Raw genomic sequence first — 57671 nt, 5'->3', positions numbered from 1 at the left:
GTTGGTCAGCGGCGCCGTCGGACCTTGGGCCAAGCCTTCGATACGGTTGGCGTAGAACGCCACATGCTCCCAAGGCTTGACCACCAGGCCATAAACCGGCGTGGTGATCGACTCGGCATAGTTGGCACTGCGCACGCCGGTGGTGGTGTTCCAGGCGTCCACTTCGATGGTCTGGCGGCGCACGCCCAACGTCAGCAATACGCGATCGTCGATAAAGCCCAAGGTGTCGGACACCGCAGCACTCTTGATGCGGTTTTTGCCAACGATGCGTGGGTCGTGCACATCGCTGCCGAAATAGGTGACGGTCGGGCGCGCTATCTGGGTCGGGTTGTACAGATCGCCGGGCTTGCGATTGCCCCGCAGGATCGCTTCAAACGCCGAACGCTGTTCGCCCCAGACTCCCGACAAACCGACGTTCATCTGATGGGTCACCGGCCCAGTGCTGAAGTGCCCGTTCAAACCGGCCATGGCACTCTTGTTGTCTTCATCATGGGGCGAATACAAAAAGCCCACTTGCCCGGCACCGTTGTTGCCCACATACAACGACGAATACTGACCATTCTCCCGCGTGTGCTTGGCGCCGCCGCCCACGTACGCCGTCCAGTTGTCATTGAGGTCGTACTCGGCATTGAACATGCCGTAGGTGTCTTCCAACTCCGACCAGCTCCAGTCCTGGGCGTAGTTGTGTTTCGCCGATGGCGCCTTCGGCACTTGGGTACCTGTGGGGTAGACCACCGAGCGGCCGCTGTTGATACGCTCTTTCTGGTAGCCGAAATCGGTGGACATGCGCAGGCGCTCGCCACGGTAATCCAAGGCAATGGCGATCAGTTGTGAGCTTTTGAATTCATCCTCGATGGCCGTGTCACCGCCGTGTTTGGCCAGGTTGACCCGCGCACCGAAACGGTTGTCTTCGCCAAAGCGCTGGCCCAGGTCGAGGTGCCCACCGGCCTGGCCGTCGGTGGTGGTGTCGAGGCTGATGCTGCGGGTCGCGGTGTCTTCGGCGCGCTTGGGCACCAGGTTGACGCTGCCGCCAATCCCGCTGCCCGCCGGCGATACGCCGTTGACGAAGGCGTTGGGGCCTTTGAACAACTCCACACGCTCAAGGGCCTCGGTGGTGACGATCTGCCGGGGCAGCACGCCATAGAGGCCGTTGAAGGCAATGTCATCGGTGTTCAGTGGCAGGCCGCGGATGGTAAACACTTGGGAGAAGTTACCGAACCCGGAGGACTGGCGCACCGACGCGTCATTGAGCAACACGTCACCCACGGTGCGCGCCTGCTGGTCGGCGATGGTTTTGGAGGTGTAGCTGACCACGCTGAACGGCACGTCATTGATCGAGCGATTGCCCAACACACCCAGGCGCGCCGAACGCGCTACCTGGCCACCGCCATAGGTGTCCACCTCTGCCCCACTCGTTTCGGCGCTGATGGTGGTGGCGCCCAGTTGCAGCACGTCGCCAGTGGCCTCGGGCACCACGGTGTAGCCGCCGCTGCCGGTGCTTTGCACGGTGTAGCCACTGCCCTGGAGCAGTTGCATGAAACCCGATTGCGCAGTGTAGCTGCCTTGCAGGCCCGGACTCTGTTGGTCATTGAGCAGCGCGGAATCAAACGACAGCGGCACACCGGATAACGCCGCGAACTGCGCCAACACATTGCCCAAGGGCCCCGGCGCGAGGGCATAGCTGCGCGCGGCGCCCGCGACTGTCTCTGCTGCCATGGCGCTGTGCAGCGGTGCGAGAGTGGCAAGCGCAACAGCCAGGCTCAGCGCCTTGAGGGGACGGGGGCAAACGAGGTGCAGTCTGGCGTTCATGGGCGTTCCTGTCGGCGCGGTGCAACGTTGAGGGTTCTCCCCTACACCGGACGACAACGAAAAAGGTATCAGCGAATCTGAAAGAAATTTCAACGCGGCTCGACGGTGACCCAGTAGCCGGTCAAGCGGCTGACGGTCACCGGCAGGGTTTCCTGCAACAGGCGCAGGCTGGCATCGGTATCACGCAGGGGGAATGCGCCGGAAACGGTCAACCCCGCCACACCGGGGTGGCAACGCAACACGCCGGCACGGTAGCGCCCCAGTTCGTCGAGCAAATCCGCCAGGCGCATATGCTGGGCCAGCAGCATGCCGTTCTCCCAGGTCATGGCGCTGACATCCAGCGGCCCAACCGCCGCCACGCTGTTGTTGCCAAATGCGCTCTGCTCACCGGCCTTGATGATCAACCCACGCTCGGCGTGGGTAGGCAGCATCTCCACCGCGCCTTCGATCACGGCCACGCGGCTGCTGTGCTCACCGACACGCACGCTGAAGTGCGTGCCCAGCGCACGGGCGGTGCCGTGGCGGGTTTGTACGATAAACGGACGATGGCTTGGCGCAGGGTCCTTGGCGGTGGTGATCATCACTTCGCCTTGCAGCAGTTCAATGCGCCGTACCTGATCGGTGAAGCCGATATTCAACGAGCTGGCGGTGTTGATCAGCAGGCGCGTACCGTCAGGCAAGGTCAAATTGCGTTGCTCGCCGATGGCGGTGCGCTGGTCGGCCGCCCACGACTGCCAGGGCTTTTGCTGCAAGGCCAGCCACGTCGCCGGACCTGCCAGCAGCAACAACCCCAATGCCTGGCGCCGGCCAAGGGATTTTTTGCGGCCGATACGCTTGAGGGTGTCGCCGGCAATCGCACTCGGCACGCTGTTGAAGTCCCCCAGAATCGCCTGCGCACGCTGCCAGGCCTGCGCGTGCTGGGCGCTGCGGCCTTGCCATTGGGCGATGGCGCGGTGGTCTTCGTCGGTCGCGCTGCCGGACTGCAACTGCACCATCCAGTCGGCGGCTTCGCCCAGGATCAGCGGGTCAATCGACGGGTTCATGCCACGCTCAGGCAGGCGAGGAAAGCATCGCGCATATAGCGTTTGACCGACACCAGCGACACCTTCAACTCATCGGCAATCTGCTGGTACGTCAGGCCATCGAGCTGCGACATCAGGAACGCCTGGCGGGTTTTCTCGGGCAAGTCGCGCAGCATGGCTTCGATACGGTACAGCGCTTCGAGAATCAGCCAGCGGGTTTCCGGCGACGGCACTTGCTGCTCGGGCAAGTGGGCGATGGTTTCCAGGTAGGCGCGTTCGACCTCCTGACGACGCCAACTGTCGATCATCAGGCCCTTGGCAATATGAGTGAGCAACGCCCGTGGCTCGCTGCCAAAACCGGCGCAGCTCTGGCGACTCAGCAACCGCACGAAGGTGTCGTGAGCCAGGTCGGCCGCATCGCTGGCATTGCCCAGTTTGCGGTCGAGCCAGCGGTACAACCATCCGTGGTGTTCGCAGTACAGCGCCTGAATAGGCAGGTTGAGGGGGGACGACATGCGAGTCACCGGCACCAAGGCCACGGAGTAATTAAGAATTGATCGCATTCTAGTCTGGGTGACGGACCTCAGCAATGTGCAATTTAATGTTATAGGATAACATCCACTTTCCACCCAGCCCTGCGACCACACCCATGACCGATGCTGTTCCCCTCCGTCAACGCCTGCTCTCCATCGACGCCCTGCGCGGCCTGGTGATCCTGTTCATGCTGCTCGACCACGTTCGCGAAACCTTCCTGCTGCACCGTCAGGTCGGCGACCCGATGAGCATCGACAACACCGAACCTGCGCTGTTTATCAGCCGCACCCTCGCCCACCTGTGTGCGCCGGTGTTTGTCTTGCTCACGGGGTTATCCGCGTTTTTGTACGGCCAGAAATACCAGGGCCGCCGCGATGTGTCGGCGTTCCTGTTCAAGCGCGGGTTGTTCCTGGTGGTGCTGGAATTCACCCTGGTCAACTTCGCGTGGACCTTCCAGCTCCCACCGAGCGTGATCTACATGCAAGTAATCTGGGCGATTGGCATCAGCATGATCGCCCTCGCCGCCCTCGTGTGGCTGCCGCGCCCGCTGCTGATCATCGTGGCGCTGGTGATCATCGGCGGGCACAACCTGCTGGATGGCGTGCACTTTGCTTCAGGTTCGGCGCTGCAGAATCTGTGGGCAATCCTGCATGAACGCAGTTGGATCGACGTGTCCGCCGACCTGCGCTTGCGCACTACCTATCCGGTGTTGCCGTGGATCGGTGTGATTGCACTGGGCTACAGCATCGGTCCGTGGTTCGCCAATGCCACCGTGCCTGCAGCGCGCCAGCGCCATCTGTTGCTGGCCGGTGCGGGTTCGTTGATGGGGTTTGTGATGTTGCGTGCGGTCAACGGCTACGGCGAGAAGCCTTGGCAGACGTACGAGAGCGGCGTGCAAACGGTGATGAGCTTTTTCAACGTGACCAAGTACCCGCCTTCGTTGTTGTTCCTTGCGTTGACGTTGGGGATTGGACTGTTGCTGCTGTTGGCGTTTGAACGCGCGGGGCATAAACGTTGGATCGGAGTATTGGCCGTGTTTGGTGCAGCGCCGATGTTCTTTTACCTGCTGCACCTGTATGTGTTGAAAGTGCTGTATGTAGCGTGTGTGGCGGCGTTCGGCCTCAACCATGGCAACTACTTCGGGTTCGACAGCATCGGTGCCGTATGGCTGGCGGCCCTGTTGCTGCCGCTGGTGCTTTACGTGCCAGTGCGCTGGTTTGCCGGGCTGAAGGCGCGTCGACGGGATCTGGCGTGGCTCAAATACCTCTGAGCGTAGATTCAATTGTGGGAGGGGCATTGTGGCGATGCTACAGGCCCTGACTTCGATATCTCCGAGTCAGGATGCTGGCTGAGCACATATCCGTTGCTGCGATAACGGCGGCTTACGGTTTCGCCCTTACGGCGACCGGATTCTTAAGCCGAACTCCGTCCAACTGTGGGAGGGGGCTTGCTCCCGATGAGGGTGTGTCAGTTGATGCAGCTGTGACTGACCCACTGCCATCGGGAGCAAGCCCCCTCCCACAGTTTGATCTCCATAGATCAGCCAGATAGGTCCTAGCCTGCTGTTCTGCTTTTGCTCTGCTTTTGCTCTGGCCCTTACATCCTTTTCGCTGACGAAGTCAGCGGTCTTTTGATCTGCGCTTTTGATCTTGATCTCAGGCGCCCCGTCAAACACGCTGGCCGAACGCAGGCTTGAATCCGTGGGTAACCCGGCAGGACGCCGGGTTAGCCGCGCTGGGCCATGGATGGCCCATCGCGGCGGCCCACGGATTCAAGCCGGAGTGAGGGCACACCGAGCCTAGGCGAGGTGCCGAGTGTTGGGGCAAGAGCCCTTTGGTTACTTTGGGGCTCTTTTCCAAAGTGACCCGCCGTAAGGGCGGAACCAATACCCGCCGTGACCGCAGAAACGGATATGCACACCAACAAACCGCCATCGAAAGCAAACCTCGCCCCACATTTTTAACCGCGTTACGCCAATTCCGCTCGCAGTTGACGCGCCGCAGTGACCATATGAATCAGCGCCGCCTCAGTCTCCGGCCAGCCGCGCGTCTTCAAGCCGCAATCCGGGTTCACCCACAACCGCTCGGCCGGGATCCGCTTGGCTGCCTTGCGCAGCAGGTTAGCCATTTCCGATGCATCGGGCACCCGTGGCGAGTGGATGTCGTAGACTCCCGGGCCGATGTCATTCGGGTAGGCGAAGGCTTCAAACGCGTCCAGCAACTCCATATCCGAACGTGAGGTTTCGATGGTGATCACATCGGCATCCATCGCTGCGATGGACTCGATCACATCGTTGAACTCGCTGTAGCACATGTGGGTATGGATCTGGGTGTCGTCACGCACGCCAGAGGCGCACAGGCGGAACACTTCGGTGGCCCAATCCAGGTAGCGCTGCCACTGTGCCTGGCGCAACGGCAGGCCTTCGCGAAACGCGGCTTCGTCGATCTGCACGATCTTGATGCCAGCGGTTTCCAAATCCACCACTTCATCACGAATCGCCAGGGCCAGTTGGCGGGCCTGCACTTCACGGCTCACGTCTTCGCGGGGGAACGACCACATCAGCATGGTCACCGGACCGGTCAGCATGCCTTTCATGACCTTGTGGGTCAGGCCTTGGGCATAGCGGATCCACTCCACGGTCATCGCCTTCGGACGGCTCAGGTCGCCGAAAATTACGGCTGGTTTCACGCAACGCGAACCGTAGCTCTGGACCCAGCCGAAGCGCGTGAAAACGTAGCCATCCAGTTGCTCGGCGAAGTACTCGACCATGTCGTTACGTTCAGCTTCACCATGCACCAGCACATCCAGGCCGAGGTTTTCCTGCACTTCGACGGCGTGCCTGATTTCGCTGTGCATCGCTTCGACGTATTCGGCCTCGCTCAACTTGCCAGCCTTGTATGACTGGCGCGCCAGGCGAATCGAGGCTGTTTGCGGGAACGAACCGATGGTGGTGGTCGGGAACAACGGCAGTTTGAGGCCAGCGCGCTGTTGCTCGATACGCTGGGCAAACAGCGAGTGGCGCTGGCTGTCCTTGTCAGTAATAGCGGCAACACGTGCCTGGACGGCCGGTTTGTGGATTCTTGGCGAAGCGGCACGTGCGGCCTGCACGGTGCGGCTGTGCGTCAGAGCAGCAAGCACGTTGGGCGCTTCAGGTTGGTTGACCGCCTGGGCCAACACCGCCACTTCGGCGCACTTCTGCACAGCGAAGGCCAGCCAGCTTTTCAACTCGGCATCCAGCTTGTCTTCACGGCCCAGGTCCACCGGGCTGTGCAGCAGCGAGCAGGACGGCGCCACCCAAAGGCGATCACCGAGTTTTTCATGAGCATGCTGCAAGGTCGCCAGGGCGTTTTCCAGGTCGCAGCGCCAGACGTTACGGCCGTTCACTACCCCCAGGGACAGCACCTTGTACGCCGGCAGACGGTCGAGGATGGTCGGGTACTGTTCCGGCGCCCGTATCAGGTCGATGTGCAGGCCATCCACTGGCAGGTTCGCGGCCAGGCCGAGGTTCTCTTCCAGACCACCGAAGTAGGTCGCCACTAGCTTTTTCAGTGGGTCGCGCTGGATCAGGTTATAGGCGCGTTCGAAAGCGTTTTTCCACTCTTGTGGCAGGTCGAGCACCAGGATCGGCTCGTCGATCTGTACCCATTCCACGCCCAGGTCCGCCAGGCGTTGGAAGATCTGGCCATACAACGGCAGCAGGCGCTCCAGCAGATCAAGCTTGTCGAAGTCGCCGCCCTTGGCCTTGCCCAGCCACAGGTACGTCAACGGGCCAATCACCACCGGCTTGACGGTGTGGCCCAGCTCGAGAGCTTCCTGCACTTCTTCGAAGAGTTGATCCCAGCCCAGATGGAAGTGCTGGTCGACGCTGAATTCAGGCACCAAGTAGTGGTAGTTGGTATCGAACCACTTGGTCATTTCCTGGGCGTGGGCACCGCCGCAGCAGTTGTCGCTGACACCCCGCGCCATACCGAACAGGGTTTGCAGGGTGGCCTTGCCATCCGCCGGGCGAAAGCGCTCAGGGATCACGCCGAACATCAGCGAGTGAGTCAGCACCTGGTCGTACCAGGCGAAATCGCCAGCGGGCAGCAACTCAATACCGGCCTGCTTCTGCAACGCCCAATGGGTCTTGCGCAGGTCACGGCCAACGGCGCGCAGGCCGTCCTCGTCGAGCTCACCCTTCCAGAACGCTTCCTGCGCTTTTTTCAGTTCACGATCGCGTCCAATGCGCGGAAATCCCAGGGAATGAGCGACAGCCATGACTTACAACTCCAATGTCGTTATGTATGGCAGTCATTGTCGGGAATTGATCATAGTGAGACAAACTCATTCTATTTTAGATCAGCACAAGTTTCGCTCATGTTGAGGCTTGCCTTTAGCCGACACGGCACTCATTCATTGCGGGTACTATGCTCGCAAACAATACATTCAAATGAGCACCCATGATCAAAGCCAGCCTGCGCAGTCACCTGACCTTATGGTTTGCCGGTTTATCCCTGCTCACCTTGCTGAGCGTGGGCTTTTATGTGGGGCATATCGCAACTGGGCAGATGAAGCAGGCCAGCGGCGTTGCTTTGTTGAGCACAGCGCGCTCCACGGCTGCGCTGTTGGCCGTGCAACTGCGCGAGCGTCAGCTGGAAGTGACCCTGCTCAGCAAAGCGCCGCTGTTTCGCAAGGGTGACTTGAACGAGCCGGACATCCTCACGCTGATGGAGCTGCGCACCCAGTCTCGCGCCGAGTACGCGTGGATGGGCGTCGCCGATGCCGACGGCCGTGTGCGCCAGGCGGTGAATGGGCTGCTGGTGAATCAATCTGTCAGCCAGCGCCCATGGTTCCAGGCCGGTCTGCTTGGCGAGTACACCGGCGATCCCCATGAGGCGGTGCTGCTGGCCAAGTTGCTGCCAGGGGCGGCCAACGGCGAGCTGTTGCGTTTTATTGATTTCGCCGAGCCTATCCGTAACGCCAAGGGCGAGACCATCGGCGTGCTGGGGGCCCATGCGCACTGGCGCTGGGTGACGCAAATCGTCGATTCGGCAGTGATGCAGAAGGACGCCATCCCTGATATCGAGGCGCTGATTGTCGACTTCGACGGCAAGGTGCTTTATCCCGAACTGCTGGCCGGCGAGCAGATGCCTAAAGACAAGCTGGTCACGCCTTCCGGCTGGTCCACGGCGGACGGTTTTGTGACCGCTTCGGTCGCGGTGCCCAGCCCCTCCAACGCAAAAATGACTTGGTACATCATGGTGCGCCAGCCGTTGGATGTGGCCCTGCAACCGGCGCGCACGCTGCTCTACAAACTGCTGATACTCGGTGTACTCGCCGCCGTGGCGTTTATGGTCGCGGCGTATTACCTGGCCTCCTCCCTCAGTCGCCCTATCGAACAACTGGCCAAATCCGCCAAGCAAGTCCAGGAGCACCAGCCCGGCGCCGTGTTTCCACAGGAGCACTCGGTACTGGAAATCGCCCAACTGGGCCGTTCGCTCACCGGCATGACCCAAGCGCTGCTGGCCAAGGAACGCCAGCTGCAGGAAGCCAACGCCTCCCTGGAAGCCACTGTCGCCCAACGCACCGCCGACCTCACCCAGGCCAACGCCGAACTGCTGAAACTGGCCACCCACGATGCCCTCACCGGCGTGTTCAACCGTCGCCGCTTCGATGAAAAACTCGCCGAGAACAGCCTGCTGTTCCAACGCACCGGCCGCACCTTCGCCCTGCTGCTGATCGATGCCGATTACTTCAAGCGCGTCAACGACACCTACGGCCACGCCATTGGCGATGATGTGCTGTGCCAACTCGCCGCGCTGATAGAAAGTACGACGCGCGCCACTGACTTTGTGGCGCGTTATGGCGGGGAAGAATTCGCCGTGCTGCTGCCGGAAGTCGAAGCGCCGGACAGCCCCGACGTGGTCGCCGAAAAAATCCGCGCGGCCGTCGAGGCGGCAGTGTTTCCCACCGTAGGCCGTCTGACCGTAAGCATCGGCGTGGGCGTGGCCGAGCCTTCGGACCGTGACTCCCTGGCACTGCTCAAACGCGCGGACATGTGTTTGTATGAGGCCAAGGCCGCGGGCAGGAACCGGGTGGTTTGAGCACGCCTCCCTCGCCACAGGTACAGTGCCCGCCACGCTATTTCGGACAGGTCCCTACAGGGATGTCATTACCCAAGGCAGTTGTCTTTGGGGCGCAATCAGCTATGAGGTCGAACGCTCAGTGCCCACACAAAGAGTCCCTATGAAGCCCTCCAGCGAAGCCCCTTCGATACGTAGACTGGAAGAACTCCCAGACGAGATCCACACGCTGGAAGCGCAAGCCATTGCCGAAGGGTTCAGGTTCCTCACGCGCCTGATCACAGAGTGGGAAACAGGCGCCAATCGGTTCGAACAACCGGGCGAGTACCTTTTGGGCGTGTTTTACCAGGAGCAACTGATTGCAGTCGGCGGCGTTTCCCGTGATCCCTACGCCGGCTCAACCGTGGGCCGGCTGCGCCGGGTATACGTGACTCCCCAAATGCGAGGGCGAGACGTGGGTAAGGCCTTGGTTCAAGCACTGCTGGATTACGCCACGCTGAAATTCCACGATGTGCGCTTATCTACCGATACACCCGAAGCCGCAGCATTTTATCTGCGCTGCGGTTTTCATCAGATCAGCAATGACACCGCAACGCATGCACGATCACTGAGCGCCCACTCGCGCCTACAGAGGTGAGGCGCTCAGCTGTACTACATCAACGGAATCGAATAACTCACAAACACCCGATTCTGGTCCTGGTCCCGCGCCACTTCACTGCGTGACACGCCGTTACGCCAGCCGAACCCGACGTTCTTGAACGTGCCGCTCTGCACCACGTAATCCAACGAGATGTCCCGCTCCCACTCGCTGGCGTCGTTGCCGCTGGCGGTAAGAATGTGGTCGCCCTTCAGGTACATCACCGAGGCCTTCAGGCCGGGTACACCCAGCGACGCGAAGTCGTAGGCGTACTGGGCAAAGGCGGTGCGCTCACCGGCCTGGATGAAGGTCTGCACGGTACGGTCGGTGTAGAGGTACAGGCTGGCACCGCCCTCGCCTTTGTTCACCAGGCCGCCCTGGTTGAGTTGGGCGAAGTTACTGTCGTCCGAGACTTGCTGGTAGCCGGCGGTGATCGCGTGCGGGCCCAGGGAGTAGATGAACGCGGCGCTCCAGGTGTTGTTGTCGATTTCACCGTTGCCGTTCTTGGTATAGCCGCCCAGCTTGTAGCCCTCGGCACGGCCGGCAGCACTGCTGTTTTTGCCGTCGGAGCTGGTCTTGAAGTAGCGCAGGTCGGTTTTCAATGAGCCGTATTCGCCCAACGGCAATACGTGGATCAACCCGGCGAAGTGTTGCTGGTAATAGTCTTCGAGATTGGCGTAGTAGTACTGGACCATCAGGTCCTTGGTCAGTTGGTAGTCCGCGCCGGCGTAGGTGAATTTATTGCTTTCCTGGGTACCGCCCGCCGCGGCCAGGCCACTGCGGTCGCTGGAACCGCGACCGGTGGTGTGCTCAAGCTGGCCGCCGACCAGGGTCAGGTTGTCGATGTCCTTGCTGGTGACTTGCCCGCCTTCGAACGACTGCGGCAACAGGCGGCCGTCGTTGCTCACCAGGATCGGCAGGTTCGGGCGCAGGTAGCCGTAGCGCGCTTCGGTCTTGGCAAAGCGTGCCTTGGCGGTCGCGCCGCCACGGGCCCAGTTATCCGTGGCCTTGCCGTCTTCGGTGGGGATCATCGAGCTGCCGACATGGCGCGCGGCGCTGCTGTCGAGGGTCACGCCGAGCATGCCGATGGCGTCCAGGCCAAAACCGACGGTGCCGTCAGTGAAGCCCGACTGGTAGTTGAGGATAAAGGCCTGGCCCCACTCTTCGGTCTTCGACGGTGCCGCCGTGCCGTCGCGGTTGTCGTTATTGAAGTAGAAGTTACGCATGCTCAAGTTGGCTTTGCTGTCGCTCAAAAAGTCAGCAGACGCCAAGGGGCTCAGAGCAATGCCCAGGCTGCCGGTCAATACACTTAATACATTCAACGTGGCTTTCATCAGGACGAACTCCGGCGCGGAATCCAAGTTCCGGGCGCAAAAAATGGGCAGCAGGATACCGTCGGCCAAACGTGACGTTGGCCGGGGCATTAACGGTTGTTCAGTTACTTAGTTGTTAGCTAGTTGAGTGAAGTGAAACCTCCGTAAACCTCAGTCAATCAATCCATGAGCGTCATAAAACGGGTACGGCCCCGGGTAATCCCCGAACACGCCGTTGTGGCTGATCAAGCCGTGTTGCGCATCCCAGCGATGCAACAAATACCCCGCCGGTTCCAGGTTGAAATGCGCGGGCGCGGCGTCTTGCAGGTCCAGCACAATCTGATGGGAGGTGCCGGGGCACACACAACTCAAGCTGCCGCCAAAGCGTCGCTGCATCGGCCGGTGCAGGTGCCCGCACAGCAGGCGTTCCACTTGCGGGTGGCGCGCCACGACGCGCTCCAGTGCGGCGGCATTGATAAAGGGTTCGCGGTCCATATGGCCGATGCCGCTGATAAACGGCGGATGGTGCAGGATCAGCAACGTCGGCGCGTCCGGGCGGCGTGCCAGTTGCTCGTCCAACCAGTGCAATTGGCTGTCCAGTAGCTGGCCGCCATGCCCACCGGGGATAGTCGAGTCCAGGCCGATCAAGCGCAGCGGATGCTCGTCCACCACCCAGTCCAACGGCCCCTCTGCCGACGACGGCAAATAAGCGTGATCACGGAATGCCTCAAGCAACGGACCGCGTGTGTCGTGATTGCCGGGCACCAGGTAGCACGGCATGTGCAGGCGCGCGAGTTCGGGGTGCAGCACGGCGTATTCATCAGCGCGGCCGAAGTCCACCAGGTCACCGCTGACCACCACGATATCGGGCCGGGGTTGGCTGGCGTTTAAATGGTCGACGGCACGGCGCAGCGCGCCCAAGGTATCGACCACCCCGTACGTCAGGCGCTGGCCGGCTTTAAGGTGCAGGTCGCTGATTTGCGCAACAAGAAACGGACGATTCACAAGCAAACTCTCACGCATTCAGGGTGAACAACATGTGCGGCGCAATCGCCAGGGCGATCGGCGCGCCGACGGCGTACAGGTGGTTGTCGCTGCTGTCCACCAGCAGCGGTTGCGGGCCGCCCACATCCACCAGCAGGCGGCTTTGTGCGCCCTGGAAGAACTGCGCCAATAGATAGCCGTGCAAGTGCCCTTCGCTCTCCATCACCCGCAGGTGTTCGGGGCGGCAGTACACCGTGCTGGGCACGTCGGCGGCCTGCCACGGCAACTCGCCGCCGCAGACTTTCAGGCCATGGGCTGTTCGCGAGGTAACAGCAAATGCATTGAGGTTGCCGACAAAACCGGCGACGAACGCATTGGCCGGTTTCTGGTAGATCTCCCGTGGGCTGGCCAGTTGCGCGACGCGGCCGTGCTCCATCACCAGGATACGATCGCCCAGGGCCATGGCTTCGCCCTGATCGTGGGTGACAAATACCGAGGTGATACCGAGACCGCGCAGCAGTTCATTCAGCTCGCTGCGCAAGCGCTCGCGCAATTGCGCATCCAGGGCGGCCAGCGGTTCGTCCAGCAACAGCACCTTAGGGCGCGGCGCCAAGGCACGGGCCAAGGCCACGCGTTGACGCTGGCCACCGGACAATTCGTGGATGCTGCGCTTGCCATGCTGTTGCAGGCCCACCAGCTCCAGCAGTTCCTCGCAGCGCTTGTTCCGCGCAAGCGGCGCCATGCCGCGAATCTTCAAGCCGTAGACGATATTGCCGGCCACATCGAGGTTGGGAAACAGCGCGTAGTTCTGGAACACCATGCCCACGTCGCGGCGCTCGATGGGCAGACGAGTGACGTCGTCGGTGCCGAAAAAAACCTGGCCCACATCCGGGCGTTCCAAACCGGCAATCAGGCGCAAGGTGGTGGTCTTGCCGCAGCCGGACGGGCCGAGGATCGCCAGGGTTTCACCGCCTTCGACGGTCAGGTTCAGGTCATGCACAGCCACGGTGCCGTCGGCGAACGCCTTGCGACAGCCTTGCAGGCGAATAGTGATAGCGGTCATCGACGCTCTCCACGGGACAAACGAGCGCTGATGGCCTGCAACGCAATCAGCAGCGGCACGATCATCAGCAAAAAGATAAGGGTGTAGGCGCTGGCGATTTCCAGGCGCGCCGAGGCGTAGCTGTCGGCCAGGCCCACGGGCAATGTCTTGGTCATGGGTGTGTGGAGCATCCAGGTCAGGTTGAATTCGCCCAACGACAAGGTCACCACCATCAGCACGCCAGCGAGAATCCCCGCCCGGCAGTTGGGCACCACCACGCTGAAAAAGCGCTTGATCGGCCCGGCGCCCAGACTGGCCGCTGCCTCTTCCAGCACCGGCAGTTGCTGGCGTTGCATCACCGCCATCACCGGACGTACCAGGAACGGCAAGGTGAACAACACATGGCCCACCAGGATGAACAACCAGCTGCTGCGAAACGTGCCGAACTGGCCGTAGGTGAGCAGCAACGCCAGCGCACTGGCCAACCCCGGCATCGCCACCGGCAACACCATCAGTTCTTCGAAGGCACGGCTGAAGCGGTTGTTCATGCACACCAGCGCATAGGCCGCCGGTACGCCGATCACGCAGACACACACCGCGCACGCCAGCGCCAATTGCAACGACAGCCATACGGTGGGCGAGTAGGCCTGCCATACCTGGATCAACCAGTCGAAGGTCAGGCCGCTGGACAGGCCGACGAAGAAATTGCGCGTCAACCCGGCCAGCAACGACATCAGCACCGGCACCAACATGAATGCGCACACCAGCAAGGTAAACAGCAGTTGAATCACGAACAGCGATGAGCGCTTCACAAGACAGTCCCCGCATTTTTCACCAGGCGCCGCGTGAGCAATAACACCGCCCAGGTCACCGCGCCGAGCACCACCGACAACGCGGCGGCGACGGCAAAGTTGGCGTAGTTGGTGAACACGTTGTAGATCGCCACCGGGGTCACATTCAGGCGCGTGCCCAAGGTGAACGCGGTGCCGAAGGCGCCCATGGACGTGGCGAAGCAAATCGCGCCGCAGGACGCCAACGCCGGCGCCAGGCCCGGCACGATCACGTCGCACACCACCCGCCAGTGCCCTGCTCCCAGCGAATGCGCGGCCTCTTCCAGGCTGCGGTCGAGGCTTTCGCATGCGGCCATCACCGTGAGGATCACCCGGGGAATCGAGAAGTACAGGTAGCCGACAAACAGCCCGGCCAGCGAGTAGGCAAAGATCCAGCGCTCACCGGCCACTTGCAGGCCCAGGGACGCCAGCAACCCCTGGCGCCCGGCCAACAGGATCACCAGAAAGCCCACCACCACCCCGGGAAACGCCAGAGGAAACGTGAGCAAGGCCACCAACGCCGAGCGCCCGAAAAACTGCTGGCGCGCAAGGAATACGCCGCTGATGCCACCGATCAACAACGCGGTGAACGTCACCACGATCGCCAGCACGCAAGTCTGCGCCAGGCTACCCAGGTACTGCGCGCTACTGAGCACCTGCCAATAGCCGCTGCCGTGACTGTCGCGGCTGTCGGCGCCGAGCACCATCAAGTGCGCCAGCGGCAACAGCCAGAACGCGAACAGCACCGCAAAGGCCGGGGCCAGCGCCCAGGCCGCCTGTTTTGCCGATGCAGCCACTTACTTGACCTCGTTCAGGTAACGGGCGGCGAAGGCTTCCTGCACAGCGGCCATTTTCTGATAGTCCACCACACCGGCGCGGGCGTAATCGCTGTCGGGCAGGAACTGCGCGGCGACGTCGGCCGGCATGGTCACCGGGCGTACGGGGCGCAAGTACGCCTTGGCCCAGAGTGCCTGGCCTTGGTCCGACAGCACGAAGTCCAGCACCTTCTCGCCATTGGCGCGGTGCGGCGCGTTGGCCACCAGACTCATCACATAGGGCACGCTGATGCTGCCTTCCTTGGGGATCACGAAGGCGACGTTGGCGTTGTCTTTGTAGCGGGCGCGGTAGGCGTTGAAATCGTAGTCCACCAGGATCGGCAACTCGCCGGACAGCACCCGCGCATAGGCGGTCTGCTTGGGCACGATGGGGGCGTTTTTCGCCAGCTTCTGGAAGTAGTCGATGGCCGGGGCGAAGTTGTCCAGGTCGCCGCCCATTGCGCGGTTGATCGCCACGGCAGAGACATAACCGACGAAGGCGCTGGACGGGTCCAGGTAGCCGACCATGCCTTTGTATTCAGGCTTGAGCAGGTCGGCCCAGCTTTGCGGCACCGGCAAGCCACCCAATGCATCGACGTTGACCATGATGCCCAAGGTGCCGGAGTGGATCGCAAACCACTGGCCGGCGGGGTCTTTCAACCCGGCGGGGATCTGCTCCCAGCCCTTGGGTTTGTAGCCATCAACCACACCGGCCTTTTGCGCCTGCAAGCCGAAGGTCACGCCGTAATACACCACGTCCGCGACCGGCGCGGCCTTTTCGGCCACCAGTTGCGCCAGGGACTGGCCGGAGTTCTTGTTGTCCAGCGGCACCTGCACACCCGTGTCGGCGGCGATGGCCTTGAGCTGGGTGCCCCAGTCGGCCCAGTCCGGCGGGCAGTTGTAGCAAATAGCCGTGTCGGCGGCCTGGGCCAGGCTGGCCACACCGCACAGCAGCACGGCTGCCAGGGTTTTACTGAATGCGCGCATCAAGGGACTCCTCAAAGGGTTGGGTACTTTCGCCCGGCCGGATATGGCAAGGCAGGCAATGGGAAACCGGGGCATTCCCGGCGATCTGCGCCAGCAGTTGATCAATCACCGTGCTGGCCAGCAGCGCGATGGGCTGCACCACGCTGCACAGGGTCGGGTGCATCTGGGTGCCGAGGGCGATGCCGTCAAAGCCCATCACCGACAACTGCCCGGGTACATTCCAGGCATTGCGGCGCAGCTCGGCGATCAGGCTGATAGCCAGGAAATCGTTGGAACACACCAGCGCGCTGGGGGCGTCGGGGCCGTTGAGGTACGGCTGGATGGCAGCGAATTCGGCCTGGGTATGCGCGGGCATTTCGATCACCGCGCGGCTTTTGAGGCCGTATTCCTTCATCGCATCGCAGTAACCGGCATAGCGCAGGCGTGCGCGGTCGGACTGCAAGGCGGGGCCGGCGACCATGCTGATGCGTCGATGACCGGCCTCCAGCAAGTAGCGCGTGGCCAAGGCCATGCCCGCGCGGTTGTCCACCGAAACGGCGCTGTAGTTGGGGTTGCTCGGTTGGTGATAGGCCAGCACGAACGGGGTTTGTTCGGTATTCAGGCTGCTGAGCACGCTGTTGCTTTCGGCATCGGTGACCGTCAGCACCAGGCCATCGACGCGCTGGCGCAGCAGTTCTTCCACCACAATGCACTCGCGCTCGCTGCTGTAGTCGGTGGTCGCCAGCACCAGGCTGTAGCCACGCAACCGCGCGGCACGCTCCATGGCCTGGAACTGCTCGGCGAACACCGGGTTGAGCAGGTTGGGCACTACCACGCCAATCAATTGGGTGGTTTGCAGGCGCAGTTGGCGGCCGAGCAGGTTGGGCCGAAACCCCAACTCACGGGCGGCGGCGAACACCTGCTCACGGGTCGCCGGGCGCACCTGCTCGGGAGAGGCAAAGGTGCGGGCGGCAGTGGCGCGGGATACGCCAGCCAGCCGCGCAACGTCTTTCAGGTCAGTCATGTTTACTCGCTTGAGATCGATCTCATTGGCGAGGACAGTAACGGGGGAATGTGGCAGGAAGGTGGTGGGGAGATGACGGTTTGATGTCAGCCAAGCCCCGACACGCTCTAATGTCAGGTGATCGCATGTAGCAGTTGCCGAGCTGCAAGCGAGGCTGCGTCAGGCGCGCTGCCGATTCAGACTCGAGTCGCGGCGGACGCTGCCTCGCCGGGGCTCGACAGCTGCTACAAATTTGCGCGGTGTTGGATAGGACGGTGTCTACGTGCGACCGCGCTGAAAGCAGGCAAACCTGCTGACTTTGTCCGTCGGTCCTCGTCAGGCACGAATCACCAGGCCCTCCTCAGCCGCGATCGCCAGGATGTCTTTGGCTGAAACGTTGAGCCACGTATCTGCATCAGGCGCTCCTACCGACGCCAACCATAATCCGACCATCTGATAACCCAAGGCATACCCCAGCCATCGAGGCTTGTCGCCGGTGCCAAAAAACCAGGCGCTGTGATCGTAGTACGTCGCCTCAAGCTCGCTAAGGTGTGCAGGAAAACGCCTGAGCGCTTCAAGGCTGAACGCCCTCTCCCACGCCTCGGCTTCGCTGCCCAGCACATGCTGTACAAACCTGCCTGCCAGGCCTTCGCTGACCAGCGCCTCCCCCAGCGTCCAGCCATACCCCGGCCCAGCCATGCGCAGGCAATGATGCACCTCATGCACCACATGTCGACTCATTGCGCCGCCTTCGAGGCTCGTGGCGAAATTTGGGTTATCGGGGTCCAGGGTCAGGGAGAACATCGTGCTGCGATAAGCGCGACCAACCAGGCCCAACTCCGGGATGGTTTCGCCGGGCAGCCGTTGAATCAGTACATCCAAGCGTGGTGGTGGCATCACTTGGGAAATCCCCCGGTAGGCGACATCGAACGCTTGCATCAATGCCTTGCGATGCGTGGCCAGGGAGCCCGAAGCTTCCAGCCAGTGCAGTGTCCATGCGTCCATTCTCACCTCTCGTCATCCCAACGTTGTGTCGTCACCCGAGTGGCTGATCATACCCACGAGCTGTCACATTGGCAGGTCAGATTAAAAGCGGCGCAGCAAAATCCGCCGGCTAACCTTTCGATTCGATCCAAGTGCGGGCACAATGCGTGTCCTTTTTTGGCAGGCACCGCCGCAGGCTCTCAAAAATGATCAAAACGCCGTACTACCTCATCGATAAACAGAAGCTTCTGGTCAACATGCAGAAGATTGCTTACGTGCGCGAGCAGTCCGGCGCCAAGGCCCTGCTGGCGCTCAAGTGCTTTGCCACGTGGTCGGTGTTCGACCTGATGCAGGAATACATGGACGGCACCACCTCGTCGTCGCTGTATGAGTTGAAGCTCGGTCGCCAGAAGTTCGAAGGTGAGGCGCACGCCTACAGCGTGGCCTGGGCCGATGATGAAATCGAAGAGATGCTCGATAACTGCGACAAGATCATCTTCAACTCCATCAGCCAGCTGCAGCGTTTTGCTGAGCGCAGTGAAGGCAAGACCCGCGGCCTGCGCGTCAACCCGCAAGTGAGCAGCTCCGACTACCTGCTGGCTGACCCGGCGCGTCCATTCAGCCGCCTGGGCGAATGGGACCCGGTGAAGATCGAAGGCGTGATCGAGCAGATCTCCGGCTTCATGTTCCACAACAACTGCGAGAACGGCGATTTCAACCTGTTCGACCAGATGCTGAACACCATCGAAGAACGCTTCGGCGCGCTGCTGCACAAGGTCAACTGGGTCAGCCTCGGCGGCGGCATCCACTTCACCGGTGAAGGCTATGCCATCGACGCCTTCTGCCAGCGCCTCAAGGCGTTCTCGCAGAAGTACGACGTGCAGGTCTACCTGGAACCCGGCGAAGCGGCGATCACCAACAGCGCCTCCCTGGAAGTCACCGTGCTCGACACGCTCTACAACGGCAAAAACCTCGCCGTCGTGGACAGCTCCATCGAAGCCCACCTGCTGGACCTGCTGATCTACCGCCTCAACGCCAAACTGGCGCCGAGCGACGGTGAACACACCTACATGGTGTGCGGCAAATCCTGCCTGGCCGGGGACATCTTCGGCGAGTATCAATTTGATCGTCCGCTGGCCATCGGCGATCGGCTGTCGTTCATCGACACCGCGGGCTACACCATGGTCAAGAAAAATTGGTTCAACGGCCTGAAAATGCCGTCCATCGTAGTGAAACAACTCGACGGTACAGTCGAAGTGGTTCGTGAATTTGGTTACGACGACTACCTGTCCAGCCTTTCGTAAGCTGGCGGATATAGGAGAAATAAAGCAATTGAAAAAGAACGTTCTTATCATTGGTGCAGGAGGTGTCGCCAAGGTGGTGGCCCACAAGTGCGCGCAGCACAACGACGAACTCGGTCGTATTGCTATCGCGTCGCGCAACATCTCCAAATGCCAGGCCATCATCGACAGCGTCAAGGCCAAGGGTAGCCTCAAGGTTCCCGCCGACATCCAGGCCTTCGCGCTGAACGCCCTGGACGTGGAAGCGACCAAGGCCCTGATCCGCGAGACTGAATCGCAGATCGTCATCAACGTGGGTTCCGCGTTCCTCAACATGTCGGTACTGCGTGCCTGCATCGACACGGGCGTTGCGTACCTCGACACCGCCATCCACGAAGAGCCGGGCAAGGTCTGCGAGACCCCACCGTGGTACGGCAACTACGAATGGAACCACCTGGAAGAGTGCAAACAGAAGAACATCACCGCCATCCTTGGCGTGGGCTTCGACCCGGGTGTCGTCAACGCGTATGCCGCGCTGGCGCAGCAACAGCATTTCGACCGCATTGATTCGATCGACATCCTCGACGTCAATGCCGGCTCCCATGGCAAATACTTCGCCACCAATTTCGATCCGGAAATCAACTTCCGCGAATTCACCGGGCAGGTGTGGAGCTGGCAGAACAGCCAGTGGACCAGCAACACCATGTTCGAAGTCAAACGTACCGACGACCTCCCGGTCGTGGGTTCGCAGAACCTCTACCTCACCGGCCACGATGAAGTGCACTCGCTGTCGAAAAACCTCGACGTGCCCAACGTGCGTTTCTGGATGAGCTTCGGCGAACACTACATCAACGTGTTCACCGTGCTGAAAAACCTCGGCCTGCTCTCCGAGAAGCCGGTCACCACCGCCGAAGGCCTGGAAGTGGTGCCGTTGAAAGTGGTCAAGGCCGTGCTGCCCGACCCGTCTTCGCTGGCTCCGGGCTACACCGGCAAGACCTGCATCGGCGACCTGGTCAAAGGCACCAAGGACGGCCAGCCGCGCGAGATGTTCATCTACAACGTAGCGGATCACGAAGAAGCCTACGTTGAAACCGACAGCCAGGGCATCTCCTACACCGCAGGCGTTCCACCGGTAGCCGCAGCGCTGCTGGTAGCCCGTGGCGAGTGGGATGTGAAACACATGGCCAACGTCGAGGAACTGCCGGCTGAGCCGTTCCTCAAGGCGCTGGACGTGATGGGCTTGCCGACTCGGATCAAGGACGAGCACGGTGATCGAGCCTGGGATGCGATTGCCTGATAGGCGATAGCTGACCGAACAAAAAAATGCGCCCTCAGGGGCGCATTTTTTGTTTGGGCGGATACCGAGTTCCAAGACACTGAACATCCAATGTGGGAGGGGGCTTGCCCCCGATTGCAGTACATCAGTCACAGCAGCAGTGACTGACACACCGTAATCGGGGGCAAGCCCCCTCCCACATTGGAATTCACAGATGACCGTGTGCACTGCAATTATCGGCAATTTGCACAAAGGTACTGAGTCCTGAACTTAAGGCGTTGAACACAGCCTGCCCGGCGGCTTGAAGATGGACGGGATAGAGCGCCTGAGCTATCTTCAGCCGCCTTATCGACCGCCCCGAAACAGGAAGTTACCGCTTGAGCACGTCGCCCCTATTGCGAGGCCGCAGCTTCGCCCTCCTCGCCGGCATCACCTTCATTGCTATGGACCAGCTTGTGAATCTCTGGGCCCTGGTTTCACTGCAGGCCAACAGCTTCAAAATCGGCTCAAACCCGATCAACTTTGCGTTGGAGCTAAGCCTCAACCCTGGCGCATTCCTGAGCCTGGGCGCCGCTTTGCCACCACAGGTCAAACAACTGATCTTTATCGTCGGCGTGGCCGTTGTGGTGGCCTGGGCGATGGGGTGGTCCCTCTCCAACTGGAACCAGCCGCTGCGTAAAGTCTTGCCGCTGTACGCCATCGCCTTGGGTGGCATCGCCAACCTGATCGACCGGGTGTTTCGCGACGGCCATGTGGTTGATTACATGGTCCTGAACGTCGGGCCAGCGCATACCGGGGTGTTCAATATTGCGGATATCGCAATTACTGTCGGCGCGCTGTACCTGCTGATCGACCTGTTCGTGAAGCCGCGTAAAGCCTAGGCGTATCAGTATTTCTCCCCCTCATCGCCTCGAATTTCAGCGGCGAGGGCCAGGGCAATCGCCTTGGCTTTCACGATGCTCTCATCGCTGTATACAAACGAAATTTGGCCACGGCGATAATCGAAATAGTAATCCTGCTGCGTGGTGGGAGAGGTCCAGTACGCCGTTTGGTTACCGCTGATGGAGATCGTCGCTCCTGTCGTGGGATTAACGGCAGTCACTTCGTCCTGCAACAGGAGGGACGGGTCACCGGCACACACGTCACGCCATTCTTCAGGCGTTATTGCATTGCTTTCGACACGGGCGATATGGAGTTCATAGGCCATACAGACATCCATCTGAGAAAAGGGAAAATTCCTGGGCTGCGGCGGCAGCGTAGCATTGGATGACGCCCCTCCAGCGGCATGACATCCAGATCAGCGTTCCCACGCGCGTGGGAACGCTCTCAAAACACCGACCACCCAATCCGCTCACTCAACAACTCCAACGCCTTGATCCCCGCCAGTGAGTTCCCCGCCGCGTTCAACTCCGGCGACCACACGCACACGGTAAATTGCCCCGGCACCACCGCGACAATGCCGCCGCCGACCCCGCTCTTGCCCGGCAAGCCCACGCGATAAGCAAAATTCCCCGCCTCGTCATACAGCCCGCTGGTGGCCATGATCGAGTTGACTTGCTTGGTCTGGCGCGCGGTGAGGATCTGTTCGCCGCTGTGGGCACTCGTGCCCTCGTTGGCGAGGAAGCTGAACGCCTTGGCCAAGTCCAGGCAGCTCATCTGCAAGGCGCAGTAGTTGAAGTAGCTATGCAGTACAGCATCCACGTCGTTGTGGAAGTTGCCGAAGGATTTCATCAAGTAGGCCATGGCCGCGTTGCGCGCGCCGTGCTGGGCTTCGGAGTCGGCGACGACGCTGTTGACCAGGATCTGCGGGTTTCCCGACAGGCGCCGCACGAAGTCGCGCATCGACAGGATCGGCACCGCAAAGCGTGATTGGTTGATGTCGCAGATCACCAGCGCACCGGCATTGATGAAGGGGTTACGCGGGCGACCGCGTTCGAACTCCAGTTGCACCAACGAGTTGAACGGTTGCCCCGACGGCTCGTGGCCCAAGCGTTCCCAGATGGATTCGCCGCCATGGTCGATGGCCTGCACCAGGCTGAACACCTTGGAAATGCTCTGCACCGAGAACAGCGTATCGGCATCTCCGGCGCGGTAGGCCGAACCGTCGTTGCCATACACGGCGATGCCCAGTTGGTTGGCCGGTACATCGGCCAGCGCGGGAATGTAGTCGGCGACTTTGCCGAGGCCGATCAGTGGGCGCACTTCGTCGAGGATCGACTCCAGCAGCGCCTGCATGTCTTGTCCTGTCATCTGTCTTTGAATCAGTGGAAAGCGGGGTGCGGAGGATACTTCAATGGGCGCGGAAGCCCCACACAATCTCCACAACCCGCTCGGCCACCACCAGATAAACCAGGATCAACAACAGCTGCAATGCCAAGTGATAACGCAGCTTGGCCAGCCGGCGAATGCCGTCGCTGACGTTCAACAGCATCAACACCGTGGACAGGATGATCAGCCCCCAGCCCGCCACGTTTGACGCGAACATGCCAATAAAGAGTTCACGTTGCCCGAGCAGCGTATTGGTGCCCGCCGCGAACAGCAGCGCGCACACCAGCAGGTTTTTAACATTGTCGAAGATCTGAGTGCTCAGGTCATTTTCCAGCAGGGCCACATACCGCTTCCATAACGTGTGCATGAGTCATTACCGGGTGGGGATCGCTCGTCAATCAAAGTAGTCCATATGCCCGTACACTGCACCGCTGCGCTCACTCCACGAGGACTTTGCATGAAATTAATGATTGGCCTGGCCGCTTTACTGCTGGTATCGGCATGCACCACGACCCCGCCCGCTCAGGACGCTGCAGCGTCCACCTGCCTGGCGGGCGGCGGCACCATGAAGCAAGTCGGCAAGCTGCAAAGCTGGAAGTGCATCACACCATATAAGGACGCAGGCAAGGCGTGCACCGACTCCAGTCAGTGTGAAGGCGAGTGCCAGACCAGTGTCACCACCCAGTCCGGCAACGGCCCGGTGACCGGCGCGTGCCAGGTAGATAACGGCCACTTCGGCTGCTCGGCGACGGTAGAGAAAGGCAAGCTGGGCCGGGCGATCTGCGTGGACTGAGCCACACCACCGACCCCATTCGGCGCGCGGGGGCAGCGAAACGGAGGTGTATTACTTGATGATCGAAGCCGCGCACCCGCCCATGGCCCAGCTGTTCCAGCGGGCAGGAAGCGGCTGAAAGCATCCTAAGCTCAGATCGAAAGAGTATTTATCGAATGGTTTTTAGATCATTAAGCTCAGGGCTATTTCGTTGAAGATCGAGCCCACCATGTCCCTTCGTCGTCCCCTCGCCGCTGTATTAGGATTGCTGGCCTTTTCCGTTGCCTTTAGTGCGCAAGCCCAGGAAACCGTGCGCATCGGTTACCAGAAATCCTCCACGCTGATCACCCTGCTCAAGACCCAGGGCACCCTGGAGAAAGCCCTCAAGGCCGACAACATCGATGTGAGCTGGCATGAGTTCCCCAGCGGCCTGCCGCTGCTGGAAGCGCTGAACGTCGGCAACGTCGACATCAGCGCCGACGTGGCTGACACCGTGCCGATCTTCGCCCAGGCCGCCCAGGCCAAACTCACCTACTTCGCCCAGGAAGCGCCCTCGCCTTCGGCCCAGGCCATCGTGGTGCGCAAGGACTCGCCGATCCAACAGTTGGCGGACTTGAAGGGCAAGAAAATCGCGGTGACCAAGGCTGCCGGCACTCACTATTTGTTGATCGCCGCCCTGAATAAAGCTGGCCTGGCGTTCTCGGATATCGAACCGGCTTACCTGTCGCCAGCCGATGGCCGCGCGGCGTTCGAGAACAACAAAGTCGACGCCTGGGTCACCTGGGAACCCTTCCTCACCAGCGTGCAGCGCCAACTGCCGACCCGCACCCTGGCCGATGGCGCAGGCCTCGCCAGTTACAAGCGTTACTACCTGACAGGCACGCCCTACGCCAAGGCGCACCCAGAAGTGCTGAAGGTGGTGTATGGGGAATTGGAAAAGACCGGCAAGTGGGTGAAAGCCCATCCGCAAGAAGCGGCGAAAGTGCTCGGCCCGCTGTGGGGCAACCTGGACGTGGCCACGGTGGAAGCGGCGAACGCGCACCGCAGTTATCAGGTGCAGCCGGTGACGGTGGATCAGTTGGGTGAGCAGCAGAAGATTGCCGATGCGTTCTTCAAGGCGGGGTTATTGCCCAAGGCGGTGGATGCCAAGGATGTGCAGACCTGGCGGCCTTGAAGGCTGGCGTGATCTAAATGTGGGAGGGGCGGTGCGACGATTCGACTTGCCCCCGATGACCATGGGTATCTAAACAACTTTTCAGACGCTGACAAATATCCCTGTGGCGAGCGGGCTTGTCCCGCGTTGGGCTGCAAAGCAGCCCCAGTCAAGAAGAATGCGGTGTATCAGACACTCTGTTGAGGCTGGTTTTGGGGCTGCTACGCAGCCCAACGCGGGACAAGCCCGCTCGCCACAACAGCCCTATCTGCCGGACGTTCAGTGTTGAGTCAACGTTATGTAGATCCCTATGTTCATCGGCGGCAAGTCGAATCGTCGCACCGCCCCTCCCACAGTGGGTTTGCATATGCCGTTAGAGGAGTGTTCGGGCTAAAGCCTTTTTCCACTCTGCATAACGCCCTGCCATTGCGGGGTCATCCTGCGGCTCAAACCGCTCGCGCTGGCGCTCCAACTGCCCCAGCGCCGTATCACTCGCCCACACGCCCAACGCCCGTCCCGCCAGGTGCGCTGCGCCCAGCGCCGACACCTCCGGCGACAGGCTGCGCACCACCGGGCGTTGCAGCAGGTTGGCAAGGAACTGCATCAGCCAGCGATTGCGCGTGGCGCCGCCGTCCACCCACAGTTCTTTCAAAGGACTGCCGATGTCTTGTTGCATCGCCTCAAACACATCGCGAATCTGATAGCCGATGGATTCCAGCGAGGCGCGCAGGATGTGCGCGCCGGACGTGGCTTCGGTCAACCCGCAGATCAGCCCACGGGCGTCGGCCTTCCAGTGCGGTGCGCCGAGGCCCGACAGCGCCGGGACAAAATACACACCGCCGTTATCCGGCAGTTGCGCAGCCTGTTCGGTCAAGGCATCCAGGGATTCGCCAGCCACCAGGCGCGACGCCCACTGCACGGCAGCGCCGGTATGGACGATATTGCCCTCCATGCCGAAGGTGGGTTGGCTGCCGTCATGCCAGGCCAATGTGGTGGACAAGCCATGGGTGGACGCAATCGGGCCACTCATGGGCGTCATCAAGGACGAACCGGTGCCGAGGGTGGCCTTGACCAAACCCGGCGCAAAACCGCCCTGCCCGTACAGCGCGGCATGGGAGTCGCCAATCATCGACATCACCGGGATACCGGCGGGCAAGCCGCCCACGGCGACGGTTTCGGCGAAGAACCCGGCGCTCGGCTGGATCGGCGCCAAGGCCGCAGCAGGAATGCCGAACAGTGCCAAAAGCTCAGGATCCCAGGCGCATGAGTGCAGGTTGAACAACTGGGTGCGTGCGGCATTGGAATAGTCGGTGGCGAACACCTGACCGCCGCTGAGTTGCCACAACAGCCAGCTGTCGACCGTGCCCAGGCAAATATCACCCGCAGCGGCGCGGGCGTGACCATTGTCCAGGTTGTCGAGAATCCAGCGAAATTTGCCCGCCGAGAACATCGGGTCCAACGCCAGCCCGGTCTTTTCCAGGATCAGCGCTTCATGACCCTGCGCATGCAGTTGCGTGCATAACGCCGTAGAGCGTCGGCACTGCCAACTGATGCACGGCGACAATGGCTCACCGGTATGCCTATCCCAAGCCACCACCGATTCGCGCTGGTTGCTGATCGCGAGCGCAGTGATCGGCCGATCTACCTGGGCCAGGCACTCTTCAATCGCAGCCAACGTGTTTTGCCAGATCAGCAGCGGGTCCTGCTCGGAAAACCCGGCCTGGGGATGACTGATGCTCAAGGGCCGCGAACCGCGCGCGATCACCTGGCCCAGTTCGTTGACCAGCACCGCCTTGGCGTTGCTGGTGCCTTCATCTATCGCAAGGATCAGCGGGGTGTTGTTATTCATTGATTTCACCGCAACCGAGTGGCAGCCGCCACGATCCCAGCCGCGTCGATGTTATGCAAGGCGCGGGTCGGTTCGCGGGCACCGGCGGCGGCGTACTCGCCATCGCCGATACCCAGGCGGATCAATGGAATGCCCAGCCCGGCTTCAGCCAGCACTTCAGCGACCAGGCTGCCGACGCCGCCATTAACGTTGTGTTCTTCCACGCTGATGACGGCGCGGGTGCCGCTCAAGGCGCTGAGCAATACATCACGCTGCAAGGGCCGGATCGACGACAGGTTGATCACCTGCGCCTGGATGCCCTGCTCCGCCAGCAAGGCCGCCGCATCCACCGCTTCATGCACCACCGAGCCCAGGGCCACGATGCTCACATCGGCGCCCTGGCGCAGGATGTCTACCTGACCGGGCACAAACTGATAGTCGGCGCCGTGGACGTCCGGCAAGGCTTTACCATCGAGACGGATATACACCGGGCCGTGGTAACGCAGCGCGTAATCGACGATCTGCCGGCACTCGACGGCATCCGCCGGGGCAAAAATCTGCACATTGCCGAAGCCGCGCATCACAGAAATATCGTCAAGGCTGTGGTGGGTGCTGGCCAACGGGCCATAGCTGGTACCGGCGTTCAGGCCGAACATTTTCACATTGGCCTGGTTGTAGCAGACGTCCACCTTGATCTGCTCATTGGCGCGAGAGATTAGAAACGGCGCCGCATTGCAGGTGGCTGCAATCTTACCGCCCAGCGCCAGCCCCGCCGCGACGCTGACCAAGGACTGCTCGGCAATCCCGACATTGATCAACCGCTCTGGAAAGCGCTGCATAAACGGACCGATCTTGGCCGTAGACGTGGAATCGCTGACCACTGGCACGACGTCCAACCCGGCGTCGACTGCATCAATAAAGGCCTGCACCATGACACTCGCCAAATGTTCACTCGCCATGGTTCAACTCCTCCAGTGCTGCATTGATTTCATCGCCCTTCGGCACACGGTGGTGCCATTCAGGGCGGGCTTCGATAAACGACACGCCCTTGCCTTTGATGGTGTGGGCGATCAGCACCTGGGGCGCGCCGGTTTGGGTCTGCATGGTTTCCAGGGTTTCGATCAACTGGCCCACGTCGTTGCCATCGCATTCGCTGACGGTGAAGCCGAAGGCGGCCCATTTCACGTCCAGTGGGTCGAGCGGCATGATCTCGGCGGTCAGGCCGGCCAGTTGCAGTTTGTTCTTGTCGACGATCACAAACAGGTTATCCAACCCGTACTTGGCTGCCGCCATGGCGGCTTCCCAATTGGAGCCTTCGGCCAGTTCGCCGTCGCCGGTCAGCACGTAGATGCGTTTTTTGCTGCCGGACATCTTTGCCGCCAATGCCAGCCCCACTGCCACTGGCAAGCCGTGGCCAAGGGCGCCGGTGTTGAGTTCGATGCCGGGGGTTTTCTGGCGTACCGGATGGCCGGGCAAATGGGAATTGAAGTGCTGGTAAGTGGGCAACCATTCAGTAGGGATATAGCCCGCCTGTGCCAGGCAGCAATACAAACCACCCACGCCATGGCCCTTGCTCTGGATATAGATATCGCGATCAGGGTCTTCAGTGCGTTCCGGGCCGGTATTGAGGATGCGGAAGTACAGAGTGGCGAGGATGTCGGTTTCCGACAGGTCCGCTCCGGTGTGACCGCCCGCCGGTGAATCGGCGTTGAGGTGGATCACATGGCGGCGGATCAGGCGGGCCTGTTCCTTGATCTGGTGGGCGTCGTACTGGAAGGCATTCATGCAGCGGCTCCTGTGGGGCTGACCACGTGAGGTGAAAGTGTCCAAAGCTGTGTTTGAATATTTATTCAGCAGTGACAATATATTTCTATTTAGACGCTGATCGTCCGCGCGGTCAAGTGAGCGATCCACGGAAAAACGAAATAAATAGAAGAAACATCCCTCGGACAAACGGGCAAAATCCCACACGGGCTGGTCTATCCCGTGGCTTTGGCCGTGGTGAAAGCGCCGGTTTAGAGGCATACCTGAAAAATTAAGCGCTTGACTTTGCCACGGTGTCACTGGAATCTGAATTAACAGTCAGGCACGCATAAATATTCAAGCGACCTGAAAGCACTCCAAAAAAAATAAATCAGGAGAACACTGTGGACGCCAAAGCTATTGTCCAGCACCCGGCCGAACTCAAGCCGCCACCCCGCCCACGTATTGTGAAACTGCTGCCCAGCAACATCGGCGGCCCGTTGATCGGGCTGGTGTTGCTGGTGCTGGTCTTCTCCTTCAGTTCCGAATTCTTCTTCTCCTTGCGCAATGGCCTGAACATCCTCGATCAGGTCACGGTGCTGGGCATCCTGGCGATCGGCATGACGGCGGTGATCGTCATCGGCGGCATCGACCTGTCGGTAGGCTCGGTGCTGGCCTTCTCGATGATGATGCTCGGCTGGCTCTACCAGGATCAGGCAGTGCCGCTGGGCTTCGCGATTCCGATCTCGATTGCCACCGGGATGCTCGCCGGGCTGGTGTCCGGCGCGTTGATCACCTACGCCAAGCTGCCGCCCTTTATTGCCACGCTGACCATGATGTCGGTGGCCCGTGGCTTGGCGAATATCCTCACCGAAGGCCGGCAGATCGTCGGCTACCCGGAGTGGTTCACCAGCCTGGCCACGGTGCGGCACTTCGGCTTTCTCTCGGCAACCGTCGGGCTGTTTCTGGTGATGCTGCTGGTGGCGTGGGTGTTCCTGCGCTTTCGTGCCGGCGGCCGCAACCTCTACGCCATGGGCGGCAGCCCTGAAGTGGCGCGCCTGTCCGGCATCAAGGTGCGTGCGATTACCTTGTGGGTGTACGCCATCAGTGGTGCGCTGGCCGGCATCGCCGCCGTGACCCTGGCGGCGCGCCTCGACTCTTCCCAACCCAGTGCCGGCCTCAGCCTGGAACTGGACGCTATTGCCGCCGTGGTGATTGGCGGGGCCAGCCTCAGCGGCGGCGTCGGCAGCATCGGCGGCACCCTGGTGGGCGTGCTGATCATTGGCGTGTTGCGCAATGGCCTCAACCTGCTGGGCGTTTCCCCGTTTATTCAACAAGTGGTGATCGGCGTGGTCATCGCCCTCGCCGTAACCATCGACACCCTGCGACGCCGTTCCAGTACTGCCCGTTAAACCTGTTCGACAGTTGACACCCTCCAACAATAAAACCAGGAGTCACCGACATGTTCAGCCCCAAGAAACTGCTTATCGCCACTGCTCTGGCGGCCGCAACCCTTACCGCTGCCGGCACCACCTGGGCCAAGGACCTGACCATCGGCCTGGCCGTGGCCAACCTGCAGGCCGACTTCTTCAACCAGATCAAGCAATCGGTGGAAGCCGAGGGCAAGGCCAAGGGGATCAAGGTGATCACCGTGGACGCCCAAGGCAACTCCTCGACCCAGGTCAGCCAGATTGAAGACCTGATCACCCGCCAGATCGACGTGCTGATCTACATCCCCGCCGGTGCTACCGCCGCCGGTGTGCCCGTCAAAGCCGCCAAGGCCGCGGGCATCCCGGTGATCGCCGTGGACCGCAACGCCCCCGACGCACCAGGCGACACCTTTATCGCCAGCGACAGCGTGGCCGGCGCCAAGACCCTGGCCGAGTACGTGGGCAAGATCACCGACGGCAAAGGCCGCATTGCGATCCTGCAAGGCCAACTCGGCACCACGCCGGAGAATGATCGCGCCAAGGGTTTCGAGGAGGGCCTGAAAGCCTTCCCGGACCTCAAGGTCGTGGCCCAGCAACCCGCCGAATGGGCTCAGGACAAAGGCTTCGCCGTGGCCCAGGACCTGCTCCAGCGTGATCCGAATATCACCGTATTCTTCGGCCGCGCCGATGCCATGGCCCTGGGCGCTGCCCAAGCGGTGAAGGTCGGCAACCTGGATCACAAGGTCGTGGTCGTCGGTTTTGACGGCGACGTCGCCGGGCTCAAGGCCGTCGAAAGCGGCGTGCTCAACGCCACCATGACTCAGCAGACCCAGAAAATGGGGCGCCTGGCCGTGGCCTCGGCGATTGATCTCAAAGCCGGCAAGGCCGTGCCCAAGGAGCAACTGCTGCCCACCGTGCTGACCACCAAAGAAAACGTCGCGCCGTTCCTGCAACAGCACCCGTAAGCCTTGGAGGTCGTCATGCAAGCAGCAGCTCTGGATAGCAGCGCCGATGCGGTGCTGTGCCTGCGCAATATCAGCAAGGCCTACGGCCCGGTGCAGGTGTTGTCCCAGGTCAATGTGGATATTCGCCGCGGTGAAGTGCTGGCCCTGCTCGGTGAAAACGGTGCCGGTAAGTCGACCTTGTCGTCGATCATCGCAGGCCTCGTGCAACCCGAAGCTGGCGGCAGCATGACCTGGCTCGGCGCGCCGTATGCACCCGCCTCGCCGGGTGCGGCACTGGGCGCAGGTATCGGCCTGATCCACCAGGAAATCCGTCTGCTGCCGCAACTGTCGATCGCCGAGAACATCTTCGTCGGTCGCCTGCCCATGCGTTACGGGCGGGTCGATCGCGACTACATCGAGGCCCAGGCGCAGATCCAACTGGAACGCCTGGGGCTCAACGTGCCGGCGTCGCGCAAGGTCGAAGGCCTGAGTGTGGCGGCCCAGCAATTGGTGGAAATCGCCAAGGCGCTGACCTTGAAGGCCAGCTTGCTGATTCTCGATGAACCCACCGCTGCGCTGGGCGCTGAAGAAACCGAGTTGCTGTTCAAGCAGGTGGAACGGCTGAAAGCAGAAGGCGTGTCGTTTATCTATATCAGCCATCGCCTGGAAGAAATCGCGCGCATCGCCGACCGCGTGCTGGTGCTGCGCGACGGTCGTCAGATCGCCCTGCATGCCACCGCGCAAGTGCCGGTGCGCGAGCTGGTGGAGCAGATGGTCGGGCGCAGCCTGGAGCGGATTTTCCCCGCGCTGCAGGCGCCGCAGGAGCAGGTGATGTTGCAGGTCAAAGACCTGACCTGCCGCGAATTCGCTTTGCATGGCATCGACTTCAGCGTGCGTGCCGGCGAAGTGTTCGGCATTGCCGGCGTGGTCGGCGCCGGGCGTACGGAGCTGGTGCGCACCATTGCCGGTGCGGCCCAGGACATCAAGGGGCAGATGGTGCTGGACGGTGAGGTGCGCCAGCTGCGCAGCCCGTTTGAAGCGATTCAGGCCGGTGTAGTGCTGGTACCTGAAGACCGCAAACAGCAAGGCGTAGTCGTGGAACATCGCATCGAAGACAACCTGGTCTACGGCAACACCGACCTGCTGGACAAACGCGGTTGGGTGCTCCCTGCCCCGCTGCGTGAATTCGCCCGAACGGCGGTGGCGCGGCTCGGCGTGAAAGGTTCGCCGCAGTCGCGGATTTCCAGTTTGTCCGGCGGCAACCAGCAGAAGGTAATCATCGCCAAGTGGCTGGCACGCAACCCCAAGGTGTTCATTCTGGATGAGCCAACACGCGGCATCGACGTGGGTGCACGGGCGGCGATTTATGAAGTGATCGCGGACTTGGCGGCCAAGGGCATGGCGGTGATCGTGGTCAGTTCCGACCTGGATGAAGTGCTGGGCTTGTCCCATCGGGTGATGGTGATGAGCCGAGGCCGGCAGATGGGGATTCTGGAGCGTGGCGAGGCCACACCGGTGTCGGTGATGGAAATGGCCACCGCATAACCAAACACCTACACAGATCCAACTGTGGGAGGGGGCTTGCCCCCGATGAGGGAGTGTCAGTAGAAGCATCTGTCACTGAACCACTGCTATCGGGAGCAAGCCCCCTCCCACACGGGTCCACTGTGATTTCAAATAACGGAGTTATCCATGCAGCTTTTCAGTCTTCAGGGCCAAGTGGCCTTTGTCACCGGCGCCGGCAGCGGCATCGGCCAAGCCATCGCTGTCGGGCTGGCCGAAGCCGGCGCAGATGTCGCCTGCTTTGATCTTCCGGGCAGCCCCGGCATTGCCAGCACGGTAGAACGCATCCAGGCGCTGGGCCGTCGCGCCTTGGCGTTGAGCGGCACCGTCACCGAGCGCGCCGCACTGGATGCAGCGGTCGCACGAACCGAACAGGAACTCGGCGAACTCAGCGTCGCGGTCAACTGCGCCGGCATCGCCAACGCCCAGGCCGCCGAAGACCTGGAACTGCAACGCTGGCAAACCACACTGGACATCAACCTCACCGGCATCTTCCTCAGCTGCCAGGCCCAGGCCGCCGTGATGTTGCCGCGTGGCAAAGGTGCAATCGTCAACATCGCCTCCATGTCCGGCAGCATCGTCAACCGTGGCCTGTTGCAGGCGCACTACAACACCTCCAAGGCTGGGGTGATCCACCTGAGCAAAAGCCTGGCGATGGAATGGGCCGACAAGGGCCTGCGCGTCAACTGCATCAGCCCCGGCTACACCGCCACGCCGATGAACTCGCGCCCGGAAGTCGCCGACCAGGTGAAGATCTTTGAACAGACCACGCCCATGGGCCGTATGGCCAGCGTGGAAGAAATGGTCGGCCCGGCAATTTTCCTGGTCAGCCAGGCGTCATCTTTCTGCACCGGTGTCGACCTGTTGGTCGATGGCGGCTTTGTGTGCTGGTAAGGAGTCTTGTGATGTCGCAACGTTTCAGCGGTAAAACCATCGTGATCACCGGCGCCTGCCGTGGCATTGGTGCCGGCATAGCCGAGCGCTTCGCTCAGGAAGGCGCCAACCTGGTGCTGGCCTCCAACGACCTGGAGCGCGTGACGTTCACCGCCGACCAACTGGCGCAGGAATACGGCGTGAGCGCCCTCGCCCTCGGCATCGACGTCACCAACGAAAGCGATATCGAGAAGCTCTACCGCGAAGGCCACGCCCGCTTCGGCAGCATCGACGTGTCGGTGCAGAACGCCGGCATCATCACCATCGACCACTACGACAAAATGCCCCGCGCTGATTTCGATAAGGTGCTACAGGTCAACACCACTGGCGTGTGGCTGGGGTGCAGGGAAGCGGCCAAGTACATGGTCAAGCAAGGCAGCGGGCGGTTGATCAACACCTCGTCCGGGCAAGGTCGCCAGGGTTTTATCTACACACCGCACTACGCAGCCAGCAAAATGGGCGTGATCGGCATCACCCAAAGCCTGTCCCTGGAGCTGGCGCCGCATAACATCACCGTCAACGCATTCTGCCCCGGCATCATCGAAAGCGAGATGTGGGACTACAACGACCGCGTGTGGGGCGAGATCCTCAGCACCGACGAAAAACGCTACGGCAAGGGTGAATTGATGGCCGAGTGGGTCAAGAACATCCCCCTGCGCCGTGCCGGCAAACCCTCGGATGTGGCGGGTCTGGTAGCCTTCCTGGCCTCCGACGACGCGGCGTACCTGACCGGCCAGGCGATCAATATCGACGGCGGCCTGATCATGTCGTAAGGGTTTGGTATCCTCACGGCCATTGTGTCAATAACTGAGGCTTTCATGAGCCAGATCGAAGAACAGCGCCTGATCACCAAGATCGCGAGCCTCTATTACGAAGAAGGGCTCAAGCAGTCCGAAATCTCCACGCAACTGGACCTGTCCCAGTCCTTTATCAGCCGCGCCCTGCGCCGGGCGCTGCAGGAAGGCGTAGTGAAGATCAGCGTGATGCGCCTGCAAGGCCTGCACCTGGAACTGGAAACCCAATTGCAACGTCGCTACGGCGTGCGCCGGGTGATCGTGGTGGAAGCCACCGAGGCCGGAAATGACGAAAGCATCAAGCAAGCCATCGGCTCGGCCGCTGCGCACTACCTGGAAACCAGCCTGTCGCCCCAGGACCATATCGGCATTTCATCGTGGAGCAGCACCATTCGCGCCATGGTCGGCCACCTGCATGCGCAGTCGGGCAAGCAAGGCGCCGAGGAAGTGGTGCAACTGCTCGGTGGCGTCGGCAACAAAGGCGCGTTCGAAGCCACCTTGCTGACCCAACGCCTGGCCACCCTGCTCAACTGCCCGGCGTATTTGCTGCCGTCCCAAAGCATTGAGCAATCGGTGCAGAGCAAGCAGCGCATCGTGCAGATGGAAGAGGTCAAGGAAGTGCTGCAACGCTTTGACAGCATCACCCTGGCGATCGTCGGCATCGGCGACCTGGAGCCCTCGCAATTGCTGCGCAACAGCGGCAACTACTACACCGAGGACATGCTGCGCCTGCTGGCCGAGCGCGGTGCGGTGGGCGATATCTGCCTGCGCTACTTCGATGCCCAGGGCAAGCCGGTATTGGAAGAAGATGAAGAATTCGTGGTGTCGGTGGCACTGCCCAAGCTGCGCTCAATCCACCGCGTGCTCGGCCTGGCCGGCGGGCTGAACAAGGTCCAGGCGATACGCGGCGCGCTCAAGGGCGGCTACCTGGACATCCTGATCACCGACCTGGATACCGCACAGGCCCTCAACCAATAACCTATTTTTTGGAGACAGCCGCTCATGACGTCCAAGCTCGAACAACTCAAGCAATTCACCACCGTGGTCTGCGACACCGGCGACCTGGAAGCCATCAGCCGCCTGCGCCCTGTCGACGCCACCACTAACCCGTCACTGCTGCTCAAAGCCGCTGCGATCCCGGAATACGCCGAATTGCTGCGCAATGCGGTGTCGTCATCCAAAGGCGATGTAGGCCTGGCGTGTGACCGCTTCGCGGTGTCAGTGGGCTGCGGCATTCTCAAGGTGATTCCGGGGCGCATCTCCACTGAAGTCGACGCGCGTCTGTCCTTCGATGAAGACGCGCTGTGGGCCAAGGCCAACCAATTGATCGCCCTGTACGACCAGGCCGGCGTCGGCCGCGACCGCGTGCTGATTAAACTGGCCTCCACCTGGGAAGGCATCCGCACCGCCGAACGCCTGGAAAAATCCGGCATCCAGACCAACCTCACCCTGCTGTTCTCCTTCGCCCAGGCTCAGGCCTGCGCCGACGCTGGCGTGTTCCTGATCTCGCCGTTCGTGGGCCGCATCTACGACTGGTACCGCAAGAGCACAGGCCTGGACTACACCGGGGCTGAAGACCCAGGCGTGCAGTCGGTGACGCGCATCTACAACTACTACAAAGCCAACGCCATCCCGACCGTGGTGATGGGCGCCAGCTTCCGTACCCTCAGCCAGATCGAACAACTGGCCGGCTGTGATCGCCTGACCATCAGCCCGGACTTGCTGCAAAAACTGGCTGAAGACAACGGGCCGCTGGAACGCAAGCTGCAACCTGGGGCGGCCGGTGAAGCGCGCCAACCGTTGACCGAAGCGCAGTTCCGCTGGGCGTCGAATGAAGATGCAATGGCCACCGAAAAACTGGCCGAAGGCATTCGCCAGTTTGCGCGGGATCAGGAGAAGTTGGAGGCGCTGTTGGCTGGGCTGTAACGCCGTCAACCTGCAGGAGCGAGCTGGCTCGCTCCTGCATCAGCTTTGTGCCACACCCGTGCCGAACCTGCGAATCGCCAGGCAATACCCGATCAACGCCACCGCCGCCAGCATCCCCCCCGCCACGCCAATCCAGGCGAAACCGAAGTGACTGCCGACCCAACTGCCCATCAGGGCGCCGCCGCCAATGCCGATGTTGTAGATGCCGGAGAACATCGCCATGGCTACGTCAGTGGCGTCCGGCGCCAGTACCAGCACTTTGGATTGCATGGCCAGGCCGAAGCCCATGATCGCCATGCCCCAGAAAATGCTCAGGATCACCAGGTACGACTCGGCGCCGCTCAAGGGCAGCATCAGCGTGAGGCACGCGGCCAGGATAAACACCGCGCCGACCACAAACAGGTGCGGGTTGAAGCGGTGCACCAGGCTGAACAGCAACGAGCCGATGATGCCCGCGCCGCCGAAGACCAGCAGGATCAGGGTCACGGCGCTGCCATCCATCCCGGCCACGCCTTCGACGAAGGGTTCGATGTAGCTGTAGGCGGTGAACTGCGCGGTCACCGTGAGCGCAGTGAGCACGTAAAGCGCCACCAGCGCCGGGCGCTTGAACAGCAGCGGCAGGCTGCGCAGGGAACCGGAGTTCTGGCTCGGCAACGGTGGCAACGTGCGCGCCAGCCAGAACACGAGAGCGGCGGCGAAAGCGCCGATCACCAGGAAGGTAGTGCGCCAGCCCATGGCCTCGCCGAGCAGACGCCCCAGAGGAATCCCCAACACCATCGCCAATGACGTACCGGTGGCCAGCAACCCGAGGGCTTGTACCTGTTTGCCCTCCGGCGCCAGGCGCACCGCGAGGGACGCTGTGATCGACCAGAACAACGCATGGGACAAGGCAATGCCGATCCGGCTGACCATCAACAAGCCAAAACTGTTGGCCACGCTGGAAAGGATATGGCTGAGGATAAACATGCCGAACAGCACGATCAGCAATTTGCGCCGCTCGACGTTACGGGTCAGCAGCATCACCGGCAGTGAGGTCAGGGACACGATCCAGGCGTAGATGGTGAGCATCAGGCCGACGCTGGACACGGGCATGTCGAAGCTGGCACCAATGGCGCTCAGCAGGCCGACCGGTACGAATTCGGTGGTATTGAACACAAACGCGGCCAGCGCAAGGGCGATGACCGGTTGCCAGTTGGCTTGGGGGGTTGCGGCTGAAATGCTCATTGAAAGGCGAGGTACTCTGGCGATGATCAAACGGCCACCCAGGACAAGCGCCGCCGCTTGGCATTCTATAGGTTTCTCGGCTGGCTGTTGACGCCGATACCCCTCAAGACACCCTCAGTTTTGTCACGGTGTGGTCACAGTGACGACGTACTTGCCCGACACAATCGGCTGGCCGGCGCTGTCTACCAGCACATACCGCTGATCGTGATCACGCCCAAGGCCGCTGTCTGCAACAGGCGATAGCCGGGGAACGGCGACACCCGCCACCGGCATCAAACTGCGCACGTCGAAGCGATTGGCACGACCGGAAGCGACACAGCCCTTGCCTTCCGTCACCAGCCCACTGCGCGCATTTGTCGCACACCCTGGCTCGACGATGCTGCCACTGAACGCGATGGTGCCCTGCCCCACGGACTGCGCCGCGCCGCATGTACTTGCCCATAGGCCGAGGAGGCCTGCGATTACCGAAATACCTTTACTGCTCATGCCGACACTCCTTCTTGGGCCAGTAAGCAGTAAGTCGCCGGGCTGAGCAGTAACTTGAGGTTATTCGTCGGTTTGAATCAAGGATCTACCTGCGCCATCAACTCCGGAACGCTTTCAGGACGCTTGGCATACCGCTGCGCTAACGCCGCGCAGACCATCAACTGGATCTGGTGAAACAGCATCAACGGCAAAATCAACACCCCCATGCTCGCCCCGGCAAACAGCACTTGTGCCATGGGTACGCCGGTGGCCAGGCTCTTCTTCGAACCGCAGAACAAAATGGTGATCCGGTCTTCCTGATTGAAGCCAAACGCCTTGCCCAGCACGCTCGACGCCACCAGCACCAAGGCCAGCAACACGCAGCAGGCCACCACCAGACCGCCCAGTTCCCACAGTGGGATCTGATGCCAGATGCCTTCGTTGACCGCTTCGCTGAATGCGCCGTAGACCACCAGCAGGATCGAGCCTTGGTCGACGAATTTGAGCCAGGCCTTATTGCGGCCCACCCACTCGCCGATCCAGCGCCGCGCGATTTGCCCGGCGATAAAAGGCAGCAGCAGTTGCACGCTGATTTTCAGGATGGCATCGACCGTGGAGCTGCCTTCGCCGTGCACGTTGAGCAATAACGTCACCAGCAGCGGCGTAAGGAAGATACCGAACAGGCTCGACGCCGCCGCGCTGCAAATCGCCGCCGGTATATTGCCCCGCGCCAGCGAAGTGAACGCAATCGCCGATTGCACGGTGGCCGGCAAGGCGCAGAGGTAAAGCATGCCCATGTACAGGTCTTTGCCGATCAGCGGCGACAGCACCGGCTTGAGCGCCAGGCCCAACAAGGGGAACAGCACGAAGGTCAGGCTGAACACCAGCAAGTGCAGGCGCCAGTGGCCAGCCCCGGCAACGATGGCCTGGCGCGACAGCTTGGCGCCATGCAGGAAGAACAGCAGCGCGATGGCCAGGTTGGTGACCCAACCGAAGGCTACGGCGGTCTGGCCGCTGGCGGGCAGCAAGGAAGCGAGGATCACCGTGGCGATCAGGGTCAGAGTGAAGTTGTCGGGCAGAAAACGAGGGCGTGTCATAAGCGGATCTTCCAGGGGTTGCCAAGAGCGTCACCGCGACTCTAACGTAACGGCTTGTTACCGACTAACGCCAATGAGCCAGTAAATGCCGCCTAAAGGACATGACAAAACGGTGCGCCGCAGCATCCCCGGGCTGTCCAGCCTGCCACGGCCGGTGTACGGGCGCACCGAATCCTTGCCCAATCGCGCGTTGACCCGGCGCCACAGTCACCCGTGGGTGCAATTGTCTTACGCGATTTCAGGCGTGCTGGAGATCCAGACCAGCGCCGGCCGCTTTGTCGCGCCGCCGCAGCGGGCGGTGTGGATCCCGGCGGGCATGCCGCACCGCGTGTTCAGCTCGCCCCACACCGAAATGCGCAGCCTGTACCTCGATTGCAGCGTGACCGCCTGGGCCTCGGAGTGTTGCCACGTGCTGGAGGTGAGCAGCCTGTTGCGCGAATTGATCCGCAGCTTCAGCGAGCTGCCGGTGGAATATGCCGAGGACGGTCCCGAGGGGCGCCTGGCCCAAGTGGTACTCGACCAACTCGCCGCCGCGCCCCAAGTGGATTTGATGCTGCCACTGCCCCTCGACCCACGTTTACGACAGATCTACCGCAGCTTGAACCTGCGCCCGGAGCAACAGACCACACTGGGGCAATGGAGCGAAAAACTGGGGCTTAGCGAAAAGACGCTCAGCCGCTTGTTTTTGAGGGATACCGGCCTGACCTTCCGCGCCTGGCGCCAGCGCCTACGCCTGCTGAGCGCCCTGCCCGCCCTGGAGCAAGGCGAGCGCGTGACGGATGTGGCGCTGGGGTGTGGGTATGAGTCGACGTCGGCGTTTATCAATGCGTTTCGCCAGCAGTTTGATGCGACGCCGGGGGAGTTCTTTCGGTGAGGCCTCAGGTACTGAAGGTCGAATGTGGGCGGGGGCGATTCACACAATCAAAAGCGCAGATCAACAGACCGCTGACTTCGTCAGTGAAAAGGATGTAAAAGCCAGATCAAAAGCAGAGCAAAAGCAGAGCAAAAGCAGAGCAAAAGCAGAGCAAAAGCAGAGCAAAAGCAGGACAGCAGGCTAGGACCTATCTGTCTGATCTATGGAGATCAAACTGTGGGAGGGGGCTTGCTCCCGATAGCAGTGGGTCAGTCACAACTGCATCAACTGACACACCCTCATCGGGAGCAAGCCCCCTCCCACATTTGGACGGAGTTGGAGCTGAGAACCCGGTCGGCTCTAAGGCCGCCGCGCTCTTGCTTTTGATCTGAAATCGCCCCGTCAACCACGATGGCCGGAATTCGACGTTGATTTGGGGGGTAAACCGGCAGGGATGCCGGTTTAGCCGCCCTGCGCCATGGATGGCGCGTGGCGGCGGCCCCCCAAATCAATGTCGGATTACGGGCATGCCGAGCCTAGGCGAGGCACCGAGTGGTGGGGCGAAGGCCTTTTGGTTACTTTTGTCTGGGCCGGCATTCCGGCCTTTACAAAAGTGACCCGCTGTAAGAGCGGAACCCTAAGCCGCCGTTACCCAAATAACGGATATGTACACCAGCAAAAAAAAACGGGGCAATCAAAGATCACCCCAAAAGTCCAACGAGAGGCCCTACCAACCCAACTACAACGAAATCTGCTTCCTCTCCTCGTCCGTCAACCGCGCCCGCGCCTGTTCACTCAGCGGCCCCGCGCCCAGCACCTGCACCGGGCTGTTGGGGTTATACCCCGACGTCTTCTGCCCCTCTTCAACCCCACGCTGCACCGGCTCAGTCCCAAACCCGAGCACTTCCACCGTCACGATCGAAGCCCTGCCCTGCTTGGCCGCCGCCTGCTGACTGCGCGCCGCATCTTCCGCCGCCTGGGAGGCCGCTGCCCCGGCCGCGCTGGCCGAGCTCATGGCGCCGGTATTAACAGAGGCCGTTACAGGCACCCCGGACGATTTGCCCTGGGACTGGATATTCGCCGCGTTCACCACCCGCAAAGCCGCGATGTTGACGTTACCCGACACCCGAATCCCCGCCTCGCCCGCGTCGATGGTGCCCAACGGCGCGATCAGGTCGATGTCTCCCGCCGGTACTTCCGGGATCGGGTTCAGCGTGGCAATCCCCGCCCCCGTACTTGGCACCGACGGCGACAGGCCCACGTTGCCCCAGTTGTCATAAACACGCTTGGGCGGTGTGTACACCACGGTGGTCTTGGAGCCGCGACCGGCGTTGATGTCGCCCTCGGCGGTCCACCCCATGATCGAGCCGCCAAAGGTGGTCATGATGCGGCTCTGCCCCAAGAGGATGCTGCCCATGGAATACAGCTGAATGTCACCGGCACCCTGGGTGATCACACCCGCCGTGGACGGTGGCGCCGCGCCTTCGATGCCGAAGGTCTGGCCGCCGCCGGGGGTGAGCATCTGGATCGACCCACCGGCATTGGTGTGCACGCCCGAGCCGTTGAACAGTGTGATGTCGCCCTGGTAAGTGATCGGGTTGCCGGCCACGTCCCTGGTCGGGAACAACGCCGCGATCGCCGCACGGCCACGCAGGTAGCTGCCCTCGCGGACGCCGCCGTCCTGGTTGTACTCGCGGCCAGCGGCCTTGAGTTCGGCAAAATACACATCACGGGCAAACACCCGTTGTTGCTCAGCGGGTAATGCAGCGTAGTAAGCGCGGGCCTGCTCGCTGTCGCCGGCAAACCCGAAGCGCTCGGCCAGCCAGGTGGCCAGTTCGTCCTCATAGGTCTTGGCCACTTTGCCGCCCTGCAAGGACTCGCCCGTTTGTGCCTGGTTGAGCGGGTTCAGGTAGCTCTCGACGAACCGTTGGTAATCCGGTCCGGTGGCGCCGACACCGGCCTGCATGACGATGCTCGCGCCAGGGCGGTTGTCGCCCGTCAACACCGCGCCGAGGCTGGTCACGCTGTGCTCGCCGCCCGTGCCTGTCAGCAGGATATTGCGCCCGGCCGAGACTTCCAGCAGGCCGGGGCCGGCTACCTGGAAATTGCTGTAGAGAATGTCGCGCCCGGCAGACACGATGGAGATGTCCTGCGTGTTTTTATGAATGAACAGATTGTCGCTTGGCGACGCGACGGTAAAACCATCAGTGCCAAAAGTACGACCACTGCTGACGATATCCCGCCCAGCCATCATGCGGACCGCGCCATTCCCTTCATACCAGGTCTCACCTTCATGCACTGACCCGGGTGTCTTCTGGAACGTGATTATCCGACCACTGCTCACCCCGACAAGGTCGCCGTCCATCGCATAAAACCGCGCCGGTTCAGCACTGCCCGCAGATGAAGCGGCTGTGGTGCCAGACCCGAATGCGAACAATGAGAGGTTGCCCGCGTTACCCGTGACCGACAGGTTGCTGGCGACCACGGCGTTGCCCACCCGGCCTTGGTACGCAGGATTCCACGGCGTCGCCATCGCACTGTTCGCCGTGCCGGACTGGCTAACCGGCATGCCGCCGGCGTAGATCGAGTCTTGGGCGAGGAACTGCAACTGGCCGTTTTCCCCAGGCGCCAACAGCAAGGGATAACTGTAGGCGCTGTCACCGTTGGTCTGCGTCTGCGCGGCTTTACCGTAATACAGGCTGCCGCCCGCTGCGGTAGCGTTAAGGATGGACGGGTAGACCACCGCCAGGTCGGCCGTCGCTTCGGAGCGGGTGAAGGGTGTGAGGTTGCCGCCCAGTGAAAACAGATCAATCGCGGTGTCTTTAGTCCACAACGTAAACCAGCTTGAACCGCTGCCGACTTTCGCGCCTTGGGCAAAGGGTGATACGTGCGAAAGCTGTACCCGGCCCGGGTCTTCGACGTTTTGCACCACCAAGTCGCCCAGGGTCTGCAGGTTGAACGTGGCATCACCGGGCACCAGGGTCATGCCACCACGGGCAACGCCACGGGTCGCGACCAATGGGTCGAACGCGCGGGTTTCGCCCGGGCTCTGGGTGGGGGAAATGCTGCCGTAGAGCATGTCGACGCTGCCCACGCTGGTGCTGCGCAGTTGCACATCGCCGCGCAGGTTGACCAGCACACCATCACGATGGTCCGCAGTCGCGGCCACGCTGGCCGGGTTCAGCGCCCCACCGATGCGCACGCGCAAATCGCCGCCGCCGGTCAACTGCTGGCTGCCATCGCTGGCGATCCGGCCCGTGCTGCCGACCGCCAGGGCCAGGCCCTGACTGTGGGGGTTTACAGTGGTGTTGTTGAAGCCATAGCCCAAGGTATCCAAGACCCCGGCATCACCGACCACGTTCACGTCCAGATTGCCGCCACCCAAGGTGCCGAAACCGGTGAAGCCAAGCATTTTGTCCGCCGCCGTGGTCGCGGTGTAACTGCCGAAATTGATCCACCAGGCGGTGGGTTGAGCTTGCCCGCCCGTGGCCACGTCACCACTGCCCTGGCGCCACAGCCAGTTGCCGACTGCGGCCGAGTCCACTCCGGCGTCCTTGGGGTTGGGACGCGCATTGCTGGTCGCAGTGCTGGTGATATTACCGGTCAGGTCACCGCCGACATTCAGGGTCAGATTGCCCCCAGCCTCCGGGTACCAGGCCCGGTAGCGGCTGGTGGGTGAGCCGTTGACGAATTGCTCAAAGTAGCTTCCCGGATCGTTGAGCACAGCGCCGGACGGTTGAGCGTTAGGCTGGTTGTACGGGTCACCCGCAAACGTGCCGGTCGATGAAGTACCGGCGGTGTACACGCCGTACAGCGAATCCATGCTCAGGTTGCCCGCACTCAACAACTCCAGGTCGCCGCGGCCGGTGCGGATCACACTGAAGCGTGTACTCGAAGGCGTCGCCCCGTATTCGGTCGTGCTCTGGGCCGCGCAATATTCGGGAGCCAGGGCGCAGACTTCATCCACCGTAGGCAGCTCCAGGCTGGCGAGAAACTCATTGGTGATCACCGCGCCCACGGGGATGATCACACCGGACTGGTTCAACAGATCGTCAGCCGCTTGCTGCGTCCACACGTAGGTCACTTTGATCGCGCAATACTCCGGCGCGCCGGCGCAGAAGTCCTCGATCGACCCCAGGCTCAAGTCATCGAGCAATTGCTGGTCGATGGGGTCGCCCTCTTTGATGTCCAACCCAGCCTCGGTCAGCACCGCCACCGCTTCGGCCGTCCAGGTCTGAACGCCTTTGCTCGGCAATTCCTTGGCATACATGCCGTAGTGATTGTCGGCCAGGTGAATATCGCCGCTGCGCGGATGGGCTTGCAGCAGACGGCTGTCCGCGGCCTCGGTGTCGGCACCCGCCACCAGGCGCAACGACCACGATTGGGTGCCTTCGGCCAGCATCGGCGAGATGGCCCACACCTGACCGGCGTCGCCAGACACCCCAACCCGCAACTGCACCGAGGCAGCCCCGTTGGGCAACTTCACATCGGTGCCGGCGGGGATCAGCGCGCCCTTCGGCAGGGCTTTGCTGCCACTCAGTTGCACGATGTTATTGGCCAGGTTCGCCCCGTGCACCGTCGGCAGCGGTACACCTTTGGGCCAGATCATGTCTTGCAGACGGGTGCCTTGGGTCAACAGTGTCCCAGCGCCCAATTGCGTGCCCGCCACCAGGGTGTGCGCCTCGGCGAGCAACGTACCGGCGGCGAACAACAGGTTGCCCCCGGCATCACGCACGTCCGCCGCCAATACGCTGCCCGCCGGCAGAACCAGGTCCTGGCCCAATGTCGCGGCCACTGGCAAACGGGTGCCGGCGGCGACCGTCAGGCCTTTGATCGGCAGGTCGTAGTTGAGCGTGCTGCCCGCCGGGAAGGCCGTACCGTCTGCCAGGGTCACACCGTTGCCCGGCACCACGATGGTGCCGCCGCTGAAGTCCACACCGGGCAGCAGCACCCAGCCTTTGTCATCCTCGGACACCGGCGGTTTGGCGAAGCCATCGTTGATGCTGCCGTAGATGTTCAAGTCCCCACCGGCGCGCAGCGTCAGGCTGCCGGACTCGCCGGAGCCGTAGACGGCATTGTTCTTCTGGCTGTTGGGATTGAGGCTGGCATAGCGATAACCGGACAAGTCCAGGTCGCCCTGGACCACCAGGTCGCCGTCCGGGGTCTTGCTGACGATTTCCACACCGGGGCGCAGGTGGAAGGCGTCGGCGTAGGTCGCGTTATTCAAGCCGGCGAGCTTGTTATCCAGCAAGTTCGTATTGAGCAGGGCGGCATTGATGAAGGCCTCGCTCAAGGCGTGTTTCGCATCCAGATAACCTTGAGTGATTTCCTGATACGGCCTGCGACTGGCAGTCGGATCGCTTTTTTCGGGTGCATCGTCGTAGGTCGCCATGCCGTTGAGGGTGATCGAGCGCGCGCCCTGAATGGTCAAGCGTCCACTGGCGTCGATCGCCACGTCATTGCCTGCCAACCGTGGTGCATTCAGTTCCAGGGTGCCGCGATTGCGTCCGTCATTACCAGCAGCCGCGCCGGTACCGTGGCGCAGGTCGATGCGTACGCCGTCGGCGAGGGTCAGTTGGCCGCTGCCGGAGCCCAGCACCACTGTGGCGCGGTTCGGCGAGTCGATGATCTTGCCGTAGCTGTCAACGCGCAGCTTGCTGCCGTGAGCGTCGAGAACGGCTGTGCTGTCCAGGGTGAGGCCGTTCCTGCCGGCCAGGTTGATACTGCCGACGCGCTCACCGCTGGCGTCCACCAGGCCGGTCACGCGCAGGCTGCCGTTGTCCACGGACACGCTGACGGTGCCGGCCTTGAGCCCGTTGCCGATGGTCAGGTCGCCCTGCTTGAGCTGAAAGCTGCGCGCACCGAACACTTCGCCCTGGTTCAGGCGTTGGTTGAGGTCGGCAAACTGCTGGTCCAGGGAGCCGCTGCTGCCCAGGCGCTGCGCCTGGATCTCCACGGTTCCGGCTGGTTGCGGCATAGAGGTGCCACCGGCGTTGTAGTAACCACTGCTGCTGCCGAGGATCTTGCCCTGCAGATCGACGATTCCACCCGCCGCATCCGTGGCCACCGCACGCAACTTGCCGGCTTGGTTGTGCTTGGCGGACAGGTCGATGGTCGAGCCAGCCGCCTGCAGGATATTGCCGCTGCGGCTGTCGAGCAGCACATCGCCGCCCCACCCGTATTGGGTCACATCGTTGAAGGTGATCCCACGACCGGCCACGTCAATCAGCGCGTCGTCGGTCAACACCACATCGCCACGGGCACTGAGGCTGACTTTACCGCTGGGCAACACCACCGCACTGGCCACGCGGATGCTGTCGCCTTGCAGGGACAGTGCGGCACCCTGGCCGCTGGCGTTGCCACGGGGGCCTGCCGAGGCGCCGATATCGATCGCACCGCCGGCTTTGATCGTGTTCACCGAACCGGCCTCACCGGTCATCAGCGGGGTGCGAATGGTCAAGTTGCCGCCGCTGTACTGGAAGCCGCTGACCGGGTCATAGGCACCCTGGCGCTGGTACACCGACAGACTGCCCTTGTGGTTGGCGGTGATGCGCTCGCTGGCGTTGAGAGCAACGTTGGCAAAGCCCAGGGCCAGGCGGTCGAAGCTTTTTACAGTGCTGGGCTGGCCAAATTCGCCATAGCCAAACTCGATGCGCTCGGCATTGATATCCAGGCGCCCACTGCCAGTGCCTGCGCCGCCTGCCACCACCGCGCCGGGAGCGTTAGTAGCACCCAGCCAAATCAGGTTAGCGGTGTGAATGGTCGCGACATCGCTGGCACCACCGGCGCCATAGATGGACGGGGTGGACAGCATCAGGTTGCTCAGCAGCGACTTGCCGGTCAGCGGGTCATAGGTGTCGAGGCTGGCGCTGCCGTAGAAGTTAAAACCGTCACGCGCCGACAACTGCAGGGTCTCCAGGGCCGGTGCGCCTAATTGCGTGTCGCCGCGCAGCAGGCGGTCGAGCAGCGCCTGGTTCAGGGTCAGGCCGGCTGGCAAGTGGTTTGCGGCAGCCGCCGCGGCGAGGGCTTCGACGCTGCCCAGGTTGATGGTGCTCACGCCCAGGTTGAGGTGACGAGTGCCATAGCGCACTTGGTCGCCCAGTTGGAAGGTGCTGTCGGTCAGGGTCACGATGCTGCCATCGGAATACAACCCGGTCTGGCCGGTGCAGACGCTCGTGCTGCATGCGCCGATGTTGATACCACCGCTGGTCACACCGCCGACCTGAGGGGCACTCACCACGTTCAGCAAACCGTTGGACACCGCCAGCATATTGGCAACCTGGTAGATAAAACCGTCGCGGGCATCGTAGCTGGCGGCACCGCGCCCCAGGGTGTTGATCGAAGCGCCCTGCTCTACCACGATGGCGCCGGTGTTGCTCACCAGGAACACTTCGGGCGCGGCAAGGGTGGCGCCCGCACGTAAAGTCACGTTGCTATCGGCGGCGTTCACACCCGATGCCAGGCTTATGAAGTTGCCCGACTGGCCATACTCCACCATGGTCATGCCCCCCACCATCAGCCGTGAAGCACCGATGGCATTGAGGGTGTCGGCTTTAAGCGTAATGCCGGAAAAACCGGCGGTAGCCGAAGCGTCAGCCGCGATCACTTCAATGCCGAGCTTGCCAGGGTCCAGTACCGCTACCGTACCGCCATAGCCTCCCGTCGCGGCATCAAAACGTCCGATACCCTCGAAGGAGAATGCGTCGCCCCCCTGGCCGGCGCGCAGTGCCAGTTTCAGGGTCTTGGCGTCGGCTTCCAGCATGGGGCGCGGTACGCCTAACCTGGCCGCATCGGCTTTGGCGAATTGGGCGTAACTGGTTTCGTTGTATTGGGAATAACGGCGCAGGGTGTCCGCCGAAGTCAGGATCAACTGGCTGGCAGTGCTGTTGCGGATCCCGGTGTGGGCAATCGACAACTGCCCGGCCGTGGCCCACGAGCCATTGCGCATCAAGGTGGTCGCGGCGTCGCTGCCGACTCCGGCCAGGCCATTGATCTCCACGCGATAGGCGCCGGGCATCAAGGCATACGTCGACGGCATCAAGGTATAGGTGCCTGCCGGCAACCCTGGCACACCCGCGCCGATGGTGACCTGCTGGCCAACCAGCGGCGCCACGGCACCGCCCTCCGCAGCCACCGGCGCTACGCCGGGTTGCACGCCCGGCACGATGGCGTAGATCGGGTTGGTGGACAGCCCCGGCAACACAAACCCGCCGTTGGCACCAAATTGCACCAGCGGGTTGTAACGCGCATCCGTGGAACCGCCGCGCCCGGAAACAAACCCGGCGCCGAGTAACTCGCCACCGCCCGACAGGTCCAGGATGGCATCCGGCTGCACCGCAACCGACTGGCCGCCCAGAATGACGCCCACGCTCAAGTCGCTGTTGGTATTGGCCAGCCCGCCTTGGCCGAGGAATGTCACCGTCTTGCCGTTGTACTTGTAAACCTGCCCGTCCAGCGTGCCGCCATAGGGCAACACCAGGCCCTTGCCGCTCACCGAGGTGACGCTGCCCGGCAGCAATTGCACCAGGCTGCTACCCATGCTGCCGATATCGATCAGGCCCAATGGCGCGCGCACCACACCGCCTTGCTTGACGGTGGCAGCGCCCAGTTGCAGGCGTCCGAACGCCGAATACGGCAGTGGCGCGTCCGTGCTGCCGACGCGGCCAATGGTCAACGTGCGTAAAGGGTCAAACGTCAGGCCCTGCACAGCTGATGACTCGCCCAGGTAACCGGCGATGACACGGGCACTGACTTCCGTGCTCGGGTACACCTGCGCCGCCCGCAGGGTCATGTCGCCCTGAGTCAGTAACTGGGTACTGACACCGGTGATGATGTCGTTCGCGGAGGCGCCCACCAGAAAGCGCAAATCGCCCTGGCTGGTCAGGTTGACCTGATCGAAGCCACGGCGCTCAAGGCTCGCCAGGCTATTGTCGGCGCCGTACAGGCTGCTGCGATTGCCGAAGATCACATTACCGCGCACTTCCACCAGGTCGCCGTCGGCATTGAACTGCGCCTCGGTTGCACGCTGGGATGGCGCCGGCAACACCGGCACCGGACGCACGTATAAATCCTTGCCCGTCTCAGGAGGCGCAAGGTAGCCCGCCAGCAACAGGTGCGGCGCCGTCAGGTTGACACGTGAGTTGCCTGCCGCGTTTTCACTGAGGCCATAACCACGGCTGTAAAGACGCAGGCTCTGGCCCATGTCCAGGCTCACATCACCGTCAAAGCTCAATAAGCCATTGCTCAACAGCGCGAGGTTATCGAAGCCGCCGGCAGTGACTTGATCCACACCCAGGCGGCCATGCCCGTACTCCAGGCTGTCGCCCAGCGCGGTCGGTTGGTGCACCTGGCTCAACACCAGGTCACGGACCTTGAGCACCCGATCGGTGACCCCGGCTTTCTGGTAATACGGGCTCTCCAGCGCCAGGTTGAGGCTACCGCCCGCCGCGCCGGCGCCACCGGCCTTGGCGACCAGGCTGCCATCCAGGTACAGGCCATTGTTGGAGGCCAGGCTGATGCTGCCGCCGTTACTGGCGACCTGCACCGCGCCCTGCCCTGCAATATTCAGCAAGGCCTGGGTGCCGGACGCGTCCAGGCGCGCACCGTCGCGCACGACCACGAACATGTCGCTGGCCGTGGCAAGGCCGGTGTTCAGGTCAAGCGAGCCGCCAATGTTGATAGTGCCGCCGTCGCGCACCACGCCGTAAGTGCGGCCACGGTAGTCCACCGCCGTGGCCGCCCGCGCCGCCACGTCGATCAACGCCTGTTCGCCAATCCAGATCGAGCGGTCATGGCCGATGGCGTTCACCGCCTCCGAGGCGCCGGTGGTCACACCGCCCAGGCTGACACTGCCGCCCCAGGCATTGAGCGTTCCGTCCAGGGTCAATTGGCCGATGCTGCGCAGCTTGATGGCCTGGCCGGGATCGACGTTGATCACCGCGCCGTGGCCCACCGTCAGGGCTGTGCTCGCCAGTTGCGCAGCCGTGGCGTAGACCGTACCGGCGGTGAGGCTCAAACCGGCACCACGGCGTTGGGTCAGCACGCCCTTGGTCGCGTCCTCCTGGTACAGCGGCGGCGTCCATTGCTCCAAGGCCGTGGCGGGATCGCTGCCCGTTGGCGTGGTGGACGCTTGGGCGCCCAAACGATAGGTCGGCAGGCTCACATCCACTTGCGTACCGTCGGTGACGATCAGCCCTTCGTTGCCGGTGATGTCGTAGGCCGAAAAACCCTTATTGAAGAAGTCGCCAGCCAGTTTCAGGGTGTCGCTGTCCACCGCAGCCGCGCTGTTGCCGATCTGCACCTTGCGTGCCTGCAAGGCCAGGGTGCCGCCGCCACTCACGCCAAAGCCACGCACCTCGCCCTCCAACGCCAAGGCGCCGAGGGCGCCCAGGGTCACACTGCCGCCCTTGCCGCCGGTGAGCTTGCCGTCGACGCCGAGGGTCGCACCGGAGGACACATCCACCACACTGCCGGCCGCCAGGTTGACGTTGTTCGAACTGCGCAACGAGACCTTGCCGCCGTTGACATACGCCACGCCGGTGCTGTTGGTCGGGTCGAGCAGTAGGTTGTTCCAGCGGCCACGGGCGTCGAGCTTGACGCCGGCCGCGACACTCACACTCGAACCACCGGCCAGGGTCGTGTCTTCGACCTCGCCCGCTTTCAGCGGGTTGACCTGGCTGAGGATGTTGCCCGCATTGATGCTGCCACCCAGGGCTGTCAGGTTGGCGTTGATATCAACCCTCGGTCCGAACAGGGTGATGTCGCCGCCGTCGGCCACGCTGAGCGCGCCATTGACGGTCACCTGCTGCCTGGCCGCGACCTTGATCGCGCCCAACGGGTTGCCACTGAGCTGCTCGCTGTCGAGCAGGATTTTGCCCTGGCGGTCCTGGGGCAACGCGGTGGCGAGGTCCAGGCCATCGGCGATTTTTTCCAGGCTGCCTTCGATCGACACCTCGTCGGCGTTCGCCCCTAAGGCGTAGCGCAAGGTGCCGGTGGTCTTGTTGTAGATCGGCGTGTACTGGCCAATGATCAACTGCGCGAGCTGGGCCATGGCTTTTTGGGATTGCTGGTAACCGTCCAGGTTGATGTTCGGCGCCTGGGTCTGGCGATCACCCTGGAACACCGCGCTGATCATCTGGCCTTCCAGCACTGCGCTGGCGGTGCTGACCACCAGCTTGCCGGCGTCACGGCCCACGGTATAACCGGCCTCGTTACGGCCCTGCGGAGCAATCATCGGGTTGTAGTAGTACTCGGTCTGGCCCCAGCGAACACTGGTGTCTTCATAGCCCTTGTAAATGCCGGAATAGAGAATGTCGCCGGGTGCTTTGGACAACTCGTACAACCGTCGATCCGGGCCCTTGAGCCAGGTTTGCCGGATATAGCCCCCTTGCACATCCACGGTGCCGCCCGACAAGTTGATCTGCGCGCCTTGCTGAGTCACGACATCTTTGCCGGTAAAGGTCACGGTGCCGCCCTGGGCCATCCATTCGCCCACCGAATGGCCCTGGGTGCCGAGGTAACCGCCGACTTCCAGCAGACCACCGGCGGTGTACCAGCGATCGGTGGCGTAGCCGTTGGTGCCGGCCGGGACAAACACCAGGTCGCGTAAGTCGACCCACACGTCGTTATTGATCAGTTGCCCATTGTCGCGGTTGATCGGCGCATCCCGCTGCTCGTTGCCCTGTACGTTGATCTTGATGTTGTTGGCTTCCATCGACACCTTGACGCCCACGGCGCCCGACACGTCGATCATCGCCCCATCGCGCACCAGGCTGCGTTGACCGGCGCTGACCGCCACCTGGCCGCCGGTGGCGAGGGTGATCGAGCCTTTCTGGAAGTCCACGGTGCCACCGCTGACGATCTCGATACGCGACTGGTCAGTGCGGTCGGCCACGGCGCTGAGGTGGTTGAACTGCCCCGTGATCAGGTTAGCCGGCGTGCCGTCGAGCTTGATCAGGCCGTTGTCTTTCTGGCTGTTGAGGGCGGTGCTGCCACTGGCGTCCAACAGGATTGCAGTGGTGCTGCCCTCCCCCAAGGTGACGCTGCCGCTGGTGTCGCTGGCCGAGTTGAGCAAGTGAATGGAGCCGCGGGTGTCCACCGAAGTGCTGGCCAGGACCACGCCGTTTTGCTGAACCTGGTGCCCGGTCAGGGTGACGTCGCCGGTGGAGGCCATGATCAGGCCGTTGTTGATCACCTTGCCTGCGCTGCTGCCAGGATTGAGGCTGGCGGCGACTTCATTGCCACGGGTGGTGGAACGCTCGTTGCCCGCCGTGCCCACCCCTTTGCGAATATAAAAGCTGTCACCGGCCGCCAGGGTGGTCTGGCCCTTGGCGGTGATGATCGTGCCGGCGTTTTCCACTTCGGTGCCGAGCAGCAAGGCATAGCCGCCCGCGTCGGTGGAGGTGGCGGCGTTGTGGGTCTGGATCAACGCACCGCGCTGCACCTCGACCTTGCCCGCCGCGTCGGTGAACGTCGGTTGAGTGCCATTGGTGTCGACATAAAGGCCGCGCTGGATGAACTGGTCATCGGTGATCGTCGCGGCAGCCGCCACCAGGTTGCGCACATTGACCTGGCTGGTGCCGCTGAAGACCACGCCGTTACGGTTCATGATCATCACCGTGCCCGCGCCCTGAATCTTGCCCTGGATTTCGCTGGGGCGTGCTTCAGGGTCATTGACGCGGTTGAGCACCGCCCAGGTGGACTGCTGCTGGAAATCCACCGTGGTGTTGCGCCCGACGTTGAACGTCTCCCAATTGAGGATCGCCTTGTCGGCGGTCTGCTCAATGCTCACCGTGGTCTTGCCGCCCGCCTGGGTCTGGGTCGGCGCCTTGGCATTGGTCCAGCCCTGGGTCAGGCTGTTGTCCACCTGCAAGCCGCCCTTGCCGAGGCCATCGGGAATCGTCGAGACCTGACCGAACGCCGCCTGCCGACCGGCCGCCTGCGCCGCCTGCTGCGCCGCAATCGCCGCGACCGTGGTGTTGAGCGTGCTGATGGACCGCGCCAACTGCTGGTTGACCCGCGCCTGCTGGTTCAGCGTCGGCACCGACGGCATCTGCCCCGCATTGATCCGCGCCGCCGTCGTCGCCTGGGTCGCCCCCTTGGCCGCGAACCACGCTGGGCTGAACGCCGTCGCCGCATGGGCATTGCCCGCCACCACCAACAAGGCAATGACCTGAGCCAGAGGCTTGAGGCGCAACACAGTCTGGGCGTGCGAGCCCTGGGCATTCAGCTTGAGCGTGGGTTTGCAGCGGACCATCGGGAATCTTCCTTCTTTGTAATCGCCAGGAGCAAGACAGGCTCACGTATGAGGGTTAGGCGGTTGGCGAGGGGCGGGACTGAACTTCTGTCATGCAAAGTTCATAAAGGGCTGCTAACGCAAAAAAAATCAGCAACGGCACAGGCCGTTGCTGATCAGGGTTGCGGGTCGTTGAAAGCCTGGGTTACAGCGGACGACCGATGGCGTTGCAGACGCTGGTGTTACCGATGCCTTGAGCGCTGGAAGCGGTGGCAAAGGTGTCACGCACGGCTTTTTTCCAGTTGGCTGGCAGCGGCACGAAGCGGTTGTTGTTGATGGCGGTGTCGTTGTTGATCAGGTTGCCGTAGTGGCGGTTGAAGAACGCACGGACCTGGGTGGTCTGGGTGGCGTCGGCGTAGCACTGGCTGAAGATCACGTTAGTGAAGCCCAGGATCGGGTAGCCGCTGGATGGGTAGGCGAACGTCGCCGGGCCGCTGGCGGTGGCAGCGAATACCGGTACCCAGTTGTCCGGGTTAGTGGCGTCGATGAACGAACCATCGGCACGGGCTTCGGTTGGCGCAGGGATCTGGCCAATGGCGGTGGAAACGTTGGCAGGCGCTGGCGAAACACCGCCAATCTTGGCCACTTTGGTGGCGTCATCCAGACCGGCCAAGGTGGTCGCCGCGTAATCCGGGCTCATGTAGGTGATCGCGCCATCTTGAGCGTTCAACGCGGTCATTACGCCTTGGCTGCCGGTAGCGGCCACTGCGCCAGCAGGCAAGCCTGCACCGTAGCTGGACGAAAAGGTGGTGGTCACGGCGAACGGTTGCGTCTCAGCGCACTTGGCGTTGAGGAAGCGCGTGAACAGTTCGGTGGTACCGCTGGACTCGCTGCGGTAGATCACTTTGATCGCGCCAGTGCGACCCGAACCAGTGATCTGGCTCCAGTCGGTCAAGCGGCCCGAAAACACGCCGCACAGTTGGTTGACGCTCAGATCAACCGCGTTGGCGCCAGCCTTGTTGAATGGAATGGCGACCGAAGTGGCCACCGAAGGCGCCTGGATCAACTTGCCCCAAGTCGCTTGTTTGTTGGTTTGGTAAGCCAGCAGCTCAGCAGCCGTCAGCTTGGAATCGCTGCCTGCCCAGTGCACGTTCTTGTTAGTCACGCCCGCCACGAACTTGGTGTAATCGTTGTTCAGGAAAGCCGCCTTGCCGTTGCCGCTGCCCACGCCGACGTAGGCGGCGAAGCCAGTGGTGAGGACGCCGGAGGTTTGGTACAGCGGCTGTGGCAAGGTTGCGCCGCCGCCGTTGATGTCAGCCATTGCAGCCTGGGCCGAGCACAGTGCAGCGAGGGTCATGGATACCGCGAGAACGTTGCGCTTAAACATGAAGAATCTCCTTTCGTCGTGTTTGTACGTTTGGGGTAGATGGCTCTTGCATGACGCCATGGCTTCGGTCCCAAGCCGTGATAAAGGGGTGGCCGGGGGTGAAAACCATGGAAGAGAAAGTCGCAGTTTCCGATGACAGATGTAGGAAAAAACCTCGGGAGGAAACACTTGATTTTTAAAAAGATTCTCGGGTGTTTTGGTCATGATTCTGAGCGATTTCAGCCCAGGTGACAGCGAGGTTTCAGAGGCCCTGCCGTGGAGGCGTCAGGAACCGTTGGCAGATGACGGAATGAGGAACCCGAGGTTGGGACCCGGACATCGGGATACCAAAAAAACAACTGAAAAACGCGTTGAGTGGTGGAGGACGCTCGCCCCCCAATAGAACTGGATTTCCACGCAATGGATCTGCCCCCCGACAAAACGCGGTGTCTCAGAGAGGGTGCCGTGTCAGGTTTTGGGGTGGCTTCACCACCCAGCGCGGGGCAAGCCCGCTCACCCCAGTAAGCCCGCTCACGCCGTTTGATCAGGTAACGAGTTGGTTGATCTCGATGATCGGCAACAGCACCGCCATCACAATCACCAGCACCACCGCCCCCATCACCACGATCATCAGCGGCTCCAGCAGCGCGGTCATGCCCATGGCCCGGCGTTCGCTATCCCGCGACAGCGTCTGCGCTGCACGTTCAAGCATCGGCGGCAGCGAGCCGGTTTTTTCGCCGCTGGCGATCAGGTGGATCAATACCGGCGGAAAGACTTTCTCCACCGCCAGCGCCGGCGCCAGGTTGACCCCTTCGCGTACCTTGGCAGTGGCGTCGTTGACGCACTGGCTCAGGCGCTCGTTGGACAAGGTCTGGCGAGCCGCCTCCAGCGCCCGCAACAGCGGCACGCCAGCACCGCCGAGGATCGCCAGGGTCGAGGCAAACCGCGCCGTGTTCAGACCCAGCACAAAGCGCCCTATCAGCGGCAGGCGTAGCACACGACTGTGCCAATTCAAGCGCGCCACCGGGTTGCGCAGGTACAAACGCCAACTCCAGAAACCGCCGACAATCCCGGCGAAACACAGCCAGCCCCACGCGCGGATAAAGTCGCTGGCGTTGAGCATCGCCAGCGTCAGCCCTGGCAGGTCCTGACGCGCCTGGGAAAACGCACTGACCACCTGGGGCACCACGTAACTGAGCAAAAAAATCACAATGCCGATGGACACCAGCCCCACCACACCGGGGTAGATAAACGCGGTGAGAATCTTGCCGCGCAGGTTGTTGCGTTCCTCGATGTAGTCCGCCAGGCGCTCCATCACCTGGGCCAAGTCACCGGACTCCTCCCCCGCCGCAATCAACGCACGGTAGATCGACGGAAAGTCCCGTGGCCGCGCCGCCAACGCATCCGCCAGGCGCATGCCGCCGCGCACATCCCCACGCACGGCCGCCAACGTCTGGGCGATGTGCTTTTTCTCGGCCTGCTCCACCGTGGCACTCAGCGCCGCCTCCAACGGCAGGCTGGCGCCGAGCAGGCTCGCCAGTTGCCGCGTGGCCCAGGCCAAGTCGTTGTCCGAGAGCTTGGGCGTGAACAGGCTACTGCCCGCCGCCGCTGGCTGGCCGCCTTCGATCTGCACCAACAAGGCCGTCAAACCCCGCCCGCGCAAGTGGGCAAACGCTGCGCTCTGGCTGTCGGCCTCCACATGCCCGACCTCGACTTTGCCGCTGGCATCCGCGGCTTCATAGCGATAGCGATTCATCAGGCGTCCCGTGTCACGCGCAGGATTTCTTCGGGGGCCGTGGCGCCGCTGCGCACCCAGCGCTCACCGTCTTCACGCATGCTGAACATCCCGGCCCGCCGCGCGGCCAGGCGCAAATCCTGCTCGCCGGCGCCCTGATGAATCAGGCTGCGTACATCGTCGTCGACACAGAACAATTCATGGATACCGGTACGCCCGCTGTAACCGACCTGGTTGCAGTGCGAGCACCCCACCGGACGCCAGGTGCCCGGCGCGGCAGGATCTTCCTGCTTGCAATGGGGGCACAGGCGGCGCACCAACCGCTGGGCCAACACACCCAGCAATGACGACGCCAACAGGAACGGCTCGACGCCCATGTCGATCAAGCGGTTCACCGCCGACACCGCATCGTTGGTGTGCAACGTGGCGAGTACCAAGTGACCGGTGAGCGAGGCCTGCACGGCGATCTGCGCGGTCTCCAAGTCGCGGATTTCACCAATCATGATGATGTCCGGGTCCTGACGCAGAATGGCCCGCAGCGCCAGGCCGAAGGTCATGTCGATCTTGGCGTTGACCTGGATCTGGCTGATGCCCGGCAAGTCGTATTCCACCGGGTCTTCCACGGTGAGGATATTGCTGGTGCTCGCGTCCAACCGCGCCAACGCCGCGTACAGGCTGGTGGTCTTGCCACTGCCGGTGGGCCCGGTGACCAGCACAATGCCGTGGGGCTGGCGGATCAAGGTATCGAGGCGCGCGAGCAACTGCGGCTCCATGCCCAGAGTCTCCAACTGCAAACGCCCGGCCTGCTTGTCGAGCAAACGCATCACCACCCGCTCGCCATGCCCGGTGGGCACCGTCGACACTCGAATATCAATCGGCCGCCCGGCCACACGCAACGCAATGCGCCCATCCTGGGGCAGGCGTTTTTCGGCGATGTCGAGTTGAGCCATGATCTTGATCCGCGACACCAACGCGCCATGCAGCGCCTTGCGTGGCGACACCACGTCGCGCAGCGTGCCGTCGACGCGGTAGCGCACCACGGAATGGGTTTCGTAGGGCTCGATATGAATATCACTGGCCTCGTCCCGCGCTGCCTGGGTGAGCAAGGCGTTGATCATGCGGATCACCGGCGCACCGTCCTGGGTGTCGAGCAGGTCAGTGATCTCGGGCATGTCCTGCATCAAGCGGTCGAGGTCGACCTCGTTTTCCGCCGCACCCACCACGGCCGCGGCACTGCCGGTGTCGGCGTAGGCACTGGCCAGGAGACCGTCGAGTTCGTCATCGCGTATCTGCTCAATCCGCGACTGGCCGAACTGGCGCTGCACTTCGCTGATCGACCAGCCGGGGGTTGAGGGGCAGACGGTCAGCAACATGCCGTCCTCGCCGGGGCGCAGGAGGATGCGTTGGGATTTGGCCCAGGCGTAAGGGAGAAGGCTCACAAGGTATCTTCCTGACCGAGCACGGTCCAAATGTGGGAGGGGGCTTGCCCCCGATAGCGGTGGGTCAGTGTGTACATCTGTGGCTGAAACACCCTCATCGGGGGCAAGCCCCCTCCCACATTCAAATCTTCATTTGGATTCATGGCCGTGCACCTACAGGTACAGCCCGAATCACCGCCCTCGGTCCCGGCTGCTGCCCGCCCGGAATCGCCTTCTCCACCTGCTCAATCCGCGACTGGCCGAACTGGCGCTGCACTTCGCTGATCGACCAGCCGGGGGTTGAGGGGCAGACGGTCAGCAACATGCCGTCCTCGCCGGGGCGCAGGAGGATGCGTTGGGATTTGGCC

General features: G+C 62.2%; 42 protein-coding genes (1 of these 42 running past the window's edge). 16 read left to right on the top strand and 26 right to left on the bottom strand.

Features of this window, described 5'->3' with window-relative positions:
* The 3 genes from G9Q84_RS23305 to G9Q84_RS23295 form a co-directional block, all read right to left on the bottom strand.
* Positions 1-1809: the 5' portion of a TonB-dependent receptor gene (locus G9Q84_RS23305; protein ID WP_181644171.1), read on the bottom strand. 627 nt of this gene lie to the left of the window's left edge; only the first 1809 of its 2436 coding nucleotides appear in the window; it begins with the start codon at positions 1807-1809; the stop codon falls past the left edge of the window.
* Between the two features lie 89 nt (positions 1810-1898).
* Positions 1899-2852: a FecR domain-containing protein gene (locus tag G9Q84_RS23300; protein ID WP_181644170.1), complete on the bottom strand. Its 954-nt coding sequence runs from the start codon at positions 2850-2852 to the stop codon at positions 1899-1901.
* Positions 2849-3346: a sigma-70 family RNA polymerase sigma factor gene (locus tag G9Q84_RS23295; protein ID WP_095184486.1), complete on the bottom strand. Its 498-nt coding sequence runs from the start codon at positions 3344-3346 to the stop codon at positions 2849-2851. Before G9Q84_RS23295 ends, G9Q84_RS23300 begins: the two co-directional genes overlap by 4 nt.
* Before the next feature lie 134 nt (positions 3347-3480).
* Between G9Q84_RS23295 and G9Q84_RS23290 the strand changes: the two genes are divergently transcribed.
* On the top strand, positions 3481-4635 hold the full coding sequence (locus tag G9Q84_RS23290; RefSeq protein WP_181644169.1) for an acetyltransferase domain-containing protein: 1155 nt from the start codon (positions 3481-3483) through the stop codon (positions 4633-4635).
* A gap of 698 nt (positions 4636-5333) precedes the next feature.
* Here the strand turns inward: G9Q84_RS23290 and metE are convergent.
* On the bottom strand, positions 5334-7622 hold the full coding sequence (gene metE / locus G9Q84_RS23285; RefSeq protein ID WP_181644168.1) for a 5-methyltetrahydropteroyltriglutamate--homocysteine S-methyltransferase: 2289 nt from the start codon (positions 7620-7622) through the stop codon (positions 5334-5336).
* A gap of 182 nt (positions 7623-7804) precedes the next feature.
* Here metE and G9Q84_RS23280 point away from each other — a divergent pair, with 182 nt between their 5' ends.
* Complete coding sequence (locus G9Q84_RS23280) at positions 7805-9448, top strand: sensor domain-containing diguanylate cyclase (RefSeq protein ID WP_122681248.1); 1644 nt, start codon at positions 7805-7807, stop codon at positions 9446-9448.
* Between the two features lie 142 nt (positions 9449-9590).
* Entirely contained in the window at positions 9591-10064 is a 474-nt protein-coding gene (locus G9Q84_RS23275; protein WP_181644167.1) for a GNAT family N-acetyltransferase, read from the top strand.
* A gap of 14 nt (positions 10065-10078) precedes the next feature.
* On the opposite strand, the gene G9Q84_RS23270 is transcribed toward G9Q84_RS23275, so the two are convergent.
* From G9Q84_RS23270 to G9Q84_RS23235, 8 genes are all read right to left on the bottom strand, one after another.
* Positions 10079-11398 carry an OprD family porin gene (locus tag G9Q84_RS23270; RefSeq protein WP_032890006.1) on the bottom strand — a complete coding sequence of 440 codons (1320 nt, stop codon included), beginning with the start codon at positions 11396-11398 and terminating at the stop codon, positions 10079-10081.
* Positions 11399-11548: 150 nt separating this feature from the next.
* Positions 11549-12382, bottom strand: a complete 834-nt coding sequence (locus tag G9Q84_RS23265) for a phosphodiesterase (protein WP_099602710.1) — start codon at positions 12380-12382, stop codon at positions 11549-11551.
* A gap of 10 nt (positions 12383-12392) precedes the next feature.
* Positions 12393-13424, bottom strand: coding sequence for an ABC transporter ATP-binding protein (locus G9Q84_RS23260; protein ID WP_181644166.1), 1032 nt, complete (start codon positions 13422-13424; stop codon positions 12393-12395).
* Positions 13421-14215 carry an ABC transporter permease gene (locus G9Q84_RS23255; RefSeq protein ID WP_032889505.1) on the bottom strand — a complete coding sequence of 265 codons (795 nt, stop codon included), beginning with the start codon at positions 14213-14215 and terminating at the stop codon, positions 13421-13423. Before G9Q84_RS23255 ends, G9Q84_RS23260 begins: the two co-directional genes overlap by 4 nt.
* The gene (locus tag G9Q84_RS23250; protein ID WP_122681249.1) at positions 14212-15030 is read right to left on the bottom strand and encodes an ABC transporter permease; all 819 of its coding nucleotides are present in this window, start codon (positions 15028-15030) and stop codon (positions 14212-14214) included. Before G9Q84_RS23250 ends, G9Q84_RS23255 begins: the two co-directional genes overlap by 4 nt.
* Positions 15031-16035 (bottom strand): ABC transporter substrate-binding protein, encoded by a 1005-nt coding sequence (locus G9Q84_RS23245; RefSeq protein WP_131699895.1) that lies wholly within the window; start codon positions 16033-16035, stop codon positions 15031-15033.
* Positions 16019-17038 carry a LacI family DNA-binding transcriptional regulator gene (locus tag G9Q84_RS23240; protein WP_032889511.1) on the bottom strand — a complete coding sequence of 340 codons (1020 nt, stop codon included), beginning with the start codon at positions 17036-17038 and terminating at the stop codon, positions 16019-16021. Before G9Q84_RS23240 ends, G9Q84_RS23245 begins: the two co-directional genes overlap by 17 nt.
* A gap of 315 nt (positions 17039-17353) precedes the next feature.
* A complete protein-coding gene (locus G9Q84_RS23235; RefSeq protein WP_099602703.1) occupies positions 17354-18022 on the bottom strand; it encodes a DUF2268 domain-containing putative Zn-dependent protease in 669 nt (222 codons plus the stop codon).
* A gap of 185 nt (positions 18023-18207) precedes the next feature.
* Between G9Q84_RS23235 and G9Q84_RS23230 the strand changes: the two genes are divergently transcribed.
* The 3 genes from G9Q84_RS23230 to G9Q84_RS23220 all read left to right on the top strand — a co-directional run bounded on the left by G9Q84_RS23230 (position 18208) and on the right by G9Q84_RS23220 (position 21438).
* Entirely contained in the window at positions 18208-19305 is a 1098-nt protein-coding gene (locus tag G9Q84_RS23230; RefSeq protein ID WP_074847089.1) for a carboxynorspermidine decarboxylase, read from the top strand.
* 28 nt (positions 19306-19333) lie between these two features.
* A complete protein-coding gene (locus G9Q84_RS23225; RefSeq protein WP_032889518.1) occupies positions 19334-20578 on the top strand; it encodes a saccharopine dehydrogenase family protein in 1245 nt (414 codons plus the stop codon).
* Between the two features lie 356 nt (positions 20579-20934).
* Entirely contained in the window at positions 20935-21438 is a 504-nt protein-coding gene (locus G9Q84_RS23220) for a signal peptidase II (RefSeq protein ID WP_181644165.1), read from the top strand.
* 5 nt (positions 21439-21443) lie between these two features.
* Here G9Q84_RS23220 and G9Q84_RS23215 read toward each other — a convergent pair whose 3' ends face one another.
* The 3 genes from G9Q84_RS23215 to G9Q84_RS23205 all read right to left on the bottom strand — a co-directional run bounded on the left by G9Q84_RS23215 (position 21444) and on the right by G9Q84_RS23205 (position 23192).
* Positions 21444-21764: a hypothetical protein gene (locus G9Q84_RS23215; protein ID WP_233896829.1), complete on the bottom strand. Its 321-nt coding sequence runs from the start codon at positions 21762-21764 to the stop codon at positions 21444-21446.
* Between the two features lie 119 nt (positions 21765-21883).
* Complete coding sequence (glsB, locus tag G9Q84_RS23210; protein WP_032889526.1) at positions 21884-22792, bottom strand: glutaminase B; 909 nt, start codon at positions 22790-22792, stop codon at positions 21884-21886.
* A gap of 55 nt (positions 22793-22847) precedes the next feature.
* Entirely contained in the window at positions 22848-23192 is a 345-nt protein-coding gene (locus tag G9Q84_RS23205; protein WP_032889529.1) for a hypothetical protein, read from the bottom strand.
* A gap of 90 nt (positions 23193-23282) precedes the next feature.
* Here G9Q84_RS23205 and G9Q84_RS23200 point away from each other — a divergent pair, with 90 nt between their 5' ends.
* Both G9Q84_RS23200 and G9Q84_RS23195 read left to right on the top strand, forming a co-directional pair.
* On the top strand, positions 23283-23618 hold the full coding sequence (locus tag G9Q84_RS23200; RefSeq protein WP_032889532.1) for a hypothetical protein: 336 nt from the start codon (positions 23283-23285) through the stop codon (positions 23616-23618).
* Between the two features lie 208 nt (positions 23619-23826).
* Positions 23827-24771 (top strand): aliphatic sulfonate ABC transporter substrate-binding protein, encoded by a 945-nt coding sequence (locus G9Q84_RS23195; RefSeq protein ID WP_181644164.1) that lies wholly within the window; start codon positions 23827-23829, stop codon positions 24769-24771.
* Positions 24772-25123: 352 nt separating this feature from the next.
* On the opposite strand, the gene G9Q84_RS23190 is transcribed toward G9Q84_RS23195, so the two are convergent.
* Genes G9Q84_RS23190 through G9Q84_RS23180 form a run of 3 tightly spaced genes read right to left on the bottom strand, consistent with a single transcriptional unit; the run spans position 25124 to position 28363 of the window.
* Positions 25124-26599, bottom strand: a complete 1476-nt coding sequence (locus tag G9Q84_RS23190; RefSeq protein ID WP_032889537.1) for an FGGY family carbohydrate kinase — start codon at positions 26597-26599, stop codon at positions 25124-25126.
* Positions 26600-26604: 5 nt separating this feature from the next.
* Positions 26605-27537, bottom strand: a complete 933-nt coding sequence (locus tag G9Q84_RS23185; protein WP_181644163.1) for a transketolase family protein — start codon at positions 27535-27537, stop codon at positions 26605-26607.
* Positions 27527-28363, bottom strand: coding sequence for a transketolase (locus tag G9Q84_RS23180; protein ID WP_032889543.1), 837 nt, complete (start codon positions 28361-28363; stop codon positions 27527-27529). Before G9Q84_RS23180 ends, G9Q84_RS23185 begins: the two co-directional genes overlap by 11 nt.
* Positions 28364-28725: 362 nt before the next feature.
* Here G9Q84_RS23180 and G9Q84_RS23175 point away from each other — a divergent pair, with 362 nt between their 5' ends.
* The 7 genes from G9Q84_RS23175 (at position 28726) to tal (ending at position 35911) form a co-directional block, all read left to right on the top strand.
* Positions 28726-29733, top strand: a complete 1008-nt coding sequence (locus G9Q84_RS23175; RefSeq protein WP_050442857.1) for an ABC transporter permease — start codon at positions 28726-28728, stop codon at positions 29731-29733.
* A 50-nt stretch (positions 29734-29783) separates the two neighbouring features.
* Positions 29784-30716, top strand: a complete 933-nt coding sequence (locus G9Q84_RS23170) for a sugar ABC transporter substrate-binding protein (RefSeq protein ID WP_032889545.1) — start codon at positions 29784-29786, stop codon at positions 30714-30716.
* 15 nt (positions 30717-30731) lie between these two features.
* The gene (locus G9Q84_RS23165) at positions 30732-32240 is read left to right on the top strand and encodes a sugar ABC transporter ATP-binding protein (RefSeq protein ID WP_032889548.1); all 1509 of its coding nucleotides are present in this window, start codon (positions 30732-30734) and stop codon (positions 32238-32240) included.
* Between the two features lie 132 nt (positions 32241-32372).
* The gene (locus tag G9Q84_RS23160; protein ID WP_260368257.1) at positions 32373-33152 is read left to right on the top strand and encodes an SDR family oxidoreductase; all 780 of its coding nucleotides are present in this window, start codon (positions 32373-32375) and stop codon (positions 33150-33152) included.
* Positions 33153-33163: 11 nt separating this feature from the next.
* Positions 33164-33964 carry an SDR family oxidoreductase gene (locus tag G9Q84_RS23155; RefSeq protein WP_122681258.1) on the top strand — a complete coding sequence of 267 codons (801 nt, stop codon included), beginning with the start codon at positions 33164-33166 and terminating at the stop codon, positions 33962-33964.
* A 45-nt stretch (positions 33965-34009) separates the two neighbouring features.
* Positions 34010-34963, top strand: a complete 954-nt coding sequence (locus tag G9Q84_RS23150) for a sugar-binding transcriptional regulator (protein WP_181644162.1) — start codon at positions 34010-34012, stop codon at positions 34961-34963.
* A 24-nt stretch (positions 34964-34987) separates the two neighbouring features.
* Positions 34988-35911 (top strand): transaldolase, encoded by a 924-nt coding sequence (gene tal / locus G9Q84_RS23145; protein WP_032889556.1) that lies wholly within the window; start codon positions 34988-34990, stop codon positions 35909-35911.
* Positions 35912-35950: 39 nt separating this feature from the next.
* Here tal and G9Q84_RS23140 read toward each other — a convergent pair whose 3' ends face one another.
* The 3 genes from G9Q84_RS23140 to G9Q84_RS23130 all read right to left on the bottom strand — a co-directional run bounded on the left by G9Q84_RS23140 (position 35951) and on the right by G9Q84_RS23130 (position 38697).
* The gene (locus G9Q84_RS23140) at positions 35951-37135 is read right to left on the bottom strand and encodes a sugar transporter (protein ID WP_032889558.1); all 1185 of its coding nucleotides are present in this window, start codon (positions 37133-37135) and stop codon (positions 35951-35953) included.
* Between the two features lie 123 nt (positions 37136-37258).
* Positions 37259-37621, bottom strand: coding sequence for a type 1 fimbrial protein (locus G9Q84_RS23135; RefSeq protein WP_095184471.1), 363 nt, complete (start codon positions 37619-37621; stop codon positions 37259-37261).
* Between the two features lie 77 nt (positions 37622-37698).
* A complete protein-coding gene (locus tag G9Q84_RS23130) occupies positions 37699-38697 on the bottom strand; it encodes a bile acid:sodium symporter family protein (protein WP_099602696.1) in 999 nt (332 codons plus the stop codon).
* A gap of 85 nt (positions 38698-38782) precedes the next feature.
* Here G9Q84_RS23130 and G9Q84_RS23125 point away from each other — a divergent pair, with 85 nt between their 5' ends.
* A complete protein-coding gene (locus G9Q84_RS23125) occupies positions 38783-39571 on the top strand; it encodes an AraC family transcriptional regulator (RefSeq protein ID WP_095184469.1) in 789 nt (262 codons plus the stop codon).
* 718 nt (positions 39572-40289) lie between these two features.
* Here G9Q84_RS23125 and G9Q84_RS23120 read toward each other — a convergent pair.
* The 5 genes from G9Q84_RS23120 to G9Q84_RS23100 form a co-directional block, all read right to left on the bottom strand.
* A complete protein-coding gene (locus G9Q84_RS23120) occupies positions 40290-52805 on the bottom strand; it encodes a filamentous hemagglutinin family protein (protein ID WP_181644161.1) in 12516 nt (4171 codons plus the stop codon).
* Between the two features lie 184 nt (positions 52806-52989).
* Positions 52990-54171: a substrate-binding domain-containing protein gene (locus G9Q84_RS23115; protein ID WP_181644160.1), complete on the bottom strand. Its 1182-nt coding sequence runs from the start codon at positions 54169-54171 to the stop codon at positions 52990-52992.
* Positions 54172-54694: 523 nt separating this feature from the next.
* Positions 54695-55906 carry a type II secretion system inner membrane protein GspF gene (gspF, locus tag G9Q84_RS23110; RefSeq protein WP_181644159.1) on the bottom strand — a complete coding sequence of 404 codons (1212 nt, stop codon included), beginning with the start codon at positions 55904-55906 and terminating at the stop codon, positions 54695-54697.
* Positions 55906-57324, bottom strand: a complete 1419-nt coding sequence (gspE, locus tag G9Q84_RS23105; protein ID WP_032885400.1) for a type II secretion system ATPase GspE — start codon at positions 57322-57324, stop codon at positions 55906-55908. Before gspE ends, gspF begins: the two co-directional genes overlap by 1 nt.
* Before the next feature lie 139 nt (positions 57325-57463).
* A partial coding sequence (locus tag G9Q84_RS23100; RefSeq protein ID WP_181644158.1) for a hypothetical protein occupies positions 57464-57671 on the bottom strand: 208 nt, incomplete at its 5' end.

It is taken from the genome of Pseudomonas sivasensis (assembly GCF_013778505.1).
GTDB classification, from domain to species: Bacteria; Pseudomonadota; Gammaproteobacteria; order Pseudomonadales; family Pseudomonadaceae; genus Aquipseudomonas; species Aquipseudomonas sivasensis.
This window is presented reverse-complemented; position numbering and strand designations above follow the sequence as displayed.

Bases quoted from the DNA above. Each gene is read 5' to 3' on its own strand.
- G9Q84_RS23165 (WP_032889548.1), top strand. From the start codon at position 30,732: ATGCAAGCAGCAGCTCTGGATAGCAGCGCCGATGCGGTGCTGTGCCTG.
- G9Q84_RS23170 (WP_032889545.1), top strand. From the start codon at position 29,784: ATGTTCAGCCCCAAGAAACTGCTTATCGCCACTGCTCTGGCGGCCGCA.
- G9Q84_RS23200 (WP_032889532.1), top strand. From the start codon at position 23,283: ATGAAATTAATGATTGGCCTGGCCGCTTTACTGCTGGTATCGGCATGC.
- G9Q84_RS23240 (WP_032889511.1), bottom strand. From the start codon at position 17,038: ATGACTGACCTGAAAGACGTTGCGCGGCTGGCTGGCGTATCCCGCGCC.
- G9Q84_RS23295 (WP_095184486.1), bottom strand. From the start codon at position 3,346: ATGTCGTCCCCCCTCAACCTGCCTATTCAGGCGCTGTACTGCGAACAC.
- G9Q84_RS23195 (WP_181644164.1), top strand. From the start codon at position 23,827: ATGTCCCTTCGTCGTCCCCTCGCCGCTGTATTAGGATTGCTGGCCTTT.
- G9Q84_RS23300 (WP_181644170.1), bottom strand. From the start codon at position 2,852: ATGAACCCGTCGATTGACCCGCTGATCCTGGGCGAAGCCGCCGACTGG.
- G9Q84_RS23235 (WP_099602703.1), bottom strand. From the start codon at position 18,022: ATGGACGCATGGACACTGCACTGGCTGGAAGCTTCGGGCTCCCTGGCC.
- G9Q84_RS23140 (WP_032889558.1), bottom strand. From the start codon at position 37,135: ATGAGCATTTCAGCCGCAACCCCCCAAGCCAACTGGCAACCGGTCATC.
- glsB (WP_032889526.1), bottom strand. From the start codon at position 22,792: ATGCAGGCGCTGCTGGAGTCGATCCTCGACGAAGTGCGCCCACTGATC.
- G9Q84_RS23230 (WP_074847089.1), top strand. From the start codon at position 18,208: ATGATCAAAACGCCGTACTACCTCATCGATAAACAGAAGCTTCTGGTC.
- G9Q84_RS23180 (WP_032889543.1), bottom strand. From the start codon at position 28,363: ATGAATGCCTTCCAGTACGACGCCCACCAGATCAAGGAACAGGCCCGC.
- G9Q84_RS23125 (WP_095184469.1), top strand. From the start codon at position 38,783: ATGCCGCCTAAAGGACATGACAAAACGGTGCGCCGCAGCATCCCCGGG.
- G9Q84_RS23150 (WP_181644162.1), top strand. From the start codon at position 34,010: ATGAGCCAGATCGAAGAACAGCGCCTGATCACCAAGATCGCGAGCCTC.
- G9Q84_RS23270 (WP_032890006.1), bottom strand. From the start codon at position 11,398: ATGAAAGCCACGTTGAATGTATTAAGTGTATTGACCGGCAGCCTGGGC.
- G9Q84_RS23155 (WP_122681258.1), top strand. From the start codon at position 33,164: ATGTCGCAACGTTTCAGCGGTAAAACCATCGTGATCACCGGCGCCTGC.
- G9Q84_RS23280 (WP_122681248.1), top strand. From the start codon at position 7,805: ATGATCAAAGCCAGCCTGCGCAGTCACCTGACCTTATGGTTTGCCGGT.
- G9Q84_RS23215 (WP_233896829.1), bottom strand. From the start codon at position 21,764: ATGGCCTATGAACTCCATATCGCCCGTGTCGAAAGCAATGCAATAACG.
- G9Q84_RS23115 (WP_181644160.1), bottom strand. From the start codon at position 54,171: ATGTTTAAGCGCAACGTTCTCGCGGTATCCATGACCCTCGCTGCACTG.
- tal (WP_032889556.1), top strand. From the start codon at position 34,988: ATGACGTCCAAGCTCGAACAACTCAAGCAATTCACCACCGTGGTCTGC.
- G9Q84_RS23245 (WP_131699895.1), bottom strand. From the start codon at position 16,035: ATGCGCGCATTCAGTAAAACCCTGGCAGCCGTGCTGCTGTGCGGTGTG.
- G9Q84_RS23135 (WP_095184471.1), bottom strand. From the start codon at position 37,621: ATGAGCAGTAAAGGTATTTCGGTAATCGCAGGCCTCCTCGGCCTATGG.
- G9Q84_RS23205 (WP_032889529.1), bottom strand. From the start codon at position 23,192: ATGCACACGTTATGGAAGCGGTATGTGGCCCTGCTGGAAAATGACCTG.
- G9Q84_RS23185 (WP_181644163.1), bottom strand. From the start codon at position 27,537: ATGGCGAGTGAACATTTGGCGAGTGTCATGGTGCAGGCCTTTATTGAT.
- G9Q84_RS23290 (WP_181644169.1), top strand. From the start codon at position 3,481: ATGACCGATGCTGTTCCCCTCCGTCAACGCCTGCTCTCCATCGACGCC.
- metE (WP_181644168.1), bottom strand. From the start codon at position 7,622: ATGGCTGTCGCTCATTCCCTGGGATTTCCGCGCATTGGACGCGATCGT.
- gspF (WP_181644159.1), bottom strand. From the start codon at position 55,906: ATGAATCGCTATCGCTATGAAGCCGCGGATGCCAGCGGCAAAGTCGAG.
- G9Q84_RS23275 (WP_181644167.1), top strand. From the start codon at position 9,591: ATGAAGCCCTCCAGCGAAGCCCCTTCGATACGTAGACTGGAAGAACTC.
- G9Q84_RS23260 (WP_181644166.1), bottom strand. From the start codon at position 13,424: ATGACCGCTATCACTATTCGCCTGCAAGGCTGTCGCAAGGCGTTCGCC.
- G9Q84_RS23190 (WP_032889537.1), bottom strand. From the start codon at position 26,599: ATGAATAACAACACCCCGCTGATCCTTGCGATAGATGAAGGCACCAGC.
- G9Q84_RS23130 (WP_099602696.1), bottom strand. From the start codon at position 38,697: ATGACACGCCCTCGTTTTCTGCCCGACAACTTCACTCTGACCCTGATC.
- G9Q84_RS23120 (WP_181644161.1), bottom strand. From the start codon at position 52,805: ATGGTCCGCTGCAAACCCACGCTCAAGCTGAATGCCCAGGGCTCGCAC.